This window comes from Nonomuraea sp. NPDC052129, assembly GCF_040680095.1.
GTDB lineage: Bacteria > Actinomycetota > Actinomycetes > Streptosporangiales > Streptosporangiaceae > Nonomuraea.
In genome coordinates, this window is sequence record NZ_JBFAVX010000005.1 from 283,758 (window position 1) to 338,413 (window position 54,656).

59 protein-coding genes (2 of these 59 cut by a window edge) are annotated in these 54,656 nt (G+C 70.0%); 25 read left to right on the forward strand and 34 right to left on the reverse strand.

The annotated features are described in order from the left end of the window. On the reverse strand, positions 1 to 1,640 hold the 5' portion of the coding sequence (locus AB0L53_RS15155; protein ID WP_363993424.1) for an alpha/beta hydrolase. Its footprint begins 79 nt before the window's first position; 1,640 of the gene's 1,719 nt are visible here — the first part of the coding sequence; it begins with the start codon at positions 1,638 to 1,640; the stop codon falls past the left edge of the window. A gap of 54 nt (positions 1,641 to 1,694) precedes the next feature. On the opposite strand from AB0L53_RS15155, the gene AB0L53_RS15160 reads away from it, so the two are divergent. The 3 genes from AB0L53_RS15160 (at position 1,695) to AB0L53_RS15170 (ending at position 4,099) form a co-directional block, all read left to right on the forward strand. After that, complete coding sequence (locus AB0L53_RS15160; RefSeq protein ID WP_357941276.1) at positions 1,695 to 2,861, forward strand: pyridoxal phosphate-dependent aminotransferase; 1,167 nt, start codon at positions 1,695 to 1,697, stop codon at positions 2,859 to 2,861. 121 nt (positions 2,862 to 2,982) lie between these two features. Beyond that, on the forward strand, positions 2,983 to 3,534 hold the full coding sequence (locus tag AB0L53_RS15165) for a peroxiredoxin (protein WP_363993425.1): 552 nt from the start codon (positions 2,983 to 2,985) through the stop codon (positions 3,532 to 3,534). Positions 3,535 to 3,562: 28 nt separating this feature from the next. Further along, entirely contained in the window at positions 3,563 to 4,099 is a 537-nt protein-coding gene (locus AB0L53_RS15170; RefSeq protein WP_363993426.1) for a carboxymuconolactone decarboxylase family protein, read from the forward strand. 106 nt (positions 4,100 to 4,205) lie between these two features. On the opposite strand, the gene AB0L53_RS15175 is transcribed toward AB0L53_RS15170, so the two are convergent. From AB0L53_RS15175 to AB0L53_RS15185, 3 genes are all read right to left on the reverse strand, one after another. Next, positions 4,206 to 5,321, reverse strand: coding sequence for an FUSC family protein (locus AB0L53_RS15175; RefSeq protein ID WP_363993427.1), 1,116 nt, complete (start codon positions 5,319 to 5,321; stop codon positions 4,206 to 4,208). A gap of 81 nt (positions 5,322 to 5,402) precedes the next feature. Then, entirely contained in the window at positions 5,403 to 6,479 is a 1,077-nt protein-coding gene (locus AB0L53_RS15180) for an FUSC family protein (RefSeq protein WP_363993428.1), read from the reverse strand. Between the two features lie 10 nt (positions 6,480 to 6,489). After that, complete coding sequence (locus tag AB0L53_RS15185) at positions 6,490 to 7,173, reverse strand: alpha/beta fold hydrolase (RefSeq protein ID WP_363993429.1); 684 nt, start codon at positions 7,171 to 7,173, stop codon at positions 6,490 to 6,492. Between the two features lie 168 nt (positions 7,174 to 7,341). Between AB0L53_RS15185 and AB0L53_RS15190 the strand changes: the two genes are divergently transcribed. The 7 genes from AB0L53_RS15190 (at position 7,342) to AB0L53_RS15220 (ending at position 13,484) form a co-directional block, all read left to right on the forward strand. Continuing rightward, positions 7,342 to 8,439 carry a ring-opening amidohydrolase gene (locus AB0L53_RS15190; RefSeq protein WP_363993430.1) on the forward strand — a complete coding sequence of 366 codons (1,098 nt, stop codon included), beginning with the start codon at positions 7,342 to 7,344 and terminating at the stop codon, positions 8,437 to 8,439. Between the two features lie 113 nt (positions 8,440 to 8,552). Beyond that, positions 8,553 to 9,098, forward strand: a complete 546-nt coding sequence (locus AB0L53_RS15195; RefSeq protein ID WP_363993431.1) for an SseB family protein — start codon at positions 8,553 to 8,555, stop codon at positions 9,096 to 9,098. Positions 9,099 to 9,108: 10 nt separating this feature from the next. Further along, positions 9,109 to 9,744, forward strand: coding sequence for an A24 family peptidase (locus AB0L53_RS15200; RefSeq protein ID WP_363993432.1), 636 nt, complete (start codon positions 9,109 to 9,111; stop codon positions 9,742 to 9,744). Positions 9,745 to 9,787: 43 nt separating this feature from the next. After that, positions 9,788 to 10,969 (forward strand): chorismate synthase, encoded by a 1,182-nt coding sequence (gene aroC / locus AB0L53_RS15205; RefSeq protein WP_357941294.1) that lies wholly within the window; start codon positions 9,788 to 9,790, stop codon positions 10,967 to 10,969. Further along, a complete protein-coding gene (locus AB0L53_RS15210; protein WP_363993433.1) occupies positions 10,966 to 11,466 on the forward strand; it encodes a shikimate kinase in 501 nt (166 codons plus the stop codon). The genes aroC and AB0L53_RS15210 overlap by 4 nt, the downstream gene beginning before the upstream one ends. Then, on the forward strand, positions 11,463 to 12,539 hold the full coding sequence (aroB, locus tag AB0L53_RS15215; protein WP_363993434.1) for a 3-dehydroquinate synthase: 1,077 nt from the start codon (positions 11,463 to 11,465) through the stop codon (positions 12,537 to 12,539). Before AB0L53_RS15210 ends, aroB begins: the two co-directional genes overlap by 4 nt. Before the next feature lie 186 nt (positions 12,540 to 12,725). Continuing rightward, entirely contained in the window at positions 12,726 to 13,484 is a 759-nt protein-coding gene (locus tag AB0L53_RS15220; protein WP_358537763.1) for an SGNH/GDSL hydrolase family protein, read from the forward strand. Between the two features lie 56 nt (positions 13,485 to 13,540). Here the strand turns inward: AB0L53_RS15220 and AB0L53_RS15225 are convergent, their stop codons facing one another. Then, on the reverse strand, positions 13,541 to 15,511 hold the full coding sequence (locus tag AB0L53_RS15225; protein WP_363993435.1) for an ATP-dependent DNA helicase: 1,971 nt from the start codon (positions 15,509 to 15,511) through the stop codon (positions 13,541 to 13,543). A 249-nt stretch (positions 15,512 to 15,760) separates the two neighbouring features. On the opposite strand from AB0L53_RS15225, the gene AB0L53_RS15230 reads away from it, so the two are divergent. After that, on the forward strand, positions 15,761 to 16,924 hold the full coding sequence (locus AB0L53_RS15230) for a hypothetical protein (protein WP_363993436.1): 1,164 nt from the start codon (positions 15,761 to 15,763) through the stop codon (positions 16,922 to 16,924). Between the two features lie 72 nt (positions 16,925 to 16,996). Continuing rightward, a complete protein-coding gene (locus AB0L53_RS15235; RefSeq protein ID WP_363993437.1) occupies positions 16,997 to 18,577 on the forward strand; it encodes a Na+/H+ antiporter in 1,581 nt (526 codons plus the stop codon). 7 nt (positions 18,578 to 18,584) lie between these two features. Here the strand turns inward: AB0L53_RS15235 and AB0L53_RS15240 are convergent, their stop codons facing one another. Then, a complete protein-coding gene (locus AB0L53_RS15240) occupies positions 18,585 to 18,842 on the reverse strand; it encodes a UBP-type zinc finger domain-containing protein (RefSeq protein ID WP_357941308.1) in 258 nt (85 codons plus the stop codon). Between the two features lie 96 nt (positions 18,843 to 18,938). On the opposite strand from AB0L53_RS15240, the gene AB0L53_RS15245 reads away from it, so the two are divergent. The 3 genes from AB0L53_RS15245 to AB0L53_RS15255 are packed head-to-tail and all read left to right on the forward strand — an operon-like array spanning position 18,939 to position 20,036. Beyond that, the gene (locus AB0L53_RS15245) at positions 18,939 to 19,328 is read left to right on the forward strand and encodes a hypothetical protein (RefSeq protein WP_358175514.1); all 390 of its coding nucleotides are present in this window, start codon (positions 18,939 to 18,941) and stop codon (positions 19,326 to 19,328) included. 44 nt (positions 19,329 to 19,372) lie between these two features. Then, on the forward strand, positions 19,373 to 19,699 hold the full coding sequence (locus AB0L53_RS15250) for a DUF202 domain-containing protein (protein WP_225289460.1): 327 nt from the start codon (positions 19,373 to 19,375) through the stop codon (positions 19,697 to 19,699). A 7-nt stretch (positions 19,700 to 19,706) separates the two neighbouring features. Further along, entirely contained in the window at positions 19,707 to 20,036 is a 330-nt protein-coding gene (locus AB0L53_RS15255; RefSeq protein WP_363993438.1) for a DUF202 domain-containing protein, read from the forward strand. Positions 20,037 to 20,071: 35 nt separating this feature from the next. Here the strand turns inward: AB0L53_RS15255 and AB0L53_RS15260 are convergent, their stop codons facing one another. Together AB0L53_RS15260 and AB0L53_RS15265 are read right to left on the reverse strand one after the other, a co-directional pair. Continuing rightward, positions 20,072 to 21,904 (reverse strand): PQQ-binding-like beta-propeller repeat protein, encoded by a 1,833-nt coding sequence (locus AB0L53_RS15260; RefSeq protein WP_363993439.1) that lies wholly within the window; start codon positions 21,902 to 21,904, stop codon positions 20,072 to 20,074. A gap of 131 nt (positions 21,905 to 22,035) precedes the next feature. Further along, positions 22,036 to 23,148 (reverse strand): CapA family protein, encoded by a 1,113-nt coding sequence (locus AB0L53_RS15265; protein WP_363993440.1) that lies wholly within the window; start codon positions 23,146 to 23,148, stop codon positions 22,036 to 22,038. Positions 23,149 to 23,230: 82 nt separating this feature from the next. On the opposite strand from AB0L53_RS15265, the gene AB0L53_RS15270 reads away from it, so the two are divergent. Together AB0L53_RS15270 and AB0L53_RS15275 are read left to right on the forward strand one after the other, a co-directional pair. Beyond that, positions 23,231 to 23,539 carry a hypothetical protein gene (locus AB0L53_RS15270; RefSeq protein WP_363993441.1) on the forward strand — a complete coding sequence of 103 codons (309 nt, stop codon included), beginning with the start codon at positions 23,231 to 23,233 and terminating at the stop codon, positions 23,537 to 23,539. Positions 23,540 to 23,698: 159 nt separating this feature from the next. After that, positions 23,699 to 24,088: a hypothetical protein gene (locus AB0L53_RS15275; protein WP_363993442.1), complete on the forward strand. Its 390-nt coding sequence runs from the start codon at positions 23,699 to 23,701 to the stop codon at positions 24,086 to 24,088. A gap of 111 nt (positions 24,089 to 24,199) precedes the next feature. On the opposite strand, the gene AB0L53_RS15280 is transcribed toward AB0L53_RS15275, so the two are convergent. Further along, positions 24,200 to 26,041 carry an ABC transporter ATP-binding protein gene (locus AB0L53_RS15280; RefSeq protein ID WP_363993443.1) on the reverse strand — a complete coding sequence of 614 codons (1,842 nt, stop codon included), beginning with the start codon at positions 26,039 to 26,041 and terminating at the stop codon, positions 24,200 to 24,202. Beyond that, positions 26,038 to 27,759, reverse strand: a complete 1,722-nt coding sequence (locus AB0L53_RS15285) for an ABC transporter ATP-binding protein (RefSeq protein WP_363993444.1) — start codon at positions 27,757 to 27,759, stop codon at positions 26,038 to 26,040. Before AB0L53_RS15285 ends, AB0L53_RS15280 begins: the two co-directional genes overlap by 4 nt. A gap of 419 nt (positions 27,760 to 28,178) precedes the next feature. On the opposite strand from AB0L53_RS15285, the gene AB0L53_RS15290 reads away from it, so the two are divergent. Next, entirely contained in the window at positions 28,179 to 28,487 is a 309-nt protein-coding gene (locus AB0L53_RS15290; RefSeq protein WP_363993445.1) for a hypothetical protein, read from the forward strand. Positions 28,488 to 28,562: 75 nt separating this feature from the next. Here AB0L53_RS15290 and AB0L53_RS15295 read toward each other — a convergent pair whose 3' ends face one another. Genes AB0L53_RS15295 through AB0L53_RS15305 form a run of 3 tightly spaced genes read right to left on the reverse strand, consistent with a single transcriptional unit; the run spans position 28,563 to position 29,729 of the window. Next, positions 28,563 to 28,730 (reverse strand): LuxR C-terminal-related transcriptional regulator, encoded by a 168-nt coding sequence (locus AB0L53_RS15295; RefSeq protein ID WP_363993446.1) that lies wholly within the window; start codon positions 28,728 to 28,730, stop codon positions 28,563 to 28,565. Between the two features lie 17 nt (positions 28,731 to 28,747). Then, positions 28,748 to 29,527 (reverse strand): histidine kinase, encoded by a 780-nt coding sequence (locus tag AB0L53_RS15300; RefSeq protein WP_363993447.1) that lies wholly within the window; start codon positions 29,525 to 29,527, stop codon positions 28,748 to 28,750. 28 nt (positions 29,528 to 29,555) lie between these two features. Then, positions 29,556 to 29,729, reverse strand: a complete 174-nt coding sequence (locus AB0L53_RS15305; protein WP_363993448.1) for a hypothetical protein — start codon at positions 29,727 to 29,729, stop codon at positions 29,556 to 29,558. 134 nt (positions 29,730 to 29,863) lie between these two features. Here AB0L53_RS15305 and AB0L53_RS15310 point away from each other — a divergent pair, with 134 nt between their 5' ends. Beyond that, complete coding sequence (locus AB0L53_RS15310; RefSeq protein WP_363993449.1) at positions 29,864 to 30,688, forward strand: DUF1206 domain-containing protein; 825 nt, start codon at positions 29,864 to 29,866, stop codon at positions 30,686 to 30,688. A gap of 80 nt (positions 30,689 to 30,768) precedes the next feature. Here AB0L53_RS15310 and AB0L53_RS15315 read toward each other — a convergent pair whose 3' ends face one another. Then, a complete protein-coding gene (locus AB0L53_RS15315; RefSeq protein ID WP_363993450.1) occupies positions 30,769 to 32,658 on the reverse strand; it encodes a right-handed parallel beta-helix repeat-containing protein in 1,890 nt (629 codons plus the stop codon). Between the two features lie 66 nt (positions 32,659 to 32,724). On the opposite strand from AB0L53_RS15315, the gene AB0L53_RS15320 reads away from it, so the two are divergent. Beyond that, the gene (locus AB0L53_RS15320) at positions 32,725 to 33,714 is read left to right on the forward strand and encodes a TetR/AcrR family transcriptional regulator (protein ID WP_363993451.1); all 990 of its coding nucleotides are present in this window, start codon (positions 32,725 to 32,727) and stop codon (positions 33,712 to 33,714) included. Between the two features lie 10 nt (positions 33,715 to 33,724). Here the strand turns inward: AB0L53_RS15320 and AB0L53_RS15325 are convergent, their stop codons facing one another. The 9 genes from AB0L53_RS15325 to AB0L53_RS15365 form a co-directional block, all read right to left on the reverse strand. Then, positions 33,725 to 35,326: a fused response regulator/phosphatase gene (locus AB0L53_RS15325; RefSeq protein ID WP_363993452.1), complete on the reverse strand. Its 1,602-nt coding sequence runs from the start codon at positions 35,324 to 35,326 to the stop codon at positions 33,725 to 33,727. Then, entirely contained in the window at positions 35,319 to 36,983 is a 1,665-nt protein-coding gene (locus AB0L53_RS15330) for an ATP-binding protein (protein WP_363993453.1), read from the reverse strand. Before AB0L53_RS15330 ends, AB0L53_RS15325 begins: the two co-directional genes overlap by 8 nt. Next, on the reverse strand, positions 36,970 to 37,986 hold the full coding sequence (locus tag AB0L53_RS15335) for an ATP-binding SpoIIE family protein phosphatase (RefSeq protein ID WP_363993454.1): 1,017 nt from the start codon (positions 37,984 to 37,986) through the stop codon (positions 36,970 to 36,972). The genes AB0L53_RS15330 and AB0L53_RS15335 overlap by 14 nt, the downstream gene beginning before the upstream one ends. Positions 37,987 to 37,996: 10 nt before the next feature. Continuing rightward, positions 37,997 to 38,398, reverse strand: a complete 402-nt coding sequence (locus tag AB0L53_RS15340) for an anti-sigma regulatory factor (protein ID WP_363993455.1) — start codon at positions 38,396 to 38,398, stop codon at positions 37,997 to 37,999. After that, entirely contained in the window at positions 38,395 to 38,760 is a 366-nt protein-coding gene (locus AB0L53_RS15345; RefSeq protein ID WP_358436944.1) for an STAS domain-containing protein, read from the reverse strand. Before AB0L53_RS15345 ends, AB0L53_RS15340 begins: the two co-directional genes overlap by 4 nt. Then, the gene (locus AB0L53_RS15350) at positions 38,760 to 39,593 is read right to left on the reverse strand and encodes an STAS domain-containing protein (protein ID WP_363993456.1); all 834 of its coding nucleotides are present in this window, start codon (positions 39,591 to 39,593) and stop codon (positions 38,760 to 38,762) included. Before AB0L53_RS15350 ends, AB0L53_RS15345 begins: the two co-directional genes overlap by 1 nt. A 164-nt stretch (positions 39,594 to 39,757) precedes the next feature. Further along, the gene (locus tag AB0L53_RS15355) at positions 39,758 to 40,900 is read right to left on the reverse strand and encodes a DegT/DnrJ/EryC1/StrS family aminotransferase (protein WP_363993457.1); all 1,143 of its coding nucleotides are present in this window, start codon (positions 40,898 to 40,900) and stop codon (positions 39,758 to 39,760) included. A gap of 156 nt (positions 40,901 to 41,056) precedes the next feature. Next, entirely contained in the window at positions 41,057 to 42,325 is a 1,269-nt protein-coding gene (locus AB0L53_RS15360; RefSeq protein WP_363993458.1) for an NAD(P)/FAD-dependent oxidoreductase, read from the reverse strand. A gap of 51 nt (positions 42,326 to 42,376) precedes the next feature. Beyond that, the gene (locus AB0L53_RS15365) at positions 42,377 to 43,489 is read right to left on the reverse strand and encodes a ferritin-like domain-containing protein (RefSeq protein WP_363993459.1); all 1,113 of its coding nucleotides are present in this window, start codon (positions 43,487 to 43,489) and stop codon (positions 42,377 to 42,379) included. 85 nt (positions 43,490 to 43,574) lie between these two features. On the opposite strand from AB0L53_RS15365, the gene AB0L53_RS15370 reads away from it, so the two are divergent. After that, on the forward strand, positions 43,575 to 44,225 hold the full coding sequence (locus AB0L53_RS15370; protein WP_358537817.1) for a TetR/AcrR family transcriptional regulator C-terminal domain-containing protein: 651 nt from the start codon (positions 43,575 to 43,577) through the stop codon (positions 44,223 to 44,225). A 22-nt stretch (positions 44,226 to 44,247) separates the two neighbouring features. On the opposite strand, the gene AB0L53_RS15375 is transcribed toward AB0L53_RS15370, so the two are convergent. Both AB0L53_RS15375 and AB0L53_RS15380 read right to left on the reverse strand, forming a co-directional pair. After that, positions 44,248 to 44,820 (reverse strand): lytic transglycosylase domain-containing protein, encoded by a 573-nt coding sequence (locus AB0L53_RS15375; protein ID WP_363993460.1) that lies wholly within the window; start codon positions 44,818 to 44,820, stop codon positions 44,248 to 44,250. Positions 44,821 to 45,160: 340 nt separating this feature from the next. Next, positions 45,161 to 45,583 (reverse strand): transglycosylase SLT domain-containing protein, encoded by a 423-nt coding sequence (locus AB0L53_RS15380; protein ID WP_363993461.1) that lies wholly within the window; start codon positions 45,581 to 45,583, stop codon positions 45,161 to 45,163. Positions 45,584 to 45,770: 187 nt separating this feature from the next. Between AB0L53_RS15380 and AB0L53_RS15385 the strand changes: the two genes are divergently transcribed. Next, complete coding sequence (locus AB0L53_RS15385; RefSeq protein WP_358537823.1) at positions 45,771 to 46,256, forward strand: glutathione peroxidase; 486 nt, start codon at positions 45,771 to 45,773, stop codon at positions 46,254 to 46,256. A 141-nt stretch (positions 46,257 to 46,397) separates the two neighbouring features. Here AB0L53_RS15385 and AB0L53_RS15390 read toward each other — a convergent pair whose 3' ends face one another. Continuing rightward, complete coding sequence (locus tag AB0L53_RS15390) at positions 46,398 to 47,474, reverse strand: LacI family DNA-binding transcriptional regulator (protein WP_358537826.1); 1,077 nt, start codon at positions 47,472 to 47,474, stop codon at positions 46,398 to 46,400. 171 nt (positions 47,475 to 47,645) lie between these two features. Between AB0L53_RS15390 and ugpC the strand changes: the two genes are divergently transcribed. Further along, positions 47,646 to 48,863 carry a sn-glycerol-3-phosphate ABC transporter ATP-binding protein UgpC gene (gene ugpC, locus AB0L53_RS15395; protein WP_357941363.1) on the forward strand — a complete coding sequence of 406 codons (1,218 nt, stop codon included), beginning with the start codon at positions 47,646 to 47,648 and terminating at the stop codon, positions 48,861 to 48,863. Positions 48,864 to 49,011: 148 nt separating this feature from the next. Here ugpC and AB0L53_RS15400 read toward each other — a convergent pair whose 3' ends face one another. The 6 genes from AB0L53_RS15400 to AB0L53_RS15425 form a co-directional block, all read right to left on the reverse strand. After that, on the reverse strand, positions 49,012 to 49,761 hold the full coding sequence (locus tag AB0L53_RS15400) for an SDR family oxidoreductase (RefSeq protein WP_363993462.1): 750 nt from the start codon (positions 49,759 to 49,761) through the stop codon (positions 49,012 to 49,014). Positions 49,762 to 49,817: 56 nt separating this feature from the next. Then, on the reverse strand, positions 49,818 to 50,153 hold the full coding sequence (locus tag AB0L53_RS15405) for a MerR family transcriptional regulator (RefSeq protein ID WP_363993463.1): 336 nt from the start codon (positions 50,151 to 50,153) through the stop codon (positions 49,818 to 49,820). A 108-nt stretch (positions 50,154 to 50,261) separates the two neighbouring features. Continuing rightward, positions 50,262 to 50,705: an Hsp20/alpha crystallin family protein gene (locus AB0L53_RS15410; RefSeq protein ID WP_363993464.1), complete on the reverse strand. Its 444-nt coding sequence runs from the start codon at positions 50,703 to 50,705 to the stop codon at positions 50,262 to 50,264. A 150-nt stretch (positions 50,706 to 50,855) separates the two neighbouring features. After that, positions 50,856 to 50,996, reverse strand: a complete 141-nt coding sequence (locus tag AB0L53_RS15415) for a hypothetical protein (protein ID WP_363993465.1) — start codon at positions 50,994 to 50,996, stop codon at positions 50,856 to 50,858. A gap of 143 nt (positions 50,997 to 51,139) precedes the next feature. After that, complete coding sequence (locus AB0L53_RS15420) at positions 51,140 to 51,925, reverse strand: neutral zinc metallopeptidase (protein WP_363993466.1); 786 nt, start codon at positions 51,923 to 51,925, stop codon at positions 51,140 to 51,142. A gap of 265 nt (positions 51,926 to 52,190) precedes the next feature. Then, a complete protein-coding gene (locus AB0L53_RS15425) occupies positions 52,191 to 52,397 on the reverse strand; it encodes a hypothetical protein (protein ID WP_357941375.1) in 207 nt (68 codons plus the stop codon). Between AB0L53_RS15425 and AB0L53_RS15430 the strand changes: the two genes are divergently transcribed. After that, positions 52,390 to 53,325: a hypothetical protein gene (locus AB0L53_RS15430; RefSeq protein WP_363993467.1), complete on the forward strand. Its 936-nt coding sequence runs from the start codon at positions 52,390 to 52,392 to the stop codon at positions 53,323 to 53,325. The genes AB0L53_RS15425 and AB0L53_RS15430 overlap by 8 nt on opposite strands. A 44-nt stretch (positions 53,326 to 53,369) precedes the next feature. On the opposite strand, the gene AB0L53_RS15435 is transcribed toward AB0L53_RS15430, so the two are convergent. Together AB0L53_RS15435 and AB0L53_RS15440 are read right to left on the reverse strand one after the other, a co-directional pair. Continuing rightward, positions 53,370 to 53,555 (reverse strand): hypothetical protein, encoded by a 186-nt coding sequence (locus AB0L53_RS15435; protein WP_363993469.1) that lies wholly within the window; start codon positions 53,553 to 53,555, stop codon positions 53,370 to 53,372. Between the two features lie 93 nt (positions 53,556 to 53,648). Further along, positions 53,649 to 53,969 carry a carboxymuconolactone decarboxylase family protein gene (locus AB0L53_RS15440; protein WP_363993471.1) on the reverse strand — a complete coding sequence of 107 codons (321 nt, stop codon included), beginning with the start codon at positions 53,967 to 53,969 and terminating at the stop codon, positions 53,649 to 53,651. 242 nt (positions 53,970 to 54,211) lie between these two features. On the opposite strand from AB0L53_RS15440, the gene AB0L53_RS15445 reads away from it, so the two are divergent. Continuing rightward, on the forward strand, positions 54,212 to 54,656 hold the 5' portion of the coding sequence (locus tag AB0L53_RS15445) for a hypothetical protein (RefSeq protein WP_363993473.1). It continues 233 nt past the right edge of the window; only the first 445 of its 678 coding nucleotides appear in the window; its start codon is at positions 54,212 to 54,214; its stop codon lies beyond the right edge, outside the window.

Below are 54,656 nucleotides of genomic sequence, written 5' to 3' on the forward strand. Positions count from 1 at the left end.
AGCGCGAGCGCGCCGAGCGTCAGTACGGCCGAGCCGACCGCCACCCAGGTGTACGGCCAGGCCGAGGCGGGCAGGCCGACGGCCAGCGCGGTCTCGTTCTCCTTGAGCATGCCCCACACCGCCGAGCCGAGCAGCCCCGTGAACGCCGTCCCCGCCAGCCCGGCGAAGGCGGTCAGTGCCCGGCCCTTCAGCGCGCCCGCGACCAGCTGGATCAGCGACACCAGTGCGAACAGCGCGAACGGGGTGGCCAGCCAGGGCGACAGCGAGATCTGGTACGGGGCGCCGGTCGCAAGTACGTCGCCCGGGTTCAGCCGGGGGAAGACGGTCGACTTCTCGGGCGAGCAGGGTGCGGCCGCCCCGCCTGACGGGGTGTCCACGAAGGCCAGGATGTGGCGGCGGGCGCAGGCGTTGGCCAGGAACACCGCGTGGCCCGTGCCCGCGAACTCCACGAAGCGGGCATTGGGCAGGCTCTTGGCGGCGGGCTCGCTGGTCCTGGTCGGCGTCGTGGGGTCGTACTGGCCGCCCACCACGAGCACCGGGGCCTTCGTGGTGGCGTTGACGGGTGCCGACTTGGGAAGCTTCCAAGCATCACACACCGCTTTGTCACTGTTTACGGTGAAAAGTCGGGATTTTGTGGCGAATGTGTTGAACGGGACCTCGTCCTGGCACTGCACCGCGTTATACAGCCCGAACTCGTGGGAGACCAGCCCGTCGCCCACCGCGTCGGCGAGCGGGCGCAGCAGCTCGTCGTGGCCCTTGCTCAGCGCGTCGATCATCGCCGGCGCCACGGCGAGCACGTCGGCCTCGTGCAGCGCCTCCGCCATGATCGTCGAGACGTCGTCGCCGGTCAGCCGGGCGGTGAAACCCGTGCCGAGCAGTGGGTCCGTGGTCGGCACGCGGGCCGGGCGGGCGTTCAGCCGCTTCACCATCGCCTCGAACGGCTCGCGCAGACCCAGCTTGGCCACGGTGTCGGTTAAGTTTCGGTCGGCGTCGTCGTACCAGCCGACCTTCTCCGGCAGGTACGAGTCGAGCACCACCGAGCGCACGCCCGCCGGGTCGGCGGCGGCCACGTCCATCATCACCCGGGTCGAGTAGCTGACCCCGAACAGGTTCCAGGTGGGGTAGCCGAGCGTCTTACGCAGCTCGACGACGTCGGCGGCGATCTCCTTGGTGTTGTAGCCGCGCAGGTCCACGTCCTGCTGGGTGAGCCGCTCCCGGCACTTCAGCGCGGCGGCGCCGACGTCTGCCGACGGCTCGCGCAGCCGGTCCAGCATCGCCTCGGCCGTCTCCGGGCAGCCCAGCGTCGGCTGGGAGTATTTGCTGCCGCGCTGCTCCACGGCCACCACGTCACGGTCGGGGAACATCTGGCTCAAGAACCCGGTGAGCTGCATCGACGCCGAGGCCGGGCCGCCGCTCATGTAGACGACCGGGTCGGGCTTGCGGTCCTTGGCCGTCGAGGCGTGCACGGCGTAGCCGACCTTTATGGTCTTGCCCGGCGTGTCCCTGCGCTCAGGGACGACCAGGAAACCGCAGGTCGTATTGTCAGGCATGGCGACGGGACACGCGCTCTTCTCGACACCGCCCGGACCCATCACGGGCGGCGCGGAGAGGGCGAGTGCGAGGAGGACCCGGATGATCACGGGAAGAGATTAACGTGAAGAGATTAATCGAGGGGAGACTAATAGTGTGGGGCCGTGACGGAACCACTTGTATCCCGGATGCGCGCCTTCGGCACGACGATTTTCGCGGAGATGAGCGCGCTGGCCGTACAGACCAGCTCGATCAACCTGGGCCAGGGTTTCCCCGACACCGACGGGCCCGCGGCGATGCTCGACCGGGCGGTGCAGGCCATCGTGTCCGGCGCCAACCAGTATCCGCCCGGCCCCGGCGTCCCTGAGCTGCGGCAGGCCGTCTCCGAGCACCGGGCCGACCACTACGGCCTCGACTACGCGGCCGACGGCGAGATCCTGGTGACGGTGGGGGCCACCGAGGCGATCGCGGCCAGCGTGCTGGCGCTGTGCGAGGCGGGCGACGAGGTGATCGCCTTCGAGCCCTACTACGACTCCTACGCCGCCTCCATCGCGCTGGCCGGGGCCCGGCTGGTCGCGGTGACCATGCGGCCGGTGGAGGGACGATTCACCTTCGACCCAGACGAACTACGCGCCGCCGTCACGCCGCGTACCCGGGCGATCCTCGTCAACTCCCCGCACAACCCGACCGGGACCGTGTTCACCCGCGCCGAGCTGACCGTCATCGCCGAGCTCTGCCAGGAGGCCGGGCTGACCGCGATCACCGACGAGGTGTACGAGCACCTGACGTTCGACGGTGTCGAGCACATCCCCCTGGCGACGCTGCCCGGCATGCGCGAACGTACGGTGATGATCTCCTCCGCGGGCAAGACGTTCTCCGTCACCGGATGGAAGACGGGCTGGATCTGCGCCCCCGCCTCGCTGATCACGGCGGTGCAGACGGTCAAGCAGTTCCTCACCTTCACCGCGAGCGCGCCGTGGCAGCTCGCGGTCGCCTACGGCCTGCGCAACGAGCTGGAGTGGGTCTCGGCGCTGTGCGACGGGCTGGGGCACAAGCGGGACCGGCTGATGGACGGCCTGGCGGCGGCCGGGTTCGAGGTGCTCAGGCCGTCGGGGACGTACTTCGTGCAGACCGACATCCGGCCCCTGGGCTTCGAGGACGGGCTGGAGCTGACGCGGCGGCTGCCGGAGCTGGTGGGCGTGGTGGCCATCCCGACGCAGGTCTTCTACGACCACCCCGACCGGGGCAGGCACTTCGTCCGGTTCGCGTTCTGCAAGAAGGACGAGGTCATCGACGAGGCGGTCACCCGGCTCAAGCGCCTGTCGGCCTAGCAGTACCTCGGAAGTGTAGTTGTTCGGCTACGGCGAGGAATGAGCGCAGGTGAGCTAGGGTAGGAGCCGCCCCCAAACAGGGATCGCCTCTGGGCCCCGACCCCCCGAAGGAGACGGAATCGTGCTCACCGTCGGTGACCGCTTTCCCGAATACGCGCTCACGGCGTGCGTCGGCCTCGACCCCGAGCGGGCGTTCGCGGAGATCGACCACAAGACCTACGAGGGCAAGTGGCGCGTCGTGTTCTTCTGGCCGAAGGACTTCACCTTCGTCTGCCCGACCGAGATCGCCGAGTTCGGCCGGCTCAACGGCGAGTTCGCCGACCGCGACACGCGGGTGCTCGGCGTCTCCGTCGACTCCGAGTACGTCCACCACGCCTGGCGCAAGCACCACGACGACCTGCGTGACCTGCCGTTCCCGATGCTGAGCGACGTCAAGCGCGAGCTGAGCGGAGCGTGCGGGGTGCTCGGCGAGGACGGCACGGCCCAGCGGGCCACGTTCATCGTCGACCCGCACAACGAGATCCAGTTCACGATGGTGACCGCCGGATCCGTGGGCCGCAACGTCAAGGAGGTCCTGCGCGTCCTCGACGCCCTGCAGTCCGACGAGCTGTGCCCCTGCAACTGGACCAAGGGCGAGGCCGGTCTCGACGCGCGGATGCTGCTGGCCCAGTGAGCGAGCTGACCTACGGACACGGTGGCGCATGAGCATCGACGACCTGAAGACGGCGCTGCCCGGCTACGCCAAGGACATCCGGCTCAATCTGGGCTCGGTCACGACCACCTCGCCGCTGACCGACCAGCAGCTGTGGGGCACGGTGCTGGCGAGCGCGCTGGCCACCAGGTCCGGGCGGGTCATCGCCGCGGTCTGCGAGGAGGCCGCCGGCAAGCTGTCGGCCGAGGCGTTCACCGCCGCCAAAGCGGCCGCGTCGATCATGGCGATGAACAACGTCTACTACCGGGCCACCCACCTCATCGGCGACGAGACGTACGCGACGCTGCCCGCCCGGCTCAGGATGACCGTCATGGGCGATCCGGGCGTGGACCGGGGCGACTTCGAGCTGTGGTGCCTGGCGGTCTCCGCGATCAACGGCTGCGGCCGGTGCCTGGAGTCGCACGAGCGGGTGCTGCGCGACTCCGGGCTGCCACGCGAGCACATCCAGGAGGCGCTGCGCGTGGCCGCCGTGATCAACGCCACCGCCGCGACCCTCGAAGCCGAAGCGGCCCTGGTCACGGTCTGACGACTGCCGCGCTGACGGCCGCCGGTCCGGTGGTCAGGGTCGGGCGGTCGCCGTCCACACCTCCGGGGCGGAGGTGGGCTCTCCGGGTGTCCACCTCCGCCACGGTTCAGCCCTTGGCGCTCTTGGTGTCGTTCGCGTCCTCGATCTGCGGCGCGTCCAGTGGGGTCAGCGTCGCCGTCGCCTCCTCGTGGTCCATCCCGGTGGCCTGGAGCAGGTCCACGGCGATGGAGCGCAGCTGCGCGATGATGACGTGCGCCGAGAAGCCCAGCCGTTCGGGACGCTCCCGCGCCGCGACGGCGAGCAGCGCCTGCCGGGCCAGCATGGGCTCGCGGCCGGCCGCCAGTTCGAGCTGGAGCAGCAGCGCCGCCTCCGACACCTCGCGCATCGCCTCGGCCAGTGAGGTCGGCGGCGGGCTCGTCTCACCCAGCGCCGCCAGTGTCCGGCGGGCCAGCACCCTGGCGTTGCGCAGGGCCAGGTCCACCGGCACGGCCACGGTCTCGTACCTGGCCAGGCGGCCACGGCGGTGCCAGTGCAGCGGCGAGATCAGCGTGATCTCCTTGCTGGTCTCCACCGCCCGCTCGAACTCCGCGACCGCCGCCTGGGTGTTGCGCGCCTCCTCCAGCGCCTCGGCGGCCAGGTCCACGTCGCGTTTCTCGATCGCCTCCGCGGCCCGTTCGAGCACCGTGGACAGCGCGTCCAGCACACCCGACAGGTGCTTGGCGGCGATCGTGAAGGGGCTGGCGGGAAGCAGCGCCGCCGTGGCGATGCCGATGACGCCGCCGGTGAGCGCGTCGGCCATCCGGTCCCAGCCCCCGGCGCCGTCCGCGGGCACCAGGGCGGCGACGAGTACCGCGGACGACCCGGCCTGCGCCACGAAGAGCGCCCCGCTGTTCAGCAGCACCGCGGCGGTCATCGCCAGCGCGACCACCAGCATGATCTGCCAGGCGCCCGAGCCGATCCATGACACCAGCAGGTCGCCGACTCCGACGCCGAGGCTGACCCCGACCACGAGCTCGGCCACCCGGCGCAACCGCTGCCCGAGGCCCACGCCGACGCAGATCAGCACGGAGATCGGCGCGAAGAACGGGCGAGGGTGGTCGAGCAACTGGATGGCGACGGTCCAGGCGAGCGCCGCGCCGACCGCGCACTGCGCGATCGAGGGCGCCATGAGGCCGAACCCGCTCAGCCGTTCCCGTACATGATCGCTGAGCCTCGTTCGCACCCCTCTACCTTGGCGGATCTTTGTGACATTAGGGTCACATTGCCCGTATTCGGGCGTGTCGGGACTGTGGTGGTCACCGCATCAGGGGACGTCCTCTTCGCCCGTGTCCAGGGGCGGGAGGGCGGCCATCGCCTGCTCGCGGTCGCCGCCGCTCGCCTGGAGCAGGTCCACCACGATCGACCGGTACTGAGCGACCATCACTCCGGCCGAGAACCCCCACCGCTCATCCGCCACCTGCCGCGAGGCCACCGCCAGGATCGCCTCGCGGGCCCGATCCGGCTCGTGCCCCAGGGCCAGCTCCTCCCGGAGCAGCTGGGTCGCGTCGGCCAGGTCGCGCAGCGCGACCGGCAGCCAGGCAGGCGGCGGGTTCTGCCCTCCGAGGGCCACGACGGCCCGCCTGGCCAGCACCCTGACGTTCCTGACCGCGTGATCGAGCGGTACGGCGGCCGTCTCGTACCCCTCCAGCCGGTGGCGGCTCTGCCAGTGCAGCGGTGAGATGGTGGCGATCTCCCAGCTGGTCCCCAGCGCCTGGCGGAAGGTGTCCACGCTCGCCTGCGTCCCCCGCGCGACATCCAGCGCCTCGGTCGCCAGGCCGGGGTCGGCCCTCTCGATCGCCTCCGCGATCCGCCGGAGCGCGTCGCCCAGCGCCTCGAACATCCCCGACGCCTGCCTGGCCACGAGGGCGAACGGGCTGGCCGGCAGCAGGGCCATCGCGATGATCCCCATGACGCCGCCGACCAGCGCGTCGAGCATCCTGTTCACCCCGCCGACGCCCGTCGGAGGCAGCAGGGTGGCGACGAGCACGGCCGAGGACCCGGCCTGCAGGACGATCAGGGAACCGCTGTCCAGGAGCACGCCCATGGCCATCGCGAGCGCCACCACGAGCGCGATCTGCCAGGCGCCCGAGCCGATCCAGGACACCAGCACGTCGCCGACGCCCACGCCGAGGCTGACCCCGACGACCATCTCGACCATCCGGCGCCGCCGCTGCCCGAGGCCCACGCCGATGCAGATGATCACCGCGATCGGCGCGAAGAACGGGCGAGGGTGCCCGAGTACGTCCTTGGCCACCAACCAGGCCAGCGCCGCCGCCACGGCGCACTGCCCGACCGTCGGCGCCATCAGGACCAGCCTGCTCAGCCGCCGTTTCACCTGCACGAACCCTCGCCTACCCAGCTTGCGGCGCTCCATCGGCCAGGAACTCGTCCACGGCCCGCAGGAACGCCGCCCGCGCGGAGACGTGGATGAGATGCCCGACCTCGATCGTGACCAGCTCGGCCCTCGGAATCCGCTCGGCCACGGCCTCGACGTCGAGGTGGCTGGCGCCCGACAGCACCAGCGTCGGCGCGGTGATCGCGGCGAGCCCTTCGGCCCACGCCGGATCGGGCGCGAGGAACTGCCGCTCGGTCTCGTGCACCATCCGCCAGTCGAAGCCGGGGGACTCGCCCTCCTCCACGATCGGCGGGCGGTTCTTCATCGCGTACGGCGGCGCCGGATCCTCCAGGACCAGCCGCTCGACGCGATCGGGCCACGTCATGGCCAAGAGATAGGCCACCGCCCCGCCCAGCGAGTGCCCCACCAGCGTCGCCCGCTCGAAGCCCAGCTCGTCCAGCAGCGCGACGACGTCGCGCGCCATGTCGGCCAGCGCGTACGCGCCCGGGTAGTCGCTGGCGCCGTGCCCCCGCAGATCGATGGCGAAGACGTGATAGCGGGCGGCGAAGTGCTGGGTGATGCCGTTCCAGTCGTTGTGGTCGGCGGTCCGCCCGTGGATGAGCACCAGCGGGGGAGCGGCCGGGTCGCCCTCCTCCCGATAGACGAGCTTGATCCCGTTTACGTGCGCTTCGCGAATCACACCGGTGACCCTATCCCCGAGGCCGGCCGCCACGTTGGGCAGACATTGCCGGTGAGAGCCCGTTTGGCTGGTGGATAGCGTGTTCTGCGTGCCGCCTGGGTACGTCTGGGAGTCGCGCGTGTTCGCCGCCGAACCGTCGAATCGCTGAATCGTCGAATAGGGGTTGTGATGCCGGATCCGATAGAAGTGCGCAAGGTGCCGATCGAGAGCGTGACGGACGCCTCCGGGCTGGCGCGGCTGATCGACGACGGGGTGATCGAGGCGCACCGGGTGCTCGCGGTGATCGGCAAGACCGAGGGCAACGGGGGGGTGAACGACTACACCCGGATCCTGGCCGACCGGGCCTTCCGTGAGGTGCTGGCGGCCAAGGGGCATCCGGCGCCGGAGACCGTACCCCTGGTGTGGTCCGGAGGGACGGACGGCGTGCTCAGCCCGCACGCCACCGTGTTCGCCACCACCGACCCGGCCGGCGCGCCCCGATCGGATGAGCCGCGCGTGTCGGTCGGCGTGGCGATGAGCGACGTGATCCTCCCGGAGGACATCGGCCGCCCGGCGATGGTGGAGAAGGTCGCGGCAGGGGTGCGCGAGGCGATGAAGATCGCGGGCATCGACGACCCGCGCGACGTCCACTACGTGCAGACCAAGACGCCCCTGCTCACCCTGGCCACCATCACCGACGCCAAGAGCCGTGGCCAGGACACCGCCATCGAGGAGACCGGCCCCTCCATGGACCTGTCGAACTCCACCACGGCCCTCGGCATCGCCGTCGCCCTCGGCGAGATCGAACCGCCGCGGGCCGATCAGATCCACAAGGACCTGTCCCTGTACTCCTCGGTGGCCTCGTGCTCGTCCGGGGTCGAACTGGACCGGGCGCAGATCGTGCTGGTGGGCAACGTACGGGGAATCGGCGGACGTTACCGGATCGGCCACGGCGTGATGCGGGACGCCCTGGACGCCGACGGCATCTGGGACGCGATCCGCGACTCCGGCCTTGCGCTCCCCGAGCGGCCGCACCACACCGACCTCGGCGACCGCCTGGTGAACGTCTTCATGAAGTGCGAGGCCGACCCGTCCGGCCGGGTCCGGGGGCGGCGCAACATCATGCTCGACGACTCCGACGTGCACTGGCACCGCCAGATCAAGGCCACGGTGGGGGGAGTGGCGGCGGCGGTCACGGGCGATCCGGCGGTGTTCGTCTCGGTCGCCGCCGTCCACCAGGGCCCGTCGGGCGGCGGCCCGGTCGCCGCCATCGCCGACCTGGGATAGCGCGCCGCCGGGTTGGTACTACGAGCCAAGCTGGGGCTACGAGCCGCCACCTGGTCGCGGGCGTGTGGCCGCGTGTCTGACCGTACGCCGGGTCGCGGGTAGTCTCGGGCGTTGTGCCCAGCATTCCCCAGCCACTCGACCCCGGCGACGACGGCACGGCCGCGCCCGCCGTGGCCGCCGCCCTGGCCTCCTACGAGCGAGGCGCGGCGGACGCCACCGATGTGCTCAACGCCCTGACCGGCGCCCGGCTCCTCGTTCCCGTGGTCGCCCTGCTGACCGAGTCCGAGGTGGGCGAGCACGGGCCGCGCCAGGAGCACCGGTTGCGAAAAGAGAAGGAAAGCGAGATGGCGCTCCCCAAGCTCGTCGGCAAGGACGGCAGGGAGGCGGTGCCGGCGTTCACCGGCGCCGAGTCCCTGGCCAGATGGCGCCCCGACGCCCGGCCGATCCAGGCCACCCTGCTCCAGGTCTGCCGGGCCGCCGCCGGTGAGCGGGTCGCGGCGGTCGTGGTGGACGTGGCGGGGCCGGTGCCGTTCGTGATCCAGGGCGACGTGCTGGAAGCGCTCGCCGCCGTCGAGTCCGGCACGCTCGACGAAGTCTCCGGCGTGACCGTGGCCCACGTCGAGCCGGTACGCAAGCGCCGCTGGTTCTCCAGGAAGTAGTGTCGGCGGAGTGGAGGTAGTTGTCGCGCTCCTCGGACTGATCGTCGGCCGCTACGTCAGGACGCTCGCCGGCTGCTTCGTACCGAACCCCCCGGACACCCGCGAGGAGGCCCACGCCGCTCTATACGCCGTGCTGCGCACGGTGCCCGTGCCGCGCTGGCCGCCCACCGTCGAGGTGGCCACCGCCGCCGTCGCCGCCCTCGTCGCCTGGCGCGCGGGCCTGCCCTACGTCTACTTCGCCCTGGCCGGTACGGCCCTGGCGCTCATCGACTGGCGGACCACGAGGCTGCCCGACGTGATCACGCTGCCGTCGTACCCGATCCTGGCGCTGACCCTGCTGCCCACGGGGGGGCTGCCCAGGGCGCTGCTGGGCGCGCTGGCGCTGGCCGCCGCGTACGCCGTGCTCTGGTTCGCCCGGCCTGAGGCGATGGGGCTGGGCGACGTCAAGCTCGCCGGGCTGATCGGCATGGCGGCCGCGGCGATGAGCTGGCAGGCGTGGGTCGTCGCGGCCGTCGGCGGCCAGCTGTTAGGCGCTCTCTACGCCATCGTCCTGCTCCTCACCAGACGCGCCACTCGTGACACACAGTTCCCTTTCGGCCCGTTCATGCTGCTCGGCGCCTTCGCGGCGCTCTGTCTCGGCCAGTGAACACCGGACATCCCACTAGGCGGCACGTGGAAGACTTGTACGCATGTTGCGCTGGTTGACCGCCGGAGAGTCCCACGGCCCCGAGCTCGTAGCCGTCATGGAAGGCCTGCCGGCCGGGGTCGAGGTGACCACGGCCGCCATAGACGAGGCCCTGCGCCGCCGCCGGCTCGGCTATGGCCGCGGCGCCCGGATGAAGTTCGAGCAGGACCAGGTGACGATTGCCGGCGGCGTCCGGCACGGCCGCACGATGGGCAGCCCGATCGCCGTCCGCATCGGCAACACCGAGTGGCCCAAGTGGGAGAAGGTCATGTCGGCCGACCCGGTCGACCCGGCCGAGCTCGACGGCTTGGCCAGGAACGCCCCCAGGTCGCGCCCCAGGCCGGGCCACGCCGATCTGGCCGGGATGCAGAAATACGGCTTCGACGACGCCCGCCAGGTCCTCGACCGGGCCAGTGCCCGCGAGACCGCGGCCCGCGTCGCGCTCGGCGAGGTCGCCAGGCGCTTCCTGAAGCAGGCGCTCGGCGTCGACATCGTCAGCCACGTCACCTCCATCGGCGGCGCCCAGACGCCCACCGAAAACCTGCCCGGCCCCAACGACCTGGCGCGCATCGACGCCGACCCCGTCAGGTGCGCCGACCCCGAGGGCAGCGCCGCGATGGTCGCCGTCATCGACCAGGCGCACAAGGAGGGCGACACGCTCGGCGGCGTCGTCGAGGTGCTCGCCTACGGCCTGCCGCCCGGCCTGGGCAGCTACACCCACTGGGATCGCCGCCTCGACTCCCGGCTGGCCGGAGCGCTCATGGGCATCCAGGCCATCAAGGGCGTGGCGGTCGGCGACGGCTTCGAGACCGCGCGCCGGCCGGGCTCGCGCGCCCACGACGAGATCGAATACACTGCGGCCGACGGCGTCAAGCGCATCACCAACCGCGCGGGCGGCGTCGAGGGCGGCATGACCAACGGCGAGATCCTGCGGGTCAGCGCCGCGATGAAGCCCATCTCCACAGTCCCGCGGGCGCTGGCCACCATCGACGTCAAGACCGGCGAGGCGGCCAAGGCGCACCACGAACGCTCCGACGTCTGCGCGGTCCCGGCCGCGGGCATCGTCGCCGAGGCGATGGTCGCGCTGGTGCTGGCCGACGCGGCGCTCGAGAAGTTCGGAGGCGACTCCGTCGAGGAGGTCGCCCGCAACCTGTCCGGCTACCTGTCATCGATGGTGATCAAATGATCAAGGCCGTGCTGATCGGCCCCCCGGGGTCCGGCAAGACCACCCTCGGCCGCCTGCTCGCCGGCCTGCTCGGCGTCTCCTTCCGCGACACCGACGCCGACGTCGAGGCCACCGCGGGCAAGCCCGTCTCCGACATCTTCATCGAGGAGGGTGAGGACCGCTTCCGCGAGCTCGAACTGCTGGCCGTACGTAAGGCCCTGGCCGAGCACGACGGCGTGCTGGCCCTGGGCGGCGGCGCGGTGCTCAACGAGGAGGCGCAGCGGCTCCTGGCGGGCCAGCCGGTCGTCTACCTCCAGGTCGGCCTGTCCGACGCGGTCCAGCGGGTGGGCCTGGCCTCGGCCCGGCCGCTGCTCGTGCTCAGCCCGCGCAGCCAGCTGAAGAAGCTCATGGAGGAGCGCCGCCCGATCTACGAGCGGCTCGCCGTCCTGACGGTCGTGACCGACAAGCGCGAGCCCGCCGAGCTGGCCGAAGAGATCCTGAAGGGGCTCCCGTCATGAGCGCGACCAGGATCGCCGTGCGCGGCGACAGCCCCTACGAGGTGGTGATCGGCACCGGCGTGCTGCCGGAGCTGGCCGGGCTGTTCAAGCCGGGCGTACGCACGGTCGCGGTCATCCACCCGGCGGGCCTGCCCGAGATCTCCCGCCCGGTCTGCGAGGCGCTGTCCGGCGCCGGATACGACGTGGTGGAGCTGCCCGTGCCCGACGGCGAGGCGGCCAAGTCGATCGAGGTGGCCGCCGAGCTCTGGTCCGCCCTGGGCCGCTACGGCGTGACCCGCTCCGACGCCGTCGTGGGCGTCGGCGGGGGAGCCACCACCGACCTGGCCGGATTCATCGCCGCGACCTGGCTGCGCGGCGTCCAGGTGGTGCTGGTGCCGACGACGCTGCTGGCCATGGTCGACGCGGCGGTCGGCGGCAAGAACGGCATCGACACCCCCGAGGGCAAGAACCTCGTCGGCACCTTCCTGCCTCCGGCGGGCGTGCTGTGCGAGCTGAGCACGCTGTCGAGCATGCCGCCCGCCGACTACGCGGCCGGGCTCGCCGAGATCATCAAGGGCGGCTTCATCGCCGACCCCACCATCCTCATGCTGATCGAGGACGACCCCGACGCCGCCGCCACGCCCGAGGGGCCGCACACCCGCGAGCTCATCGAGCGGAAGATCCAGATCAAGGCCGACGTCGTCGGCGCCGACCTGCGCGAGGCCGGGCTGCGCGAGATCCTCAACTACGGTCACACGCTCGGCCACGCGATCGAGCGGGCCGAGCACTACACCATGCGCCACGGGGAGGCCATCGCCATCGGCATGGTGTTCGCCGCGGAGCTGTCCAGGCTCGACGGGCGCATCGGGATCGACCTGGTCGAGCGCACCCGGTCCATCCTCACCTCGGTCGGCCTGCCCACGACCTACCGGGCCGATGCGTGGCCGCAACTGCGCGACCACATGCGGCTCGACAAGAAGAACCGGGGCGCCAAGCAGCGCTTCGTCGTGCTCGACGGGCTGGCGAAGCCGGGACGGCTGGAAGCGCCGTCCGAGGAGCTCCTGGAGGCCGCCTACCGGGCGGTCGGCCGGTGACGCTGCGGCAGCCGGCAGCTTCCCGGGCCGCAGAGCCGACGTCTTTTCCCCGATCGTCGTTCTTTAACCGTCTTCCGCTCGATTACTTTGCACGCGTGTGGGGGTGGCGGCGGGCGTGGCGGCGGGGTTCGCACTACAGTCAGATGTCCTGACGCACCACGGCACGGCGGAGATGAACAGCAGGTCATGAGGCAATATCGCTCTTTCGTCGCTCTTGGTGACAGCTTTACCGAAGGTCTCAACGACCCCGGCACCAACGGCCACTACCGTGGCTGGGCCGACCGGGTGGCCGAGCGGCTGGCGGCCGACGACCCGTCCTTCCGCTACGCGAACCTGGCCGTGCGCGGCCGTCTGCTCGAGCAGATCGTCACCGAGCAGGTGCCGATCGCCGTCGAGATGGCGCCCGACCTCGTCAGTCTGTGCGCGGGCGGCAACGACCTGCTGCGGCCGGGCAGCGACCCCGACGTGATGGCCAAGCGGCTCGCCCGCGCCGTGCGCGACCTGCGGGCCACCGGCGCCGACGTGCTGCTGTTCACCGGCGTCGACCCGCGCGACACGCCGGTGATGCGGCGGCTGCGCGGCCGCTTCGCGATCTTCTATCTGCACGTACGCTCCATCGCCGACCTGTACGGGTGTCGGCTCGTCGACCAATGGTCCATGCAGGGGCTGCGGGATTGGCGGGCGTGGAGCGAGGACCGGCTGCACATGAACCAGGACGGACACCGGCTGGTGGCCGCCCGGGTCCTCGACGTGCTGGGCGTGCCGTTCGACGACTGGCACAAGGTGTGGCCCGAGCGCGTCCTCGACCCGCGCGCCCGGCGTCGCGAGGACGCGCAGTGGATCCGCGAGCACTTGGTGCCATGGGTGACCCGCCGCCTGCGCGGCGCCTCCTCGGGCGACGGCCTCGACCCGAAACGCCCCGACCTCGCCCCCTGGGTCCACTGACCAGGCTCAACCGCTGGCCTCTGACCAGGCCCGCCCCCTGCTGGCGGGCGGGCGGGTCAGTCTTCCGTTGACAGGCGCTTGAGGGCGGCTCGTGGGATCGCCGGGTCCGTGGTGCGCCAGAAAGGCGGCAGGGAGCCCAGCAGGAAGCCGCTGTAGCGGGCGGTGGCCAGACGCGGGTCGAGGACGGCGATGACGCCCTTGTCGTGCTGGGCGCGCAGCAGCCGCCCGGTGCCCTGGGCGAGCAGCAGGGCGGCGTGGGTGGCGGCGACCGTCATGAAGCCGTTGCCGCCCTTGGCCGCCACGTGCCGTTGCCGGGCCGAGGTGAGCGGGTCGTCGGGGCGCGGGAACGGGACCCGGTCGATGATGACCAGCCGCAGCGACGGGCCGGGGACGTCGACGCCCTGCCACAGCGACAGCGTGCCGAACAGGCAGGTCGCCTCGTCCTCGGCGAACTGCTTGACCAGCAGCATCGTGGAGTCGTCGCCCTGGCACAGCAGCGGCACGTCGAGCCGGTCGCGCAGCGCCTCGGTGGCGGCCTTGGCGGCCCGCATCGAGGAGAACAGGCCGAGCGTGCGCCCGCCCGCCGCCTCGATCAGCTCGGCGATCTCGTCGAGGTAGGCCTGCGGCAGCCCGTCACGGCCCGGCTGTGGCAGGTGCTTGGCCACGTACAGGATGCCCGCCCGTGGATGGTCGAACGGCGAGCCGACGTCGATGCCCTGCCAGCCCTTGTCGCCCAGCCCCCACTGGCGGGCCAGGCCGTCGAAGGTGCCGCCGAGCGCCAGCGTGGCCGAGGTGAGGACCACCGTGCGGTCGCCGAAGAGCCGGTCGCGCAGCATGCCGCCCACGTTGAGCGGGGCCACCCGCAGCGCGGGCGGGCGCCGGTCGGTGGCGCCCTCCAGCCACACCACCTCGGCCCGGTCCTCCTCCGAGGCGTGGCCGTAGGCCTCGAGCATGCGCACCGCTGTGTCGTGCACCTCGTCGAGCGCGGTGAAGGCGGCCTTGCGCTGGCCTGCTCTGTCGGGATCGTCCTTGTCGCCGCCGCGCGGGCCGAGTGCCGAGACGCACCGTGCCGAGGCGTCGCGTACCAGCGCCAGCGTGAGCCCGAGCACCTCGGGCAGCTCGTCGACGCGTCCGGGGGGAGCGGCGGCCAGCAGTGCCTTGAGGTCTTCGGCCGCCTCCATGAGCTGGTCGGCGATGGGTTGCTCGATGAGCCGCCCGACGCGGCGCACGGCGAGCGCGGCCGAGCTCTCCGACAGTTCGGAGGTCACCACCGAGGTCACCCGGTCGACGAGTTCGTGGGCCTCGTCGACGACCACCATGGCGTGCTCGGGCAGCACCGGGATGTCGCCCATCGCGTCGATCGCCAGCAGCGCGTGGTTGGTGACGACCACGTCGACCTCGCTGGCCCGGCTCCTGGCCAGCTCGGCGAAGCACTCGGCGCCGCTGGGGCAGCGCGTGGCGCCGAGGCACTCCTGGGCGCTGACCGAGAACTGCCGCCACGCCTGCTCGTTGACCCCGGGCACCAGCTCGTCGCGGTCGCCCGTCTCGGTCTCCTCGGCCCACTCCTGGATGCGCTGGACCATCCGGCCCGTCGCGCCGACCTCGCGGGGGTCGAAGAGCTGGTCCTGCTCGTCGTCCTCGGGCCAGCCCGCCGTCGCCTTGTAGCGGCACAGGTAGTTGCGCCGGCCCTTGAGGATCGCGAACGTCGGCTCGTGCGGCAGTTCCTTGCCGAGCGCCTCGGCCAGCCGTGGCAGGTCGCGGTCCACGAGCTGCCGCTGGAGCGCGATCGTGGCCGTGGAGATGACCACCGGCTTGTCGGCCTCCATGGCGTGCCTGATCGAGGGCACCAGGTAGGCGAGCGACTTTCCGGTGCCGGTGCCGGCCTGGACCGCCAGATGTTCCTCATCTTCGATGGCCCGTTGTACGGCCTGCACCATCGTGATCTGGCCCCGCCGTTCGCTCCCTCCGAGAGCGCTGACCGCGATGCTGAGCAGTTCTTCGGCTGAGGGAAGATGGGAGTCCGGCACGGCAGTAAACGGTACCTGCAATCGGGGGTCGACGCGCCGAACGCCGTGTGATCGTGTGGACGCATCCCGGCGTTCTGGGACGTCCACAGCGGCTCGCGTGGCACACTGAACGATCGGAACTCCAACTGGCCCAAAAGACCTACCTGGAAGTGGCCAGTGGGGTATGAGGTCAGATGGGGAGAGCCGGTTCAGTAGGGTTTACCGGGGTTGAGTGGACGGATAAAGGCTGGTTAAAGCAGTATGTCTGCCATGTCGGAAGTTGTCCCGTTGCCGTCGTTCGGCGAAGTGTTCTTCGATGCTCGAGGTCAGGAGCGGTGTCTCCGGGTCACGTGGCATGAGGGCACCCTGGTGCTCAGCCTGTGGCGAGGTGAGATGTGCACCGCCAGCTTCCGCATGCCGATGGACGATGTCGGCCGGTTGCTCGACACCCTCGATGACGGGTTCGCCGAGGCCACGGGCGAGCAGCCCGCCGTGCCCGCGCACGACCCGGGCACCGAGGTGATCCCCGGCACCGGCCAATACCAACGGCCGCACCAGAGCTCTCCACCGCCGCCGCACGAGGACCGGCCCACCGCCGCTCTGTCTCCCAACGACGTCCTGGTGGCAAGGGGCGCCCCGCCGCCTCAGGACAAGCTGGTCGCCTCCTACGGCGAGACGACCGCGCCGCCGCCGCGCGAGCCTCTTGGCCAGCAGTACGGCCAGCAGGGCTCCTACGGCGCGCAGCAGTACGGCCAGCCGAATCCCCGCGAGCCGTTCACCGGCCCCCAGTACACCGAGCCCGAGCCGCCCGAGCCCTTCACCGGCCCGCAGTACGCGGTCCCCGCCGCCCCAGACCCCTATAGCGGCGCCCCTCAGTACACCGGAGACCCCTTCACCGGCCCCCAGCAGTACGCGCAGCCGGCGCCGGTCCAGGACCCCGGCGAGCCCGTCTACCAGATGCCCGGCAACCGCCGCAGGCAGGCACCCAACACCGACCCGCTCGGCTTCCCCTCCCAGTCGGCCCCGCCGAGCCGGCCGCAGCCCGAGCCCTTCGCCCAGCAGCAGCCGCATGACCCCTATGGCCAGCGCGGATACCAGCAGCAACCGCCGCAGCAGCCGGACCCGGCCGGTCTAGGCACCCCGATGCACGGCATTCCGGGTGCGGGCCGGCCCCGGGAGCCCATCACCTACGCCAAGCGCGAGGCGTACCCGACGCAGGTGCCCTACCCCTCCACGGACGGCTTCCCGGCCTACCAGACCCCGCCCAACCCGGTCGACCCGCTGTTCTCGATGGGGAGCAACCAGCAGCAGGGCACGCCGTACCAGACGGACCTGTCCCGGCCCTACGTGGGCGACCCGATGTTCTCCACCGGTGAGCGGCTCCGCCCCGACCAGGAGTACGACGACGACAGGGACCACCGCAGAGAGTGGTGAGCCCGAGGCGGGCGGCCCATCTCATGAGCGGTACGCTGCCTTCGCGTGCCCGTGCCGAGGTGGAGGAGCGCCGTGAACCCCACGATGGGCCTGCAACTGCTGCTGGTGGCGGCAGGAGCGGTCGCGGTCGCCGCCGTCGCCCGGCGCAAGGGCTGGCCGGCGCCGCTGCTGCTGGTGGCCGCCGGGCTGCTGGTCTCGCCGCTGGTGCCCGCCGTGCCGCTGGACCCGCAGCTGGTGCTGTTCGTGTTCCTGCCGCCGCTGCTCTACTCGGCCGCGCTCGACAGCTCCTACCTGCGCCTGCGTGACGTCAAGCGGGCCGTGGCGCTGCTGTCGGTCGGGCTGGTGCTGTTCACGACGGCCGTCGTCGGGCTGGTCGTCCACCTGCTGCTGCCCGATCTGCCGCTGGCGGCGGCGTTCGCGCTGGGCGCCATCATCGCGCCGCCCGACGCCGTGGCCGCCGTCGCGGTCGGCCGGCGGCTCGGGCTGCCGCGCCGGGCGCTGACGATCCTCATCGGCGAGAGCCTGTTCAACGACGCGACCGCGCTGACCCTCTACCGCGTGGCGATCGGCGCCGCCGTGGGCGGCACGGTGGACCTGCTCGAAGGGGTCGGCGAGTTCCTCTACTCGGCGGCTGCCGGGGTGGCGATCGGGCTGGCGCTGGCGTTCCTGTTCTCCTGGGTGTTCCGGCACACCCGCGACTCCCTGGTCGAGAACACACTGATGCTGCTGATCCCGTTCGCCGCCTACCTGGCGGCCGAGTCGGTGCACGCCTCGGGCGTCATCGCCGTGGTGATCGTCGGGCTCTATCTCGGCAACCAGATGCACCAGCGGGGGTTCGGCACCCGGCTGGTGTCCGACGCGGTGTGGAAGGTGACCGACTTCTTCCTGGAGGCGATCGTCTTCGCGCTGATCGGCCTGCAGCTGGTCACGGTGATCAAGGGGATCGGCGGCTACGGCGCCTGGGAGGTCGCGCTGTACGCGGTCGTGGTGTTCCTGGTGACCGTGCTGTCGAGGTTCGTGTGGATGTTCCCCGTCACGTACCTGACGTGGCTGTTCACCGGGAGGCGCAGGGGCGAACCGCATCCCGCGCCCGCGCCGACCGTGATCATCAGCTGGGCGGGCATGCGCGGGGTCGTCTCGCTGGCCGCCGCCTTCGCCATTCCGGTCGGCATGCCCGACCGCGACATCCTGCTCTTCCTCACCTTCACCACCGTGATAGGCACGCTGCTCGTGCAGGGCACGACGTTCCCCTCGCTGATCAGGCGGCTGCGCGTGTCGAGCGAGCAGGAGCAGTATGAGGACAGGCTGGCCGAGGCCGCGGCGCAGCAGGCCGCGCTCGCCGCGGGCACCGAGGTGCTCGACAGGCTGATCGAGGCAGAAGGCGAGCCCGACGAGATCCAGAAGCAGGTCATCGACCAGCTCAGGGAGAAGTCGTGGCGGCGCTCGCTGACCGCGTGGGAGCGTCTGGGTGGCGGCACTGCTCAGGGCGGCGCAGAGACGCCCAGCACGCTCTATCGCCGGCTGCGCCGGGAGATGCTGCAGGCCGAGCGCGAGACGTTCGTCCGGCTACGCGACGAACGCCGCCTCGACGACGAGGTGCTGCGCGAGGTGATGGCCGAGCTCGACTTCGAGGAGGCCATCCTGGAGCGCTAGGCCCGCCTCAGGCCATCGCGTTGTCGACGAAGCACCACTTCCAGCTCTCGCCCGGCTCGTACGACTGCATCACCGGGTGCGAGGTGGCGTGGAAGTGCTTGGTGGCGTGCTTGTTGGGTGAGGAGTCGCAGCACCCGATATGACCGCACTCCAGGCAGCGGCGCAGGTGCACCCACCGGCCACCCGCCGCCAGGCACTCCTCGCAGCCCTCGGGCGTGCGCGGGGCCGGGTCGTCCGCTTGGGAAATATGCTCACACGTTGCCATAGGTGAAATCCTAGAGCTTCTGCGGCACGGCCATTTGCCGGCACCCCTCCCCGCTTGGTCCCGCCGGGGCGTGAACCCGTTGGGTAGGTTCAGAGTATGCGTCGCCTCAAAAGTCAGTTCGTGCCCCTTGCCGCCCTCACCATGTTCGTCTTCGCCGCGGGCTGCGGTGAGGTCAACAACACCATCGACAAGGCCCAGTCCTGCCTGGAGGCCCCCAAGATCGTCACCGAGCTGGGCGCCAAGCTCACCGAACTGAAGGACGACCCGAAGGCCATGGAGAAGGCCCTCGACGACAGCGCCGCCAAGCTCAACGAGGTGGCCGACAAGGCCGCCAACACCACGCTCAAGCAGGCCTCCGACGACCTGGCCAAGACACTGAGCGGCATCAACGTCAAGGACGTCAACGACGCCGTCGACGCGGCCCAGAAGGTCGGCTCCGAGACCGCCGCCTACCTGGAGAAGGTCGCCAAGGCCTGCGGCGGCTAACCCGGCTTCTCTAGGGGGAATGTGTGCCAATTAGCGTCGTTCGTATGGAGCCTGACCCGCGTTTCACGCTCGCGAACGAGCGTACTTTCCTCACATGGCTGAGCACCGCGCTGGCACTCAGCGCCGGGGGCGTCGCCATGGCGGCGCTCCCCGACCACTTGTTCGTCCCCTGGGTGCGCACCGCCCTGGCCGTGGTCCTGGTCTCGCTCTCCGCGCTGGCGGCGGGCATGGCCTATCCGCGCTGGCGCAACATCCAGCGCGCGCTGCGCGAGCGCGCGCCGCTGCCCCCGCCCGCCCTCGCCGCCGTCTTCGGCTACGGCGTGGCGGCGGTGGCGGTGATCGCCCTGGTGGTCATCGTGATGGGTGCCTGATCCGCCCATGTCCGAGGAGATCTGGGACTCCGGGCTGCAGAGCGAGCGGACCCGCCTCGCCTGGGTACGCACCGCCGTGGCCCTGTCGTCGGGCGGGCTCGGCGCGATGGGCCTGTCCGCGCGGCACGGGCTGCCCCTCGCGGTCGTCGTCACGTTCGTACCGGCCGCGCTCTGCGGCGCCGCGCTGCTGCTCAGGACCAGGACACGGTTCCGCCGTGTACAGGAGGCGCTGCACGGCGGCCGGCCCGTAGACGCCGGGCTGGACGCGCTGTTCGCCTGGCTCGGCACGCTCAGCGTGGTGGCCGGAGCGCTCGCGTTCGTCCTGGCTCTCGCCTAGCTGGTACGGCAGCGGGCGGTCACATCCTGACCTGGTCATCCGATGCCGCGCAGCCGGGTCCCGTCCTTCTCCAGTGAGCCCACGACGAGCAGGCCCGGTCCCGTCATGAGCCGGGCCGTGGTGTTGCGGCCGCAGCTCGATCCGCATGCTGAGGGGTCATAGGGTTGCCGGGCGCGTACTTGGCCGGTGGCGACGTCGAGCGTGAGCAGCTGCAGAGCGGGCCGGGCCGGGTCGTCCGCCGTGTCCTCAGCCGGGCCCAGCAGCAGGTACGCGATGCCGTCGCGGCTCACCGCGTCGATCGGCGCCCAGCCCGCGAGCTCGGTCATCGGCCGCTTCCAGCGCACCCGGCCCGTGGCCAGGTCCACGCCGATGGCCGGCTCGCCCGGATAGATGATCGTGCCGTTCGCGACCAGCGGGAACCGGTAGTGCTCCAGCTGCTCGGACGGCAGCGGGTGCTCCGCCGTCATCGCGCCGGTGTCCGCGTTGAGCAGCGCCGCGGACCGCGTCGCCGTCTTCTCGTCGGCGGATGTCCGGGAGTAGGCGACCCAGAATCGGTCTCCGGCCGAATGGATCGGCAGTTCCAGTCCCAGGGGCCGCGTTCCCGCGCCGACCGGGGGCCGCCATGTCCAGCGTTGCCGCCCGTCGGTGGTGGACAGCGCGATCACCATGTCCGCCTCGGGCCTGCCGCGGCAGCCGGCCAGCAGCGCGGCGACGGGACCGGCCACCGCCACCGCCGTGGCGACCTCACGGCAGCCGTTCTCGAGCTTCGCCGTGTCCCACCGCCACAAGGGCAGCCCGTCGCGGCGATTCAGCGCGACGAGTTCGCCGCCCAGGGCGGTGTTGTCGAGCAGCAGCACATCACCGCCGTCGACCAGGCGGGGCAGCCCGGCGACCGGGCTCATCCGCAGCTCGCGCCGCCAGCGCTCCTGGCCGGTGGCGGTGTCCAGGGCCACCACCAGCGCGCCGGTGAAGAAGTGGTACGACAGGACGGTCATGAGCCCGTCGGTGGTGACCACGACGCCCGCGAGGTCCTCGTCCCTGGTGACGTCATCACGCTCATAGGACCACAGCGGGCGGCCGGTGACGGCGTCCAGCGCACGTACGCCCCCGCCCTCCGGGACGATCACGTGGCGACCCGCGGTGACGGGCTCGACGATCAGCCGGAACGGTTCCGCCGGTGCCTGCCAGCGATAGCGGCCGAGCTGGGACGGCGGGGCACTGGGTAAGGCGGGCAGCGCCGTGCTGGTGGTGTGCCGGACGAAGCGGCCCTCGGTGTACCAGCCGATCGCGGGGAGGGCGCCGAGCCCCACGAGCAGCAGGATCGCCGAAGCCGCGGCGATCGGGATCGGTGCCCGGAGCAGCGGCGTACGGCGGATCGGGAGCGCCAGCGGCGTACGGCGGGCCGGGAGGAGCAGCAGCCAGCCGGCGGCAGCGGCGGCGCAGGCGAGCACGGTCAGCGGGCCGCCCGCTCGGATGCCTTCGTCCGGGGTGATGTCCAGCAGGACCACTGTGGCGATCCCACCGGCCAGGAGGGCGGCGCCCGCGGCCGTCAGTGGCGCGCCGACGGATCTGCCCGCCGTCGGGCTGTCGTCGGCTGTCGGGCGGGCCGACACGGCTCCGCCGGCGCGCGCGGCTTCGAGCCTCGCACGCAACGTCGCCGTCTCGTCATCCCGGCGCATGGCCGACAGCGCCACTCCGGCGCTCGTCACCGGTCCGAGCGCCAGGATCACGACCCACGTCGTCGTGTCCGGGGGATCCTTGGCCAGGCCGGCCCAGGACCACGGAAGGAACAACGCCACCACGACACCGATGCCGCCGAGCGCGACCAGGCCCGCGCCGGTCAGCCGTACCATCGCCCGCCAGTCCACTGATCCTCCCCTGGGGGCGCCGATCACAAGGCCCCGCGAGCCTATTCGTCACGTCGGTCCCAATGGATCACGGCCGAGGCGCTAAACCATCGGGCACCGGACACGCTCAGGCCGTCACCAACCGGCCAGGCTCAGTCCGCCACCAAGGTGAGCATGCCGCCGGGCTCGCTGCGGATCCGTCCCCCGAAACCGTGGCCGGCCCTGTCGAGGGTCACGCGCAGCCACTCGGCGTCGTCGGGTGCGGCGTGGCGGAGCCGTATGTGCCGGATCCGCAGGGGTGCCATGCGCAGGGCGGCCAGCCGTCCGGAGTCCGGATCGAGCGAGGCGAGGTAGAGCAACCGCAGGTCGCCGCGGTACTCCTCGTACCCGCCGATCCCCTCGTAGTCGTCGATCATGTCGCCGCAGCCGTACAGGACCAGGTGGCCGTGGTAGATCTCGATCGGGCGCGGATGGTGTGAGGAGTGCCCGTGCACCACGTCGACGCCGCCTTCGATGAGCGCATGCGCGAAGGCGATCTGCTCCCGGGAGACCCAATACCCCCAGTTGGAGCCCCAGTGGATGGAGGCTACCGCGATATCCCCCGGCCGCTTGGCTCGCCGTATCCGTTCGGTGATGTCGGCCGCGGCGGCCGGCGACGGCTCCGGCACGAAGTCGACGCCGGAGCGGTCCGCGGTCGCCGCCCAGTCCGGTGGCACGCCACTGGACGGCATGCCGAACGAGAACACCAGCACGCGCCGCCCTCCCGGCAAAGGCACGGCCACCGGACGGCGCGCCTCGTCCAGGTCCCTGCCCGCCCCGGCCGCCGCGAGCCCGGCGGCGGCCAGCGTGTCGAGCGTCTCGGCGAGCCCGTCGCGTCCGAAGTCCAGCAGGTGGTTGTTCGCCAGCGCGCAGACGTCCGGCCGCGCCACGGCCAGACAGGGAAGATTGTCGGGGTTCATGCGGTAGTGGATGACCTTGCCTGGAGCGTACGCACCGCTCGTGGTCACCGTCGTCTCCAGGTTCACCACCCGGACGGCCCGCGCGTGCGCGTCGAAGATCGACAGCGCGTCACCCCAAGGCCAGGAGAAGCCGACGGGGCGCGGAATCGGTCCGTTGACCGCCTCGGCGAGCTCGACGTAGACGCGCGCGTCGTCGATGTGCGGCTCGCGCAGGGCGGGATCACCGGGATGCGGCAGGACCTGGTCCACCCCTCGGCCGAGCATGACGTCGCCACAGAGGCACAGGGTCACCAGGTCAGCGCCCATACCCCCATGGTATGGCGGCTGTCATCGGGGGCGGTTGCCAGTTCGCGACAAATAGGACGACACTCGAAGGAGGGGGTGACTCATGGAAGAAGAGCTCAAGATCCTGCCATTCGAGTGCCGCGGGTGCTGGCATGTGTGGGAAGAGGAATACCTCGTCAGGCGCTTCGACGATCGTCACGGCAACGAGCGCGAGGTCTGGTTGCGCTCCGGTGTGCCGGTCCCACCGCCTTCGTCGGGCGCCATCTGCCCCAACTGCGGCTGCCAGCAGGCGACCATGTTCCCGGAGGGTTATCTCAGCCGGCATCCAGAGCTGAGGCCACCGGCCGAGCCTGTTGCGCCCGACGCGACACCGCTGCTCAGTCCGGTTCAGAGACGGGTTTACCCGCTCTAACCTGACAGTAGGTGAGCATTTCATAGCCCTGAGTGTCATAGTGCCGTCTTGTCGGGTGACGGGGCGGGGTGGACACTCTAATCGGATGGCGGCACGTGACCGGGGGTGGTCCTGGTGCGCGATGGGTTCAATACCCAGGAGACATGGCCTTTCGAGTGCATGCGCTGTTTACATGTCTGGGAAGAGGAGTACGTCGTCAGGCATCTCATGGACGACTACGGCAACGAGGTGACGATCTGGCTGCGGGCCGGCGTGACCGTGCAACCGCCCTGGTCAGGCATGTCCTGTCCGGGCTGCGGGGCGTACCACGTCACGTCGTTCCCGACGGGATATCTGTCACGCCACCCCGAGCTGGTGCCCTTGCCGGTGCCGGAGCCCGTGGTGGAGGCGCCCGCCGTGTCCGGCGGGTCCCCGGCGGCGGCGAGGCGGGTGCCCATGGCACGGGCACCCCTCCCCGGACGGCTTCTGCTGGCGGTCGGCCTGCCCGTGGCGTTGTTCGTCGGCTACGAGCTGTACGAGAACATGACGCGCGTGGTGCACCCGCACTGACGTGACGACAGAGAAGCGGGCGCACCCGTGCTGACAACAGCGGGGTGCGCCCGCGCTGACGTCAGCTGCTGAGGCTGTCCAGCGCAACGGCAGGGTGCACCCGCGCCGACGTCAGCTGCTGAGGCTGTCCAGCCAGGCCTGGTGCAGGCCGGCGAAGCGGCCGGAGGCGGCGATGAGGCGGTCCGGTGGGCCGTCCTCGACGATCTCGCCACTCTCCATGACCAGCACCCGGTCGGCGATCTCCACGGTCGACAGCCGGTGCGCGATGATCAGCGCCGTGCGGTCGGCCAAGATTGTGCGCAGCGCCCGCTGCACCAGCCGCTCGCTCGGCACGTCGAGGCTGGAGGTCGCCTCGTCGAGGATGAGCACCGCCGGATCGGCCAGGAACGCCCTGGCGAAGGCCACCAGCTGACGCTGACCGGCCGACATGCGCCCGCCCCGCTTGCCCACCTCGGTGTCGTAGCCGTTGGGCAGCGCGGAGATGAACTCGTGCGCGCCGATCGCCTTGGCGGCCTCGCGTACCTCACGGTCGGACGCGCCGGGGCGGCCGAACCTGATGTTGTCGGAGACCGTACCGCTGAACAGGAAGTTCTCCTGCGTCACCATGACCACGGCCTTGCGCAGCGTGGGCTCGTCGAGCGTACGCAGATCGACGCCGTCGAGCAGGAGGCGGCCCGCGGTCGGGTCGTAGAAGCGGGAGATCAACTTGGCCAGCGTCGTCTTGCCCGCACCCGTCGAGCCGACCAGCGCGACACTCTGCCCCGCCGGAATCGTCAGGTCCAGCCCCGGCAGGATCGGTCGATCCTCGACGTAGGCGAACCTGACACCCTCGAACCTGACCTTGCCGCGGGCCTTGGGCAGCGCCGCCGGCTCGCGCGGCTCCGGCACGGCCGGCTCCTCCTCCAGTACGCCCGACAGCTTCTCCAGGGCGGCGCCCGCCGACTGGAGCGTGTTGTAGAACTGGCTGATCTCCTGCATCGGCTCGTAGAACTGGCGCAGGTAGAGCAGGAACGCCGCCAGCACACCGACCGTGACCTCGCCGTGCAGCGCCAGCCAGCCGCCGTAGACCAGCACGACCGCCACGGTCACGTTGCCGATCAGCTTGATACCCGGCATGAACACCGCGATGAGGTGCATGCTGCTGGCGTTGGCGCCCCGGTAGTCGTCGTTGAGCTGCTTGAAGATCTCTTGGTTGCGCGGCTCCCGGCGGAAGGCCTGCACGGCGCGGATGCCGGTCATCGACTCCACGAAGTGCACGATGACCAGCGCCACCGTCTCCCTGGTGCGCCGGTAGACGATCGCCGACTGGCGGCGGAACCACCGGGTGAACAGCAACAGCAGCGGCAGCGGGATCAGCGCCACCAGGCCCAGGTGGACGTCGAGCACCAGCAGCAGCGCGGCCGTGCCGAACATGGTGAGCACGGCGGTGACCAGGCCGTCGAAGCCGGACTGCAGCAGCTCGGCGATGGCGTCGATGTCGGAGGTGAGCCGGGAGATGACGCGGCCGGAGGTGTACTTCTCGTGGAAGCTCAGCGACAGCCGCTGGAAGTGGTCGAAGACCCGCCTGCGCAGCTCCAGCAGGATGTTCTGGCCGATGCGGCCCGCCATCTGCAGGAACACCTGCCGGGTGAGGGCCTGCGTCACCGCCGCCGCCAGGATGACGCCGACGACGGTCAGCAGCGTGCCGGGGCCGGTGCCCTTGAGCATCGGCGGGATGCCCGCGTCGATGCCCACCTTCACCAGGTAGGGGATCGCCAGGCCCGCCAGGTTGGACACGATGATGATCCCGGTGAGCAGCGCGATCGCCTTGCGGTGCGGTGTGAGCAGGTCGCCGAGCAGCCTGCGGGAGCGCTCCCGCAGTAACACCGTCACCGTCTCGGACAGGTCGTCCTGGTTCTCGGAGGCGACGCCCCGCCAGTCGGCCGCGCTCGACGTCGTCGTGGTGGTCGTCATCGCAGGGCTCCTTCCGAGGGGTCGAAGTCGGCGTCCTGGGCGAGCAGTTCGCGGTATTCGGGCACCTCGTCCAGCAGGTCGTGGTGCCGTCCGACGTGCGTGATCGTGCCGTCTCTCAGCAGCGCCACCTTGTCGGCCAGCAGGACCGTGGAGGCTCGGTGGGCGACCACGATGCCGGTCGCCTCACGCAGCACGTGGCGCAGCGCCTCCTCCACCAGCGCCTCCGTCTCGACGTCGAGCGCGGACAGCGTGTCGTCAAGGACCAGGATCCGTGGCCTGCTCAGCACGGCCCGCGCCAGGGCGAGGCGCTGCCGCTGGCCACCCGACAGGGACATGCCCTGCTCGCCGATCCGGGTGTCGAGACCCCACGGCAGGTCGTACACGAACATGGCCTGGGCGGTGCGGATGGCCTCGTCGAGCTCCTCCTCGGTGGCGTCCTGGCGGCCGAGCGTGAGGTTCTCGCGCACGCTCATCGAGAACAGCGTCGGCTCCTCGAACGCCGTGGCCACTACCTCGCGCAGCGCGGGCAGCGACAGGTCGCGTACGTCGTGGCCGTCGATCGTCACCCGGCCGGCGGTGGGGTCGATGAGCCGGGGTACGAGCGAGGTCATCGTCGTCTTGCCCGAGCCTGTGGCGCCGACGATGGCCACCGTCTCGCCCGGGCGTACCTCGAGCCACACGTCACGCAGCACCGGCTGGTCGGAGTCGGGGAAGCGGAACTCCACCCCCTCGAAACGCAGGTGGCCGCGCGGCCGCTCGATCGATCCGGAACCGCCCTCGATGGCCGGGACCGTGTCCATGACCTCCATGACCCGGTCGGCGGAGGTCATCGCCTCCTGGGCCATCGCCAGGATGTAGCCGAGGCTGGCGACCGGCCAGACCAGCTGCAGCATCAGCGTGGTGAAGGCGACCAGCGTGCCCAGCGTCAGCGAGCCGCCGCCCACGGCCAGAGCGCCGAGCAGCAGGACTAAAGCGAGGGTGAAGTTGGGGATCACCTCGAGGAAGGTGAAGAAGCGGGCCGACAGCCGCACCTTGTCCATCGAGGTGCCGTAGACCTTGCGCGCCGAGTCGTCGAACTGGTCGAACACGTGGTGACGGCGGCCGAACGCCTTGATCGTCCGGATGCCGATCGCCGACTCCTCGACGACCGTGGCGAGGTCTCCCTGCTCGTCCTGCACCTGGCGGGAGATCCTGATGTACTTCTTCTCGAAGCTCAGCGACACCAGGATGATCGGCACCGCCGACGCGGCCACCAGCAGTCCGAGCGGCCAGTACATGTTGAGCAGCAGCACCGTCACGGTGGTCAGCTGCAGGATGTTCATGACCAGGAAGAGCATGCCGAAGCCGAGGAAGCGGCGGATCGTCGACAGGTCGGTGGTGGCCCGCGACAGCAGCTGGCCCGACTGCCAGTCGCCGTGGAAGCCCATCGGCAGGCGCTGCAGGTGTGCGTAGAGGTCGTCGCGGATCTGGGTCTCCAGCCCGAGGACCGGGCCGGTCTGCGTCCAGCGCCTGAAGAAGATCAGGAACGCTTCGAGCACGCCCACGCCCAGGGCGACGAGGCCGAGGGGGAGCAGGGCGCCGGAGTCGCCGTGGAGCACGGGACCGTCGACGACCTCCTTACCGACGAGAGGCAGGGCGATGCTCGCCCCGATGCCGATGATCGCTGCCAGCCAGATGAAGACCAATCTGGTGGCATAGGGGCGGAGATAGGGCTTCATCCGCCACAGGGCATTGGAGGAGAGTGAGGTGAAGATGGGCAGGGGACGGCGAGGAGAACGCGTATCGGGAGGCATCCCATCCAGGCTAATACGTTGGATCAACCGATTTTCTGGCGCCCACCGCCTGCTCCCTGCGGCCAAAGCGGAACAGTTTTGCATCCGCCCAGCCCATTGAGTGCCCTGGTCCGAGACCCGTGGGGTGATATATCCGGATGAGGCGCGAGCTGCCGATGGAGTTGACTGCCCCGCATGAACACTTCGGTGAGCGACTGTGCGGGCGAGGCGGATCTGCGGGTGATGCAGGAGCTGCGACTTCTACGTAGCGCTGGAAAAGGACGCTGTGGCCGCCCGTGCCCGCTACAACGCCGGGCATACCAAACCCCTCTCCTCGTCCACATACGTCCGGTGGCTGCTGCCCAATGCGCGATTCCCTGCGCGACGGGCATGAGCATGTCATCGACATACAGACCTTCGTCTTGGGTATTCAGGTCCGCGCGGAGGACGGGTACGCCACCTACGTCGCGGTACGGATCGTCGGGAGCGCCCCCGACGACATCGTCGCGGTGATCCTGGCCCGCGTACCTGGCTGCGACCGCGACTCCTGGGGGTTCGAACACAAGCTTCCGAATCGTCCCCTTTACGGAGCTGAGCAGGTCTGGTCCACGCTCATGGATCCATCCGCCGCCGCCAAGATCCTTGAGGAGGGCGACGTCGATCGCCCGACGTGAGGCACCGCCTCGTCCGTCTGGAGATGGTCGCCGCTCCCAGAAGGAGCACGTGGGCGGCTCCGGTTGTGCGCCTGCTCAGCCCGTTAACCCGTGGCGGGTCGCGTAGTGGGTGGCCTCGACGCGGTTGCGGACGCCGATCTTGGTGAACGCGTTGTTGATGTGCGTCTTGACCGTGGCCTCGCCGATGAACAGGGCGTCGGCGATCTCCGTGTTGCTCAGGCCGCTCGCGATCAGGCCGAGCACCTCGGCCTCGCGGGCGGTCAGGCCGTCGGGCAGTTGCCGGGCTTTGGGGCGCGGCGCGCGGCCACCGCGGCACGGGCCTCCGCCAGACCGTCCGCGGCCAGCCCGCGCGAGCGCCGCACCGTCGCCAGCGCGCCGGTCACGTCGCTCTTCTCCGCGAGCAGGGCCTCGGCCAGCTCCAGCTGCACGCCCAGTGCGCCCAGCGAGTGCGCGAGCACGTCGTGGATCTCGCGGGCGATCCTGGTGCGCTCGTCCAGCGCGGCGGCTCGCGCCTGCTCCGCCTGCGCGAGCCGGGTCTGCTCCAGGAGCCGTTCGGCCTGTTCCCGTCGTACGACGTGCTGTCGGTGATTGACGCCGACCAGCGTGATCGCCAGCAGTACCAGCGCCTGCCCGAACGCCCCTACGGGTGTTTCCCCGGAGATCGGCCAGGTCAGTACGGCCAGCGCCATCGTGCCCGCGCCGACGCCCACGATGGCGGCCACGGACGGGGTGGCGAGCGCGGCGAACCGGCCGAGGATGATCGCCGTGAGGAGCAGCGCCGTACTGTCCTCGGCGGCCCCGAGCGCCACGGCGGGCAGCAGCGTCGCCGCGCCCAGCAGCCCGGCCGTGAGCCGGGGCCGGGACCGGTCGAGCGCCACGAACAGCAGCCAGCACGCGGCGCTGACCCCGTACAGCGCCCAGATCCACAGCGCGCTCTCCCGCGCGGTGACCAGGGTGATGATGACGAACAGCGTGCCGAACACCTGCACCACCAGCCAGCCCGGCGCGATGGTGTCCGGCAGCGACCGCTTCTGTTCCATGCGCTTGATTCCACCAGGTACGGGCTGGTCAGCGCAGGCGGGTGATGAGCTCGATGAGAAGAAGCCGGTAGGCGATGAACCCCACCAGCACCACACCGGCCACCACCGCGATCCCGACCCACGTCTTGCTGTGCATCTTGCCTCCCTTGAGCGATTCCTGCGCTTTGTCGGCTGCGAACCTGAGCAGTTCGTTTCTGTCCATGACCGCGAAACTACGGATCGGGGCGGGTGGAGCGGCACCGCCAGATGGTGGAGATACGGGTGGAGAAGTGGGGTGGAGCGCCTAGACGGCTGCCGTCAGGGCACTTGGCAGGCTCTTGCGTTAAGGAGGAGACGGTGACCGCAACGGAGAAGGCGGGGCGGCACGCTCGGGCCGCCGCCAGGAAAGCGGCCGCGCATCCGGCGCTGAACCGGCTCGCCAGGGTCGGGCTGGCCTGCCGGGGAGTGCTGTACGCGCTGATCGGGGTGGTGGCCGTGCGGATCGCGCTGGGCGAAGGAGGGGGACGGGAGGCGGACAAGGCGGGCGCGATCTCGACCGTGGCGCGGTTGCCGTTCGGGGAGGTGGTGTTGTGGGTGATGGTGGCGGGGTTCGTCGCGCTGACGCTCTGGCAGTTGTCGGAGGCGCTGTTCGGCGGGCTCGGCGTGGCGGACCGGCTGGAAACAGTCGGCCGGACCGCCGTGTACGCGCTGATCTGCGGCACCTTGCTCAGCGTGCTGCGAGCCGGGAAGGCCACCTCTGACGACGAGAAGTCGCGGGACGCGACGGAGGCGCTGCTCGGCCTGCCGGGCGGGCCGTTCATCGTGGGCGCCATCGGGCTGGGCCTCGTCGCGCTCGGCGTCCGCTGGGGGCACCAGGGCGTCACCAAGAGGTTCCGGGACGAGCTGAACCTCGGCCAGATGTCCCCGCGGGCCCGCTCGGTGATGGACAAGCTCGGGTTCGCCGGGTACGTCGCCCGCGGGGTCATCGCCGGCCTGGCCGGGGTCTTCGTCGTCGAGGCGGCGATCACGTACGACCCGGACAAGGCGGGCGGGCTGGACGCGACGCTCAGAGCCTTCGCGGCGACGCCCGTGGGGCCCTGGCTGCTCGTGGTGGTCGCCTTGGGGCTGGTGCTGTTCGCGGGTTATTGCTGCGGCGAGTCACGCTGGCGCCGCGTCCGCTGACGCCCCGCGTCCAGCGTTTTACCGGCGTCAGCGTTCACAGGCGTCAGCGTTCACGGGCGTCGGCGTCTACGGGCCAGCGCTCATCGGGAGCGGGGGTGGAGCAGGCCGGCGTCTCGTTGGATGGCGGCTGTGGCGGCGGCCAGCTTCTCCTCGTCGGGGAGCGTGGCGTTGTCCTCGTACGTGACGCCCGCCGGCACGTCGTCCACCCCGACCGGGTCGGCGTCCCAGAAGTTGCCCCGGTAGACGACGTTGTCCAGCGGCGGCGCCACCTGCAGGACGGCGGTGTTGTCGGCGCGCGCGACCACGTTCTCCTCCACGGTCACCCAGGCGGCGCCGTAGTCGGTGTAGAGAGCGAAGTTGTACGGCGTGCGCGTGTCCTTGATGACGTTGCCGCGGATCACCGCGCCGTTCTCGTGCGAGTCGCCCTGCGGCCCCGAAAGGTAGACGCCGCCGCCGTCGGCCAGTACCCCCATCGTGCCCACGGTGAGGTTGCGCAGGATGCGGGTCCCCTCGGCGGGCCCGGCCACGATGCCGCAATGAGGCATCTCCTCGACCTGGTTGTGGGCGACCGTGCAGCCCTTGGTGCCCAGCACCGCGATGCCTGGGGAGCCGGTGAACTCCAGGCCGGTGTGATGGATCCAGTTGTCCTCGACCAGGGGGTTGACGGCGCGGGTGACGGAGACCGCGCCGGCCGAGAGCGTGTCGAAGTCGCACCCGCGCACGCTGACGTCCGCGCCGCCGGTCAGCTCCAGGCCGGCGGCGCCCATGCGGGTGAAACGGCAGCGCTCGACCGCTACGCGTACAGCGTCCTCGATCACCACGCACGCGGGGATCCTGGCCGACTCGCGCGGTACCGTCACCCACGCCTGCCCTTCGACGAGCTCCACCTTGTCGACGGGGCCGCCTTCGTAGTAGCCGCTGCCGTGGTAGTGCAGGAAGCCCTCCGCACGGCCGGGCCGCAGCCAGGTGGCGTCGGCGAAGACCAGGCCGCGGAAGGACACCCCGCTCGTGCCGGTGGCCCGCAGCAGCGTCTCGAGAACGGGGGCGACCACGCGCGTACGGTCCGGCGCCTCTCCCTGGAGGGGAAGGTAGCGGAGGACGTGGTGGCCGGGCCGCGAGCGGTCCAGGACGAAGGTGCCGGGCTCGGTGAGGAAGGTGACGTCGTTCTCGACCCGGGTGGGCAGGCCGGGGCCGCGGTTGATGTTGCCTTCCCACGCGGAGTTGTAGAGGTCGAGGGCCCATCCGAAGCCGGGCTGAGCCATGGTGATCACGGTCGCCCCGCCATCGTCCGTCTCGGAGGTCGCGGTGGTGGTCGCGTCACGGTCCGTCCCAGCGGTGACACCACTGTCCGTCCCGGTGGTGACTGCGGCGACGCCGCAGCGGGCCTCGGTCCATGGGTAGACGCCGCGGTAGACGAACTCGACGTCGGCGGGGTTGTGCCAGGTTCGCGGGGCCGCGCTGTCGGTCTCGTAGCCGGTCTCCGTCATGGTCACGGTGCCCGGCAGGCCGTCTATGGCGGCGCGTTCGACCCGGCGGCCGTCCACGTACAGCTGGCGCGTGTCCAGGTCGCCCACGTCGGCCAGCCACACGCCGTCCTCGATCCGCCAGCCGGTGATCTCGCGACCGCCGCTGACGACGACCTGCTCCTGGTCGGCGGTTCCGTAGCCGTGGGCCTGGTAGACGATCCGGTGACCGTCACGGCCGGAGTCGGCCTCGGTGAGCTCGAACGGCGCGGTGAGCACATGGGTTCCGGCCCGCAACTGGACGACGACGTCCCCGGTCGCGGTCACGGCGGGGTCACGCGCGATGTCCCCGGTAGCGGTTCGAGCGGGGTCTCCGGTCACCGTCCCGGCGGGGTCCCGTACGAGGTCTCGTACGGCGTCGCGGGCGCGGTGCAGGCTGGCGAACGGGCGCTCCGCGGTGCCGGGCCAGGAGTCGTCGCCCGAGGGATCGACGTAAAACTCGGTCATGATGTACCGCCCTTTTGCAGTTTATGGTGTACACGAGGTATTACACCATAAACAAGGGAGGTGTCCATGGCGAGAGGTGGCGCGGGAGATCCCGACGACGGGGTCGAACTGCTGTGGCGAGAGGGTGACGTCGAGCCGCGACCAGGGCTGAGCCTGAGCCGGATCGTCCGGACGGCGATCGAACTGGCGGACGCAGAGGGGCTCGAAGGGCTGTCGATGCGCAAGGTCGCCGACCGGCTCGGGTTCACCACGATGTCGCTCTACCGCCACGTGCCCGGCCGCGACCACCTGCTCGACCTCATGCGCGACGCCGTCATGGGCTCACCGGGCGCGGTCCCCCCTGAGGAGGGCGACCGGGAACGGGGCGAGGGCGCCGAGAAGGCGGGTGGCCAGGAACGGGGCGAGGGCGCCGAGAAGGCGGGTGGCCAGGAACGGGACGCGGGCGCCGAGAAGGCGGGTGGCCAGGGGCGGAGCGAGGGCGGCGATGAGGCCGGTGGTTGGCGGGCGCGGTTGGAGGCGTGCGCGCGCGAAGGGTGGCGGCTGCGCGAGCGGCATCCCTGGCTGGCCGAGGTGCGGGGCACTCGCCGGGTGCCGGGGCCCAACGCCGTCGCCCACTACGAGTACATGCTGAGCGCCGTCTCCGGCACCGGTCTCACGCCCGCCGAGATGATCGCCGTCGTCGGGCTCGTCGCCCGGTTCGTCGACTCCGAGGCCCTGCGGCTGGCGGAGGTGGCGCGGACCGAGCGGCTCAGCGGGGTGAGCGAGGAGGAGTGGTGGGGCTCTCGTGACACGCTCTACGCGCGGCTCGAGCGCTACCCGACCCTCACGCGTCTGTGGGAGGAGGGCGGCTACGACGAGCCGGAGGACCCGTTCGAGTTCGGCCTGCGCCGGGTGCTGGACGGTATCGAGATGCTGGTCCAAGAGCGTGATGAAAAGCGTGATGAAACGTGTCAGATCTGTGGTGCGCCGGTTGAGCGGGCCGCGTCGGGACGTCCGCGCGCGTACTGCTCACGGGCCTGCCAGCAGCGCGCCTACCGCAAGCGCAAATCCGGCTGACCCATCGCTGTCAGGCCCCGCGGCGGATCGCCACGATGGCCACGTCGTCCTCCCGCGAGCCGAACGCGGCGAGCAGCCGGTCGCAGAACTCCTCCAGATCGTCCTCGACCGTCTCGGCCACCTGCCTGGCCTGCTCCAGGCTGTCGTCGAGCAGGATGCCGCGGTCCTCCACCAGCCCGTCGGTGAACAGCAGCATCGTGGCGCCCGCGGGCAGCTCCAGCCGGTTCACCTTGTAGTCCTCGTGCGCCACGCCCAGCAGCAGGTTGCCCAGCCCCAGGTAGTGGGCACCGGGTCCGGCCAGCATCGGCGGGATGTGCCCGGCGTTGGCCATCTCGACCTCGCCGCTCTCCGGGTCGATGAGCAGCAGGCAGACCGTGGCCGTCATGCCGGGGTGATAGCGGCGCAGGACCTTGTTGAGCAGGTCCATCGAGGCGCTCAGGTCGACCGAGTCGATCAGCGAGGCGCGCAGCGCGTGCCGCAGCTCGGCCATGATGGTCGCCGCGTGCAGCGAGTGGCCGGCCACGTCGCCGATCGCCACCAGCACCCGGTCGCCGACCCGCAGCACCTCGTAGAAGTCGCCGCCGACCTCGATGTTGTCCACGGCCGGCTGGTAGCGGAAGGTCACCTTCAGCCCCGGCACCTCAGGGATGCGCGTCGGCAGGAGGCTGCGCTGCAGGGTCAGCGAGATCGTGTGTTCCTCGGTGTAGACGCGCAGCGCGTCGACGGCCAGCGCCAGCCCTTGACCGAGCTGCCGCAGCACGTTCAGCTCGTCGGCGTCCAGCGGAGGGTCGGCCTCCAGCCCCAGGTAGACGGGTGGCTGGCCCCTCTTGGTACGGCACAGCACGCCCGTCACCGGCGCGTTGAGCTGTACGTCGCTCACCAACGTGAGCCACTCGGCGGCGTCCACGGTGAACACCTTGGCGCCCGCCGGTTCGCCCAGCGACATCGCGCTGAGCCGGTCCAGCAGCTGGGGAGCGGCGGACCTGCTGCTGGCCGTCTCGCCGGGCCGGGCGCGGAAGCGGCGCATCCGGCCGTCGGGCGGCAGCGCCAGCGCGCCCGCGTAGCGGCCCAGCACGTCGACCGTGCCCTCCACGGCCACAGCCAGCAGCCGGTCGAAGGAGTCGGCCCCGTTCATCCGCAGCGTGACGTCGGCCAGCTTGGCCAGGCGCTCGGCCATCAGCTCCGCCCGCCGCCTGGCGCGGTAGTAGCGCAGCGTCGCCTCAACCGTCGCGGCGAACTCGGCCGGCTCGATCGGCTCCGACAGGTAGGCGTCGGCGCCGCGTTCGAGCCCTTCCGTACGGTCGGCCGAGGTGATGGCGTTGCCCGACACCTGGATGACCGGGATCGAGGTCGTCGCCGGGTTCGCCTTGATCCGCTCGCACACCTCGAAGCCACCGATGTCGGGCAGCCGTACGTCGAGCACGACCAGGTCGGGGCGGTTCATGGCGAGCATGGCCAGCGCCTCCTCGCCGCCGGCCGCCTCGACCACGGTGTGGCCCGCCCTGCGCAGCCAGCTCGACAGGATGTAGCGCTTGGTCGGGGTGTCGTCGACCACCAGCACCGTCGCGCCGCCGGCGGGCTCGATCACCGCCCCGGCCACGTGCTCAGTCATGATCCGTCCCCGCCGCGCCTCGGATGGCCTGAAGCAGCTGGTCGCGGCGCAGCCCCTGCTTGGACAGCACCGGGTGGCCGGACGGCGCGGCGTCGGGCCGGATCGTCACCACCACGACGCCGACCCGTCCCAGGGCTTGGTCCTCGGCCATGCGCTGCAGCAGCGCGGTGCCGTCCAGCCGCGGCATCAGCATGTCCAGCAGGATCACATCCGGCGGGCGCGCGGTCATCATCTCCAGCGCGGCGACGCCGTCCGCCGCCTCCTCCACCTCGACGGCGAAGCCGTACAGCATCCTGCGGGCGGCGGCGCGGAACGCCTCGTCGTCGTCGGCGACCAGCACCCGCGCGATCTCGGGTGTGCCGTCGTGGTGCGGCAGCCGCATTGTCACCGTGGTGCCCCGCCCGACGTCGCTCGCCAGCTCCAGCGTGCCGCCCAGCGCCTCGGTGAGCCGGCGGGCGTACGGCAGGCCGAGCCCGGTGCCCTTGACCCTGACCTGGAGCGCGCTCGGCACCTGGAAGAACTCCTCGAACACGGTCGCCAGATACTCGCGGGGGATGCCGATGCCCGTGTCGGTGACCGTGATGACCACCTCGCCGGCGGCCGCGTCGGCGTGCGCGCTCAGCCGTACCTCGCCCTCCTGGGTGAACTTCAGGGCGTTGGACAGCAGGTTGCGCAGGACGCGGACCAGCATCCCCTCGTCGGTGTAGACGTCGGTGACCTCGGGCGCGACGTCGACGCGCAGCGTGACGTCGCCGGGCCCGCTGGTGGGCTGCATCGTCAGGCGCAGGTGCTCGGCCAGCGTGGGCAGGTGGACGACCGACGACTGCGGGTCGAGCCGCCCTGACTCGGCCTTGGCCATGTCGAGCAGCTCGCCGACCTGCTCCAGCAGCGTCTCCGCCGAGTCGCCGATGAAGCGCACCTGACGTGACTGCTCCTCGCTGAGCGGCTCGCTGCCGGGCCCGACCATCAGCCTGACCAGGCCGATGATGGAGTTGAGCGGGGTGCGCAGCTCGTGGCTGACCGTCGCCCAGAACCGGTTCCTGGCCTCGGCCGACTCGCGGAGCTGGGAGGACTTCTCGTCCAGCTCCCCGTACAGGGCGACCACGCCGCGGTTGGTCTCCTCCAGCTCGGCCGACAGCTGGTTGTACAGGGCCAGCACCCCGGTGTTGGTCTCCTGCAGCTCGGCGTTGAGCTGCAGGACGTCCTCCAGGGTCGCGGCGAGCTCCTTGTTCTGCTGGCGCAGCTCTTCGAGGGCGCTGACCGGCGCCATTCCGGCCAGGCGTTCGCGGATCTCGTCGATCGGGAGCCGTGGGGAGTGGGGAGGCAGCCGCTTGGCTATGGTGACGCGACCGTGTTCGGCGTCGAGGGTGACCACGTCGACCAGGCGGCCGGCCAGCGCCAGCCCCTCCGATCGGGCGAAGACCGCGCCCATTGCGTGATCCATGGTGATGAGCAGTTTCCCTTCATCTAGCGAGAAGACGACGGCCGCCCCGGTGCCGAGCAGCTCCCGGCAGACCTCGCTCAGCGCGGTCGCCACCCTGACCTGGTCCTGTGCCTCCAGACCGGCCAACTCGGCGACGGCCTTGCCCAGGCGGCGCACCACGAAGACGTCATGGTCGTGGTCGAGCGCGGCCCTGGCCAGCTCAGTCGCGGTCATGGCCGGGCCTCACGGTCACCACGCAAGCGTCGTCCCGGCGGCTGCCCGCCTCGCGCAGCAGCCCGGCGGCGACGACCGCGGGGGAGCGGGCGAACAGGCCCGGCATGGCGGCGGGGTCCCACCGCTCGGTCAGACCGTCGGAGTGCAGCACCACGGTGGCGTGCTCGGGCAGCTCGAACTCGTACTGGCGCAGCTGCCGCGCCTGGTGTCCGGCGATGCCGGGCACCGAGATCATCCCCCGGCGGCCATCGGCGCTGACGATCCAGCCGGAGATGTTGCCCAGCCCGGCGTAGGAGACGGTGGCGGCCCTGACACGGGCCACCGCGACCGCGCCTCCCCGGGTATGGACGAGGCCTCGATGCAGGCGTTCGAGTGTCGCCAGCGGCTCTTCGTCCGCCGCCCGCCGGAACAGCTCCACCGCCGTCCTGGACGCCTGGGCGGCCAGTTCGCCGTGGCCCAGGCCGTCGCACAGCAGGATCGTCGTCTCGGACGTGGCGCCCTCGCCTGTGGCGGCGATCGCGAAGGAGTCGCCGCAGACCGCCTCCTCGCCGATGGGGCGGCTCAGGCCGCTGGCGTACGGCGCCGAGGTGGGCGCGTCTGTGGCGGCGAAGCGCATGACCAGGATGGTGCCCTTGCCGGGCAGGGAATGGACGTCGTACCAGGAGGAGATGCGGGCCATCGCCCCCATCCCGATGCCGAGGGTGCCGGAGGTGGAGTAGCCGTCACGCAGGGCGCGGGCGATGTCGGGCATGCCCGGGCCCTTGTCGATGGCGATCAGCTCCACGACGGCCGGGTCCCCGGGCTGGGAACGGACCATGACGACGCCCTCCACCGCGTGCTTGACCAGGTTGGAGACGGCCTCGGTGACCGCGACCGCCGTCTGCCCCGTACGCTCGCCGTCGAACCCGGCGGCCTCGGCGAGTTCGACGGCCATCCGGCGTACGGCGCCCACCGCACTGGGGTTCTCCGCTCGCACCCAGGTGTCGTCCCGCGTGTAGCTCATCGGCACCATGTCATCGAGCCCATTTCGTCACCGTCACCGTCGTGCCCTTTCCTGGAGCCGAGACCAGGTCGAACTCGTCGACCAGCCGCCGTGATCCGCTCAGCCCCAGCCCCAGCCCGGTGCCGGTGGTCCAGCCATCGGTGAGTGCCTGCTCGATGTCGGGAATCCCCGGCCCCTCGTCGCTGAAGGTGAGTTCAAGGCCGCGGCGCGTCCCGTTCTCGACGATCTCGATGCGGGCCAGGCCGCCGCCGCCGTACACCAGGGCGTTGCGGGCCAGTTCGCTGGCCGCGGTCACCACCTTGGTCTGGTCGATGAGGGACAGTCCCACCTCGACCGCGACACTCCGGACCCGCTGGCGGACCATGACGACGTCGGAGTTGCTGGCGATGGGCAGTTCCCAGCCGCCGGTCACGACGTCGCGCCTCTCACATGGTCGAGCAGCGCGATTCCCTTCTCCAGGTTGAGTGCGGTGCGTACGCCGCCCAGCGACAGGCCGAGCTCGACCAGCGTGATCGCGACGGCCGGCCGCATGCCGACGACCACGGTCTGGGCGTCGAGCAACCGCGACGTGGCGGCGATGGTGGCCAGCATCCTGCCGATGAAGGAGTCGACGATCTCCACCGCGGTGATGTCGATGATGACGCCGCGCGCTCCGTGGGTCACCACGGCGTCGGCCAGGTCCTCCTGCAGGGCGAGCACGCTCTGGTCGTCCAGGTCTATCTGGATGGAGATGATCAGGATGTCGCCGAGCTTGAGAATGGGCACCCGGTCCATCAGACGTTCTCCGTCCGCACCGCGAGGCGGGTCGCCTTCGGCGCGATCACCTCGATGCCACTGCGCCTGAGCGCGTGGGCCAGCGCGTCGGCCAGCGAGGCCTTGGTCACGATGTCGCCGAACTCGATGCCGAGCGTGACGATGGTGTGCGCGATCTGCGGGCGGATGCCGGAGATGACGCACTCGGCGCCCATCAGGCGGGCGGCGACGACGGCCTTGAGCAGGTGCTGGGCGACCTGGGTGTCGACGGCCGGGACGCCGGTGATGTCGATCACCGCGTGCTCGGCGCCCGTGTCGACCAGCGTCTGCAGCAGCTTCTCCATCACGACCTGGGTCCTGGCGGAGTCGAGCGTGCCGACCAGGGGCACCGCCACGATGCCCTCCCACAGCTTGACGACCGGCGTCGACAGCTCCAGCAGCTGCTCGGCCTGGTCGAGGATGATCCGCTCGCGGGCCGTCGTGTACGTCTCGAAGGTGAACAGGCCGAGGTCGTCGATGAGCCTGGAGAACCAGATGAAGCCGCGCAGCGCCTCGGCGCCGCCGTCGCTCTCGACGGCCTCGTACAGCGCCTCCTTCAGGCCGAAGACGGCCCTGGCGGTGTCCGCGGGGGTGAAGCCCTGGCGGGCCCGGGAACGTGACAACTCGGCGAGCAGGCCGCGCATGTCGGCGAGGTCGCCGCCCTGTTCGAGGGAGGTGAGCAGCGCCCGGTAGATGTCGTTCAGCTCCTCGCTGGACGCCTTGGCGATCAGGGTCCATCGGTGCAGGATCTGCGTCTCGTTCTCGCGGAGCAGCTCTTCGATACGTCGCCTGGCGACATCGGCATCGACGGTCAAGGTCACTCCTGGGAGGAAATTTCACCGGCATTGCCGGGGATGCTAACGACACTGTTCCGCTTCGGCGGGCGGTTAGCGAGATAGCCCGCTTCATGCGTTGAACGACCTTATCTGACGATATAAAGGGATAAGTCCTGCTTTGCGAGATAGTGAGCCACGGCCGATCAGGCGAATCCGGCGCTCTCCGCCGGGCGGGCACCCAGCCTGGTCAGCAGCCGTACCATGCGCGGGGCGTCGAGCGGATCCACCGGCAGCACGTGGCCGGTCCACCAGCGGGCGATCTCGGGTGTGGGCCCCTGCTGGATCATCGGCAGATAGTCGTCCAGCGGTGGATCGTAGACGAAACCGGGCACCACACCGAGCCGCTCCAGCCCGGCGACGATCTCGTCGCGGCTCTCGACCAGCAGCGGCACCCGCAGGAGCGGACGTACGGGGGATTCGCGGACGCCCGCCGCCACCCACGGGGTCCGGCGCAGCGCCTCGACCCCGGCCAGGCGGCGCTCCCGCTCGCGGTCGATCGCCCGCAGGCGCGCGCGCTGGTAGCGGCAGAGCGCGGGGCCCGGCCGCATCCGCCAGCCGTCGTGGTCGATCCCCAGCCATGGATCCATGGCCGACAGGTTGCCCCTGACAGCCATGAGGGCGTCCTCATGGGGCGCGGGGCGGTGCCCGCTCCACTTGACGATCCCGAGCCGCCGCGACAGGTGCCACATCAGCCGGACCGCGCCGGTGCGGTGGAGGGTCTCGCGGAGCATCGGCTGTACCACGGCCTCCAGCTGGTCGCGCGGCTCGCCGGACAGCAGCAGCGCGTCTCTCGCCTCGGCCAGCGCCGCCAGCGCGCCGGGGTTGGGCGTGGTCAGGAAGCCGCCGGACGCCCGGCCGTGCTTGGCCAGGCTGTACACCCCGGCCTGGCCGAACGTGCCGGCCAGGCGCCCGCCGACCATCGTCTGGAAGGCGTGGGCGGCGTCGTCGATGAGGACGAGGCCGCGCCGCTCGCACTGCGTGATCAGATCCCTTATCTGGTCCGGCTGGCCGTACAGGTGGGTAGTGATGACGCCGGCCAGGCCGCTCCAGTTGACGCGCGGCGCGTCGATGTTGCCGTCGCGCCACGACACCGGCGCCATCACCGGCTCCAGGTCGGCGGCCAGCACCATGAACAGCACGGCCTCGGAGGTGGTCGGCGCGATCAGCACCCGGTCACCGGGGTCGAACCAGTGGCGTAACGCCAGCAGCAGGCCGAACCGGGCCGACGGCACATGCAGGCAGTCCTGGCCGACCCGGTGCCGCATGAGGTCTTCCAGCGGGCTCATCGGCGACCTCGCCGGACGCGGCGTTTCAGCATCCGTTCGGCCAGACCGTGCAGGAAGGACCGGTCCAAATGCTTCCCTCCCTGATCTTGATCACTTTGCAGATTTATAGCAGCAGAGCCTCGATAGGGCTTAGTGGGCGTAACGAAGTGATATCCGCTATTCGACGACGGTGGCCGCGCTGCGGCGCGGCCCCGCGTACCGCGCCAAGAAGCTGACCAGGACGCTCACCCGGTTGCGCCCGCCCAGCAGGTAGGTCAGGTGCAGCCCGATCCAGGCCAGCCAGGCGAGCGGGCCGTGCATGGTCATGCCGTTGGACAGCTGCAGCACGGCCGAGGCCCGGCCGACCGTGGCCATGATGCCGGGATCGCTGTAGGAGAAGGGCGCCGCGGGACGGCCATGGGCCAGCGCCAGGATCTGCTTGCCCACGTGCTCGCCCATCTGGATGGCGGGCTGGGCCAGCTGCGGCAGCGGGTCGGGCGGCCCGGCCAGGTCGCCGGCGACGAAGATCTCCGGGTACGCCGCGACGTTGAGCGCCTGGGTGACCTCGATCCGGCCGCCCTTGCCCTGCGGCAGGCCCAGGTTCGACACCTCGGCGGGCGCGGCGACGCCCAGCGCCCACACGGTGACGTCGCTCGGCAGCCGGGTGCCGTCGCTCAGCACGACCGCGTCGGGCTCGACCGAGGCCACCGTGCTGCCGAGCCGCAGGTGTACGCCACGCCTGCGCAGCGCGTTCGCGGCCGCGTCGCGCAGCCGCGGCTTGTACGGCGAGAGCACGTAATCGAAGCGCTCGACCAGGGTGACACTCGTCTGATCGGGTTTGATCTCCGGATAGGTCACCGGGAGCGTCCGCTGGCGCAGCTCGGCCATCGTGCCCGCGATCTCCACCCCGGTCGCGCCCGCGCCGACCACCACGGCGTGCGCGCTCTCGCGCTTACCGCCCGCGACCTGCTCCAAGAGGGTCTGCAGCCGTTTACGCAGCACGATCGAGTCCTGGACCGAATAGATCGGGTAGCCGTTGTCCCGCGCGCCCTCGATGCCGTACCAGTTGGTGGTCACTCCGGTGGTGAGCACGAGGTAGTCGTAGTCGAGTGAGCTGCCGTCGTCGAACTCCACCCGCCGCTCGGCCGGGTGCAGCTTCGTCAGCGCGCCCCGCCGGGCCCGCGCCCGCCGATACTTGGCGGCGAACGCCCGCGTCGGGTAGGTGATGTCACCGGCGGCGAGCCCGGCCGTCGCCACCTGGTAGAGCAATGGCTGGAAGGTGGAGTAGGGGTGGCGGTCGACGAGCGTGACGCGCGCGCCACCGCGGGCCAGTTCCCGGGTGGCGTTCAGCCCGGCGAAGCCCGCGCCCACGACGACGACATGCGGCCTGGTGGACCGTGCTGGTTCCTGGACCATGGCGAGATGCCCCCTCCGGCGGATGCTCATAGGGTGCATATGGCACAGGAGGCAACTCTTAAACCACTCGCCGGAGCTCTCTCAGCTGGCGCCCATCTCGATGGTCTCGGCGACCTCGGCGTGCCGCTCGGCCTCCTCCTCGGCGAAGCGGGCCTCGTCGAGCTTGTCGGCGATGTCCTCGTCCTGCCGCATCAGCGCGTCGAGCGACTGGCCCGCCATCTCCAGCACGCCCATGTCCGCGTACGCCTGCTGCAATCTCGGACTCCACAGCCCGATGTCCTTCACGCACGGCACGATCCGGCTGAACAGCAGCGACCGGAACAGCCGCAGATACTCCGAGTGCTCCGTGGCCACCTCCGCCTCTTCGACCTCCGCCTTCGACAGGCCCAGGTTCTCCCAGGTCTCCCGGCCCCTGAGCCGGTCGCGCATCAGGTAGCAGCCCTCGATGACGAAGTCCTCGCGCTCGCGCCGCTCGGCCTCGGTTAAGTTCCCGTAGAAGTCGCGCAGCGCCATCCGGCCGAACGCGACGTGCCTGGCCTCGTCCTGCATGACGTACGCGAGGATCTGCTTGGGCAGCGGCTTGGTGGTGATGTCGCGCATGACGCCGAACGCCGCCAGCGCCAGGCCCTCGATCAGCACCTGCATCCCCAGGTAGGGCATGTCCCACCGCGAGTCGCTGAGCGTCGAGTCGAGCAGCGACTTGAGGTGCTCGTTGATGGGGTAGGCCAGGCCCACCTTCTCCTGCAGGAAGCGGGCGTACGTCTCGGCGTGCCGGGCCTCGTCCATGGTCTGGGTGGCGGCGTAGAACTTGGAGTCGAGGTCCGGGACCGACTCCACGATCTTGGCCGAGCAGATCATCGCGCCCTGCTCACCGTGCAGGAACTGCGAGAACTGCCAGGCCGCGCCGTGCAGGCGGACGTCCTGGCGCTGCTTGTCGTCCATCCGGTGCCAGAGCGGCGTGTCGTAGATGGCGATCGTCTGGTCCGGGATGCCGAGCACGTTGTACGGGTCGACCTCGAGATCCCAGTCGATGCGCTTGGTGGAGTCCCACTGCTTGTCCTTGCCCTTTTGGTACAGGGCCAGCATCCGATCCCTGCCGTCGTCGTACTCCCATGTAAACCTGCTGGCACCGGACATCTCCACGTCCCACGTGGAGAGTTCGGCCGGGATGGTGTAGAGATCGTGCGTCGACATGGGGTCCTCCGCAGGGGGCTACGTACACCGTACGTCCACTGTCGAGGCTTGCACGTACGGCGTACGTACGTCAATAGAATGAGCTATGCCCACCGAGCCTCTCTCGCGGACCCGCATCGTCGCCGCGGCGATCGACCTCATCGAGCGTGAGGGGGCCGACGCGGTGTCCATGCGGCGCATCGCCGCGGACCTCGGCGTCGGCGTGATGTCGCTCTACAACCACGTCCCGAACAAGGACGCCCTGCTCAACGGCGTCGCCGAGGCGGTGCTCAGCCAGATCGAGTTCACCGACGACCCCGACGCCCACTGGACCGACCGGGTGCGGATGCAGGCCCGCGCCTTCCGCCAGATCGCGCACGGCCACCCGCGCTGCACGATGCTCGTCGTCAGCCGCCAGCTCCACTCCAACGCCGGGCTGCTGCCGGTCGAACGGGCCCTGGCCACGCTGCGCAGCGCCGGGTTCGACGGGCAGGACGCGGTGCGGGTGCTGCGGATGTTCATCGCCTACATCGTTGGCTCGCTGCTGCGCGAGGTCGGGGTCACGCCCACGTTCGCCCCGCCGCGCGGGCAGATGATCAACCCGGACGACGTCGATCCCACCCTGTTCCCCGAGGTGAACGGGCTGGCTCCGCTGCTGTCCAGCTGTGACCACGACGCCGACTTCGACTTCGGCGTCGAGCTGCTGATCCAGGCGATCGCGGTGCTGCCGAAGCGCAAGAGGGAGGGCACCCGGTGATCCCGGATGCCCCCCTGCTCTTCTAGTACCAGTTGTGCGCTCTGAAGTGGCCCCAGGCGCCGCACGGTTTGCCGTATCTGCCCTTGATGTAACCCAGGCCCCAGCGGATCTGCGTCTCAGGGTTGGACTTCCAGTCCTCGCCCGCTCCCCGCATCTTTCCTCCGGGGAGCGCCTGCGGGATGCCATAGGCGCCTGAGGAGCTGTTGTACGCGTGGTGGTTCCAGTTGCTCTCTCTGGTCCAGAGATTGTCCAGGCACTGGAACTCCTGGTAGGACCAGGCTCGCTGGACGACCTGGTTCAGCGCGATGCCCTTGTTCCGGCTCTTCGGCGCCTTGGCCTTGATCTTGACCTTCGGCTGCGCGGAGGTGGTCCAGGAACGGGTCTTGATCACGGGGGCGTGCCATGAGCCCTCGATGATCCGGGGCTCGGGTATCCGCGGTGCGGTCACTCGCGGTTGTGCTGCTCTTGGTTGGGCTGTTCGTGGCTGTGCGGTTCGCGGTCCGGCCTCGGCCCAGACGAGGGTCGAGCTGCCGGTGACGGCCGTGAGCGTGGTCAGAGTGATGAACGTGTAGCGCAGGGCGCGGTTGCTGTCCATGTCGATCCTTGCTGCCAGGTCGCGTGCGGACAGGCGCTCTTGCTTCCCCGGCGCCCTTGCCGGTCCGCGTCCGTGGCTCGGACGCGGAGGGTCCGCGCGGCCCTCCGGGCTTCCGTTGACGCCCACATGATGCTGGGCGGCCCGGAGGGCTCCACGACGTTTCTCTAGCCCGGTTTCTATTACGCACAGTCACCGTCAATCACTCTCGGTGATTGGCTTTGGGAAGACGCTGGCGTGATCGCTAGAGATATTTAGCGTTCTCGCAGGACCGCCATGGCGCGGCCCGTTCGCGCGTTGACCTGGCCTTTCGTGAAAACAGGGACAGGCCGGGGGTGGCGGATCAGTACCAGTGGCGGGACTGGAAGTGCGCCCACGCGCGGCAAGGGGAGCCGTACCGCTGCTTGATGTAGCCGAGGCCCCACGCGATCTGCGTGCGCGGGTTGGTGCGCCAGTCGCGGCCCTTGGTGGCCATCTTGTGGCCGGGCAGCGCCTGCGGGATGCCGTAGGCGCCCGAGCCGCTGCCGGCCCGGTGGTTCCAGCCGCTCTCTCGTGACCAGAGGCGGACCAGGCAGCGGTACTGGGCCTTGGTCCAGCCGCGCTTGGCGACCATGTGCTTGGCGATCGCCTTGTTCTTGCTGATGGCTCGTTGCGTGCTTGCTTCGGAGCTTGCCTGGGAGCTCTGCGCCTGTGCGGCCGTCGCGCCGCCTGCCACCACGAACGTGGCGGACAGGATCAAGGCGCTCGTACGGCGGAGCATGGGCATGCGGGTTCCCTTTCGATGGGTTCGGGGGACCGCGCCACCCTGCCCTATCCGCCCGATTTACCGCGAATTGACCATGAAAAGGTAGATCGTCGGCAAAGATCACGCTTTAGGGCTGTTCAGGGGAAATGTCGGGAAAATGTGGAGTGCATCACAAACCGGGAGAGGGGGCGTTCTGTAGGGTCGGCTCATGAGTCTTCGTGACATTCCTGTCCGCACCCTCGCGGACGCCCCCACCACGCTCGCCGAGCTCGTCGGCGACAAGGCCGTGCTCATCGTGAACGTGGCCTCCAAGTGCGGCCTCACCCCGCAGTACACCGGCCTCGTCGAGCTGCAGCGGCAGTACGGCGAGCGCGGGTTCAGCGTGATCGGCATGCCGTGCAACCAGTTCATGGGCCAGGAGCCCGGCTCGGCCGAGGAGATCCAGGAGTTCTGCGCCACCACGTACGGCGTGGACTTCCCGCTGCTGGAGAAGGCCGAGGTGAACGGGCCCGGCCGGCACCCGCTCTACGAGGCGCTCGTGGAGACGCCCGACGCGGAGGGGGCGGGCGGCGACATCCAGTGGAACTTCGAGAAGTTCCTCGTAGACCGCGAGGGGGCTGTGGTCGCTCGCTTCCGGCCGCGTACCACCCCGGACGACCCGGCGGTCATCGCGGCGATCGAGAAGGTGGTCTGAGGGTTTCCCCGGATGGTCCGTCACGCGACCGCCTCGCTCCCTGTGACGGTCCGTGGCGGATGGGGGTCCTTGGAGGGGTGCTCTCTTCGGGGCGGAAGAACGGATGCCCGGTGGTTGGGCGGCGGTCGTCGGCAGGGGCGGTTAGTGGCGGGGGCCGCAGCTGCCTCGGACGATGAGTTCCGTCGGGAGCAGTACGCTCCGGGGGCGCCGGGTCCCCGCTCGCAGGACCAGCTCCGCCGCGCGGTAGCCGATGTCGCGGCCCGGTTGGGCGATCACGGTCAGTGGTGGGGAGCACAGTTCGGCCCACGGCACGTCGTCGTACATCACCAGCGACACGTCCCGTGGCACCCGCAGGTCCAGCTCCCTGGCCGCCAGGACGGCCGCCTCGCCCAGGACGTTGCCGCCGGTCACCACGGCCGTCAGGTCGGGGCGGCTCTGGAACAGCCCGGACGCGGCCGCGTAGGCCGAGTCGCGGCTGCCCGTGGCGAACACGATCAGGTCCTCATCCACCGGTGCGCCGACCGCCTCGCGGAAGGCCGCCACCCGCCGGCCGTGCCCCGGGCCGCCGAGGAAGGCGATGCGCCGGTGGCCGAGCCCTCTCAGGTAGCGCACCGCCGTACGGATGCCGGCCCGGTCGTCCGCCAGCACGGCGGGAACGTCCAGCGGCCGGGCACGCGAGGCGGGCGGCAGGCCGTCCAGCAGCATGAGGTCGGAGACGCCACGCGACGCGGAGTCCCTGTCGGACGGCACATCAGAGGCCGCGTCGGACGGCAGCCGGTCGGCGAAGACCACCGTCATGCCCGCCTTGATCGCCGGGGCCCACGTCTCGGCGCCGCCCGACGGGACCGCGATCACCCGGTCCACGCTCTGCTCCAGCAGCATGCCGACCAGCTCGGCCTCCTGCTCGGGATCGTCGCCCGTCGAGCCGAGCACGACCGGCTCGCCCGCCGAGCGCGCGCAGGCCAGCACGCCCTCGGCCAGCTGGCCGTAGAAGGTGTCCGTGAGGTCGGGTACGAACAACCCCATGCCGCCCGTACGTCGCTGGCGGAGGTTGCGGCCGAGCGCGCTCGGCCGGTAGTCGAGGTGGGCGGCGACGGCCAGCACCCGTTCCCTTGTCTCCGGGCTGGCCGAGCCGCCGGACAGGACCCGGGACACGGTCGCGACGCCGACGCCCGCCGCCTCGGCCACATCCTTGATGGTGGCCCGCCTCGATTCCATGGAAACGATTCCATCATGATTTCGGCCGCGCAGGAAGACCAGGACACTGACATGCGCTGATCTCTTGACACACATGTCCGTTTCGGGTGAGATGCTTGAAAACGTATCCATGCAAATGGATACCCCCCGCACATCATCCGGGTCACCCGCCCGGGAGCGCGAAGGAATGTCATGGCATCCATCGTTCTGACCAATGTCGACAAGATCTACGCCGGTGGCGTTAAGGCTGTGAACGGGCTCAACCTTGAGATCAAGGATGGCGAGTTCATGGTGCTGGTCGGCCCATCCGGTTGCGGTAAGTCGACCGCGCTCCGGATGATCGCCGGTTTGGAGGACATCAGCGGTGGCGAGATCGCGATCGGCGAGAAGGTGGTCAACCACCTGCCGCCGAAGGACCGCGACATCGCCATGGTCTTCCAGAACTACGCGCTGTACCCCCACATGACGGTCGAGGAGAACCTCGCCTTCGGCCTCAAGCTTCGCAAGATGCCCAAGCCGGAGATCCAGAAGCGCGTCAACGAGGCCGCCAAGATGCTCGGCCTGGAGACCTACCTCAAGCGCAAGCCGGCCGCCCTGTCCGGTGGTCAGCGCCAGCGTGTCGCGATGGGCCGCGCCATCGTCCGCGAGCCCCAGGCGTTCCTCATGGACGAGCCGCTGTCGAACCTCGACGCCAAGCTCCGTGTCTCCATGCGCGCCTCCCTCAACCAGATGCACGAGCGCCTCGGCGTCACCACCGTCTACGTCACGCACGACCAGGTCGAGGCCATGACGCTGGGCGACCGCGTCTGCGTTCTGCGCGACGGCATCCTGCAGCAGGTCGACACGCCGCAGAACCTGTTCGACAAGCCGGTCAACCTGTTCGTCGCCGGCTTCATGGGCTCGCCCGCCATGAACTTCGTCACCGCCGAGCTGGTCCGTGACGGCGGCACCGCCGTCACGTTCGCCGACATCAAGCTGGAGATTCCGGAGTCGACGTTCAGCGACAAGCCGGGCCTCGACCAGTACATCGGCAAGCAGGTCATCCTCGGCATCCGCCCGTCCGACTTCGAGGACGCCGCGTCCGCCGGCCAGAACGCCAACGGCTGGGCCACGCTGGCCGTCAAGGCGGAGGTCACCGAGGAGCTCGGCTCCGAGATCAACGTCCTGTTCCTGATCGACGCCCCGCCGGTCGAGCACAAGGACACCGTCGCCGCCGCCGACACGGGCGACGACGAGGAGGCGGCGCTGCCGCTGGTGGGCGACAAGTCGCTGTGGACCGCCCGCGTGAACGCCCGCAGCCACGCCCGTCCTGGCTCGAGCCTCGACCTCGTGCTGGACACGCACAACCTGCACTTCTTCGACCCGACCTCCGGCCTGGCCATCGGCCACGAGGCGAACGTCGGCAAGTGATCTCCACCGAATCTCGGCCGTGAGCCCGCTCACGGCCGGACTGGGCGTGAGTCCCCCTCACACCCGCCTGGGTGCGATCACCTCACACCCGGACAGGGCCCCCGCCGCGACCCCCTCCCGCGGCGGGGGCCCGCTTGCTTGTACGACCTCAGCGGCCGAATTTCGCCGCCGCGCTGTTCACCACCGTTCGAGGGACGAATCTGCCGATCGCCGCGACCGCCTTGTACCGCACGTCCGGAATCGACACCCGCTTGCCCAGGGCCAGGTCGCGCATGGCCGCGTTGACCACGTTGTCGGCCTTGAGCCACAGGAAGCGGGGGATGTGGGAGGTGTCCATGTACGCCCGGTCGTGGAACTCCGTCCGCACGAAGCCGGGACACAAGGCCATCACCTTGATACGCGGATTGCCCACCTCGGCCGCGGTCGCCTCGCTGAAGTTCACCACCCACGCCTTGGACGCGCTGTAGGTGCCGTGGACGAAGAACGCCGCGACGGAGGCCACGTTGATCACGCCGCCCCGGTCGCGCTCCCTCATCCCGGGTAGCGCGGCGAGCGTCAGCCTCAGCACGGCCTCACAGTGGACCTTGAGCATGCGTAGCTCGTCCTCGACCGGCACCTCCAGGAACTTCTGGGGGTGGCCGAAGCCGGCGTTGTTCACCAGGAGATCGACCCCGTCGCGCAGCCGCGCCTCGACCCGGGCGAGGCCGTCGTCGGTGGCGAGATCGGCGGGCAGCGACTCGACGCTGACGCCGTACCTGAGCTTGAGCTGGCCCGCGATCTCGCCCAGCCGGGCCTCGTCGCGGGCCACCAGGACCAGGCTGAACCCGTCGGCGGCCAGTCGGCGGGCGAAGGCGGCGCCGATGCCGGCGGTCGCGCCCGTGATCAATGCGGTAGGCATGGCAGCACCTTAACGCCTCTCCTGTCACCGTCTGGTGGGGGCGTGCTCACCGGTGCTCAGGGGCGTTCGGTGTGCTCCGGGTGGGATTGGGCGTCCGCCAGGCGCCGGGCGAGTTCGTCGCGTTCGCGGGTGATCTCGGCGAGTTCGTGCTGTAGCTCGATGATGCGACGGATGGCCGGCAGCGTCATGCCCTGGTCCATCATCGTCACCACTTCTTGGACGCGGCCGATCTCGTGGCGGCTGTAGCGGCGCTGCCCGCCCGACGAGCGCTGGGGGGAGACGACCTGGTTGTCGTCGATGCGTCGCAGGAACGCCTGCTGTACGTCCAGCATGTTCGCCACCTGGCCGACAGTGAACAGGGCCGCGTGTTCGTCGTCCATGGGTAGTTTCATGACCGTTCCTCCTGTCGGAATGCGGGCGGCCCCGCCCGGTGGCGCACGAAGGGGCCGTACCGGGGCGGGGCCGTAGCCTGTCCAGGTGCAGGGGCGCTGCGTAGGCGGTCAGCTCTTGATCGCCTTGTGTGACTCGGTCGTTGTGCGCTGGATGGCCACCTTGCGCGGCTTGGCCTGCTCCAGTACCGGGATCCGCACCGCCAGCACGCCGTTGTTGTAGGCGGCCTCGATCGCGTTGGCGTCCAGGTGCTCGGACAGGTAGACCCGGCGTGTGAAGGAGCCCATTACTCGCTCCCGTACGAACAGGCGCTCGTCCTGCTCGTACTCCTCCTCGCGCCGCGCGGTCACCGACAGGACGCCGCGGTCGACGGTGACCTCGATGGAGTCGGGGTCGACGCCGGGCAGGTCGAACCGCAGCACCACATCGTCGGCGCGGCGGATTCCGTCCATCGGCATCGTCGCCCCGTTGCCCTGAGCGCCGGCTTGGCGGGCGAGACGGTCGAACTGACGCTCGAACTCCTGGATGAACGGGTCGATCGACGTGAGCAGCATCGCGCTTCACCTCCGAAGACACCCGGGGGCTCCTCGGTCCCCCGGAATACCTATCCTCCGTCCAAGAGGAAACCTACAGCTGGAATTATAAGTTTCCTCCGGGCGAAGTTGTCAACTGGTTGCCGCGGCGCCGATGGTCGGTGGCCCCGGTCACTTCTCGCCGCGACCGCCAGCACCGCTGCTGTGCTTGCCGCGTCCGCCCGCCTGCTTGTCCGGCCCGGGCTTTTCGGTCTCGAAGGACTTGTCCTTCTGCTCGTCCTTTTCGTCGCGCTCACGCTCGTGCTTGCCCATGCCGGCCTCCTCGCCAGTACGTCGCTTAGTGTGATCTTAAGACTACCTAGAGTCTCCGATGACCGTAATTCTCAGCGACGGATGGCCTTCATGGCGATCCGGCGACCGCAGGGGCAGTCGCCGGATGCCGACGCGAAGAGGGGCTAGGCCACCTTGGAGGAGGGTGCCGCCCAGGTGTTGCACGAGCCCGGGTCGCCGGTGGCGAAGCCGCGCTTGGTCCAGGCGACGACGTTGGCCGTCTTGCCGTACCAGCGTGCCTCGCCGGGTGAGTCACCCTCCTGCATGCTCTGCAGGTAGGTCCAGTCCTTGGTGGTCCTGCCCTTCAGCGGCCAAACGCTCTTGATGAACGCGCCGGAGAGGCACTCGTTCTGGAGGTTGCCGCGCCGGCCCAGCTCCCAGCCCGCGGCTTTGGTGCGAGCCGGCACCACGTCCAAGGCGTCGGCGATCCCGACGAGCTTCTGGACGTGGTAGCCGTACATGTAGGTGACCGTGCTGAGCAGCCACATGTCGGAAGGGTCGTTGAGCCACGTCTTGCCGACCTGGAAGATCAGCGTGTTGGTGCGGTCGCAGTAGTAGGTAAGGGAGTCGTCGTTGTCGGTCTTCATGCCGCAGTACGTCTTCGGGATCTTGTCAACGTGCCGCACCTTGGGCTTGCTGAAGGGCAGGCCGGCGGCGGTGAGGTGCTGTTCCCAGGTGGTGTCGAGGCAGGCGACGATCGCGTCGATGTAGGCGCGGGCCAGCTTGCGGTTGTTGCGCTTGACCGGCGGCTCGTCACAGGTCGTGGCGGGCAGCGCGCCGGCCTCGTAGAGGGGGTTGGCGATCAGCTTGGGGTGTTTGACGGGGTCGGCCGCCGTCGTCGCGGCGGTGGCCGTACCGGTTAAGGAGAGCATCGACGCGACGGTCAGCGCCATGATCGGAAATTTTCTCACGAGGGGTGACAATAGGGCCGCTGGCGTGTTTTCGCATCATCAATTCCTCTGTATCCGTTCCTTCACCGTGCGTCGTCTCGATGTGGGAGCGCGGGCCTGCCGGGGCGGGGGCCGGGAATGGCCGGCCCGGCGGGGTGCCGGAGTAACAAACACCGCTATTGACTCGTCAGCCACTCGCACTGTCACAAATAGCATTTATTGTCATGTGAAATGTTAGATATCAAAATCAGTGCCGTCATTCGGACGTCGGCGAAAATTAATTCCCTTACCCCTTCACATTGAAGCGACGACCTCTCAAGATGAAAAAGTTCGCCAGAATCGCTTCATGGAAGGGAAGATTCATGAGTGCACGCTCAAGGCGCGCCGCAATTGTCGCTTTTGCGACATTGCTGGCAGTCTCGGGGTTGAGCGCGACCGCGACCGCGACGGCAGCACCTTCCCCTGCCGCATCCGCCACGGGGGCGGTGAACAAGTCCGACAGCAAGAGCATCCAGGCCCACTGGACCGCCGAACGCATGCGCGCGGCCACGCCGGAGCCGGTCGTGGCGGTCCCGGACGCGAAAGCGGCGCCGGAGCAGGTCAAGAACGTCCTGCCCAGCCGCTCGGCCGAGGGGTCGCTGCCGACCAGGAAGATCAGCCGGTCCGCCAGCCCGTCGTCCGGTCTGCTCGCCGGCCAGCGGGCCGAGCGCTGGGGGCGTCAGGGGAGCATGCCCGCCCTCACGATCGGCAAGATCTACTACACGCGCAATGACAACAGCTCCGGCTACTGCACCGGCAGCGTGATCAATGCCGCCAACAAGAACACGGTCTGGACCTCCGGCCACTGCGTGCACGCGGGGAGCGGTGGCGCGTCCGGCTGGTTCCGCGACTTCATCTTCGTCCCCGACGCCGACAACGGTCTAGAGCCTCAAGGCCGCTGGACCTGGCGATACGCCAACACGACCAACGGCTGGTTCAACAGCCACAACTGGAGTTACGACATCGCGGCCATCGCCTTCAACCCGCAGCCGGCCCGCGGCAACCTCCAGGACTGGACCGGCTCGCAAGGCTACAAGTTCAACCAGGGCCAGGCGTGGACCGGCATCAACGCCTTCGGTTTCCCGCAGGACGGCTACCAGCGCACCGACTTCACCGGCAACGACCTGTGGTACTGCTTCGGCAACGTCACCCGCGCCAGCTCCTCCGACGACCGTATGCACATGAACAACGACATGTTCCACGGCTCCAGCGGCGGCCCCTGGCTGCAGGACCTCCAACTGAGCCGAGGCTGGGGCTACATCATCGGCGCCAACAGCCACCGGGACGTCGACGCCAACCAGAACCCGACCAATATCGTCTATAAGTCGCCCTACCACGGTGACGGAGCTGTCAACGTTTATAACGATGTAACAGCCCACTAATCACGATAAAAGAGGCGAGGGGCTTAACGGCCCCTCGCTTTTCGTCATCCCGGGCTGGCCTCATTCATGCGCTCCTTGGTCCAGTGGGACGCGATGTCCTGCGGAGCGCGCGTATTTTGGACCCCGATCGCCGCTTCATCGGGAGCGGGAGAACGGAAAATCACGACCACTGTCGCCGCCACCACGAGGGCGGCGGCGGCTGCCACAAGTGCGATGGCTTTACTCCTCATACCGCCATCGTACGACCAAGCGCCCCGATCGATGGCGCAGAGGCTTATGCGCGGTGATATGTCCGGTTAGGGATGGGCAGGAGCTCTACGCGCTCAGCCGTCAAGGTCCCGTCTATCGGATCGACCCCGCCTGACGGCTTCAATCAGATCCTCGACCTGATTGTTCAGTCGCGAGCCACGGGTCCAGCCCGCGTAGTGGGTGAGGAAGACCACGACCTCCCGCAGTTCGCTCTCACTCAGGTCGCCCGCGCGCAACGCGGCGTCGAGTCGCACCTCCAGTTGGTCGTCGATGCCCTGCCCGACGAGCAGGCCGAGCAGGAGCAGGTGGCGCTCCTTGGCCGAGAGGACGCCGCGCGACCAGAGGTCGGCGAACATCCGCTCCGCCGTCATGCCGAAGCTGTCCACTGTCTCCATGGCCGGTTCTGTCATTGTCCGCTCCGGGTAGCAGGGGATCCCTCTATCTTTCGCTACTTTGCCGGTTGAACCAATGGGGGCACGCCAACGTAGTGCGGACGTCCGCTTCGAGCGGATCTGTAACAACTGAAGCCAAGGTACGGCCAAGATTTGGTCAAGATTTATCACCGTACACTCGGCCTCATTCCGCATGAAAGCGGGCACAACAACTCCGTTGGTCCGTAAAGCGGAGGTAAGCCCTGGTGAACAAGACACGGGCTTGGATCGCGCTCATGACCGCGATCGTCATGCTGTCAGCGTGCGGGCAGCCGGATTTCACCTACGTACGTGACAGGGAAGGCACCACCTACTTCAAGGTGCCGTCCTCCTTCAGCCAGCTCAACGCCTATCCGATCGAACTCTCCCTGTCGGGCGACCACCCGAACTCGGAGGCGGCCCGGCTGCGGCGCGAGCGGGTCTGGTCCACGGCCTTCGACCAGTCCGCGCAGCCGTCCGTCGCGCACCTGCTCAGCTCGACGGATCCGTTCATCTACGCCACCGTGCACAAGCTCACCGACGAGCAGCGGGACGGGATGTCGCTGGATCAGCTGCGTGACTTCATCCTGCCGGTGACCGCGCAGATCCGCGCGATGTACCTGTCCAAGGCGACCGAGGCCGGGCGGCAGCCGCTGTTCAACCGGTTCGAGT

Bases quoted from the DNA above. Each gene is read 5' to 3' on its own strand.
- AB0L53_RS15390 (WP_358537826.1), bottom strand. From the start codon at position 47,474: ATGGAATCGAGGCGGGCCACCATCAAGGATGTGGCCGAGGCGGCGGGC.
- AB0L53_RS15270 (WP_363993441.1), top strand. From the start codon at position 23,231: ATGGAAGAAGAGCTCAAGATCCTGCCATTCGAGTGCCGCGGGTGCTGG.
- AB0L53_RS15190 (WP_363993430.1), top strand. From the start codon at position 7,342: ATGCCGGATCCGATAGAAGTGCGCAAGGTGCCGATCGAGAGCGTGACG.
- AB0L53_RS15400 (WP_363993462.1), bottom strand. From the start codon at position 49,761: ATGCCTACCGCATTGATCACGGGCGCGACCGCCGGCATCGGCGCCGCC.
- AB0L53_RS15230 (WP_363993436.1), top strand. From the start codon at position 15,761: ATGTCGGAAGTTGTCCCGTTGCCGTCGTTCGGCGAAGTGTTCTTCGAT.
- AB0L53_RS15345 (WP_358436944.1), bottom strand. From the start codon at position 38,760: ATGGACCGGGTGCCCATTCTCAAGCTCGGCGACATCCTGATCATCTCC.
- AB0L53_RS15360 (WP_363993458.1), bottom strand. From the start codon at position 42,325: ATGAGCATCCGCCGGAGGGGGCATCTCGCCATGGTCCAGGAACCAGCA.
- AB0L53_RS15220 (WP_358537763.1), top strand. From the start codon at position 12,726: ATGAGGCAATATCGCTCTTTCGTCGCTCTTGGTGACAGCTTTACCGAA.
- AB0L53_RS15210 (WP_363993433.1), top strand. From the start codon at position 10,966: ATGATCAAGGCCGTGCTGATCGGCCCCCCGGGGTCCGGCAAGACCACC.
- AB0L53_RS15405 (WP_363993463.1), bottom strand. From the start codon at position 50,153: ATGAAACTACCCATGGACGACGAACACGCGGCCCTGTTCACTGTCGGC.
- AB0L53_RS15170 (WP_363993426.1), top strand. From the start codon at position 3,563: ATGAGCATCGACGACCTGAAGACGGCGCTGCCCGGCTACGCCAAGGAC.
- aroB (WP_363993434.1), top strand. From the start codon at position 11,463: ATGAGCGCGACCAGGATCGCCGTGCGCGGCGACAGCCCCTACGAGGTG.
- AB0L53_RS15305 (WP_363993448.1), bottom strand. From the start codon at position 29,729: ATGGACAGAAACGAACTGCTCAGGTTCGCAGCCGACAAAGCGCAGGAA.
- AB0L53_RS15385 (WP_358537823.1), top strand. From the start codon at position 45,771: ATGAGTCTTCGTGACATTCCTGTCCGCACCCTCGCGGACGCCCCCACC.
- AB0L53_RS15370 (WP_358537817.1), top strand. From the start codon at position 43,575: ATGCCCACCGAGCCTCTCTCGCGGACCCGCATCGTCGCCGCGGCGATC.
- AB0L53_RS15440 (WP_363993471.1), bottom strand. From the start codon at position 53,969: ATGGAGACAGTGGACAGCTTCGGCATGACGGCGGAGCGGATGTTCGCC.
- AB0L53_RS15245 (WP_358175514.1), top strand. From the start codon at position 18,939: ATGCGTCGCCTCAAAAGTCAGTTCGTGCCCCTTGCCGCCCTCACCATG.
- AB0L53_RS15415 (WP_363993465.1), bottom strand. From the start codon at position 50,996: ATGGGCAAGCACGAGCGTGAGCGCGACGAAAAGGACGAGCAGAAGGAC.
- AB0L53_RS15300 (WP_363993447.1), bottom strand. From the start codon at position 29,527: ATGGAACAGAAGCGGTCGCTGCCGGACACCATCGCGCCGGGCTGGCTG.
- AB0L53_RS15280 (WP_363993443.1), bottom strand. From the start codon at position 26,041: ATGACGACCACCACGACGACGTCGAGCGCGGCCGACTGGCGGGGCGTC.
- AB0L53_RS15240 (WP_357941308.1), bottom strand. From the start codon at position 18,842: ATGGCAACGTGTGAGCATATTTCCCAAGCGGACGACCCGGCCCCGCGC.
- AB0L53_RS15265 (WP_363993440.1), bottom strand. From the start codon at position 23,148: ATGGGCGCTGACCTGGTGACCCTGTGCCTCTGTGGCGACGTCATGCTC.
- AB0L53_RS15335 (WP_363993454.1), bottom strand. From the start codon at position 37,986: ATGAGCTACACGCGGGACGACACCTGGGTGCGAGCGGAGAACCCCAGT.
- AB0L53_RS15315 (WP_363993450.1), bottom strand. From the start codon at position 32,658: ATGACCGAGTTTTACGTCGATCCCTCGGGCGACGACTCCTGGCCCGGC.
- ugpC (WP_357941363.1), top strand. From the start codon at position 47,646: ATGGCATCCATCGTTCTGACCAATGTCGACAAGATCTACGCCGGTGGC.
- AB0L53_RS15290 (WP_363993445.1), top strand. From the start codon at position 28,179: ATGCGCGATTCCCTGCGCGACGGGCATGAGCATGTCATCGACATACAG.
- AB0L53_RS15410 (WP_363993464.1), bottom strand. From the start codon at position 50,705: ATGCTGCTCACGTCGATCGACCCGTTCATCCAGGAGTTCGAGCGTCAG.
- AB0L53_RS15365 (WP_363993459.1), bottom strand. From the start codon at position 43,489: ATGTCGACGCACGATCTCTACACCATCCCGGCCGAACTCTCCACGTGG.
- aroC (WP_357941294.1), top strand. From the start codon at position 9,788: ATGTTGCGCTGGTTGACCGCCGGAGAGTCCCACGGCCCCGAGCTCGTA.
- AB0L53_RS15355 (WP_363993457.1), bottom strand. From the start codon at position 40,900: ATGAGCCCGCTGGAAGACCTCATGCGGCACCGGGTCGGCCAGGACTGC.
- AB0L53_RS15375 (WP_363993460.1), bottom strand. From the start codon at position 44,820: ATGGACAGCAACCGCGCCCTGCGCTACACGTTCATCACTCTGACCACG.
- AB0L53_RS15325 (WP_363993452.1), bottom strand. From the start codon at position 35,326: ATGACTGAGCACGTGGCCGGGGCGGTGATCGAGCCCGCCGGCGGCGCG.
- AB0L53_RS15330 (WP_363993453.1), bottom strand. From the start codon at position 36,983: ATGACCGCGACTGAGCTGGCCAGGGCCGCGCTCGACCACGACCATGAC.
- AB0L53_RS15435 (WP_363993469.1), bottom strand. From the start codon at position 53,555: ATGAGGAGTAAAGCCATCGCACTTGTGGCAGCCGCCGCCGCCCTCGTG.
- AB0L53_RS15320 (WP_363993451.1), top strand. From the start codon at position 32,725: ATGGCGAGAGGTGGCGCGGGAGATCCCGACGACGGGGTCGAACTGCTG.
- AB0L53_RS15380 (WP_363993461.1), bottom strand. From the start codon at position 45,583: ATGCCCATGCTCCGCCGTACGAGCGCCTTGATCCTGTCCGCCACGTTC.
- AB0L53_RS15255 (WP_363993438.1), top strand. From the start codon at position 19,707: ATGTCCGAGGAGATCTGGGACTCCGGGCTGCAGAGCGAGCGGACCCGC.
- AB0L53_RS15275 (WP_363993442.1), top strand. From the start codon at position 23,699: ATGCGCTGTTTACATGTCTGGGAAGAGGAGTACGTCGTCAGGCATCTC.
- AB0L53_RS15285 (WP_363993444.1), bottom strand. From the start codon at position 27,759: ATGAAGCCCTATCTCCGCCCCTATGCCACCAGATTGGTCTTCATCTGG.
- AB0L53_RS15250 (WP_225289460.1), top strand. From the start codon at position 19,373: ATGGAGCCTGACCCGCGTTTCACGCTCGCGAACGAGCGTACTTTCCTC.